Annotated in this window: 52 protein-coding genes and 1 other annotated feature (1 of these 53 running past the window's edge); of the genes, 29 read left to right on the top strand and 23 right to left on the bottom strand. The window is 58.5% G+C overall.

What is annotated here, in order from left to right:
- From urtB to ACA373_RS14890, 6 genes are all read right to left on the bottom strand, one after another.
- On the bottom strand, window positions 1-694 hold the 5' end (the start) of the coding sequence (gene urtB / locus ACA373_RS14915) for an urea ABC transporter permease subunit UrtB (protein ID WP_370734740.1). 869 nt of this gene lie to the left of the window's left edge; the window shows 694 of its 1,563 coding nt (coding positions 1-694); its start codon is at window positions 692-694; its stop codon lies off the left edge, out of view.
- Window positions 695-755: 61 nt separating this feature from the next.
- On the bottom strand, window positions 756-2,024 hold the full coding sequence (urtA, locus tag ACA373_RS14910; RefSeq protein WP_370734739.1) for an urea ABC transporter substrate-binding protein: 1,269 nt from the start codon (window positions 2,022-2,024) through the stop codon (window positions 756-758).
- Between the two features lie 10 nt (window positions 2,025-2,034).
- Entirely contained in the window at window positions 2,035-2,733 is a 699-nt protein-coding gene (locus ACA373_RS14905; RefSeq protein ID WP_370734738.1) for a GntR family transcriptional regulator, read from the bottom strand.
- Between the two features lie 11 nt (window positions 2,734-2,744).
- Entirely contained in the window at window positions 2,745-6,359 is a 3,615-nt protein-coding gene (gene uca / locus ACA373_RS14900) for an urea carboxylase (protein ID WP_370734737.1), read from the bottom strand.
- Window positions 6,352-8,148: an allophanate hydrolase gene (gene atzF, locus ACA373_RS14895; RefSeq protein ID WP_370734736.1), complete on the bottom strand. Its 1,797-nt coding sequence runs from the start codon at window positions 8,146-8,148 to the stop codon at window positions 6,352-6,354. The genes uca and atzF overlap by 8 nt, the downstream gene beginning before the upstream one ends.
- A gap of 216 nt (window positions 8,149-8,364) precedes the next feature.
- The gene (locus ACA373_RS14890) at window positions 8,365-11,061 is read right to left on the bottom strand and encodes a cation transporting ATPase C-terminal domain-containing protein (protein ID WP_370734735.1); all 2,697 of its coding nucleotides are present in this window, start codon (window positions 11,059-11,061) and stop codon (window positions 8,365-8,367) included.
- A gap of 340 nt (window positions 11,062-11,401) precedes the next feature.
- Here ACA373_RS14890 and sltY point away from each other — a divergent pair, with 340 nt between their 5' ends.
- Window positions 11,402-13,324 (top strand): murein transglycosylase, encoded by a 1,923-nt coding sequence (gene sltY / locus ACA373_RS14885; protein WP_301252454.1) that lies wholly within the window; start codon window positions 11,402-11,404, stop codon window positions 13,322-13,324.
- 53 nt (window positions 13,325-13,377) lie between these two features.
- Window positions 13,378-13,707, top strand: coding sequence for a trp operon repressor (trpR, locus tag ACA373_RS14880; protein ID WP_125290501.1), 330 nt, complete (start codon window positions 13,378-13,380; stop codon window positions 13,705-13,707).
- On the opposite strand, the gene yjjX is transcribed toward trpR, so the two are convergent.
- A complete protein-coding gene (yjjX, locus tag ACA373_RS14875; RefSeq protein WP_253455401.1) occupies window positions 13,693-14,235 on the bottom strand; it encodes an inosine/xanthosine triphosphatase in 543 nt (180 codons plus the stop codon). The genes trpR and yjjX overlap by 15 nt on opposite strands.
- Before the next feature lie 51 nt (window positions 14,236-14,286).
- Here yjjX and gpmB point away from each other — a divergent pair, with 51 nt between their 5' ends.
- Window positions 14,287-14,934: a 2,3-diphosphoglycerate-dependent phosphoglycerate mutase GpmB gene (gene gpmB / locus ACA373_RS14870; protein ID WP_253455399.1), complete on the top strand. Its 648-nt coding sequence runs from the start codon at window positions 14,287-14,289 to the stop codon at window positions 14,932-14,934.
- A 28-nt stretch (window positions 14,935-14,962) separates the two neighbouring features.
- Here the strand turns inward: gpmB and robA are convergent, their stop codons facing one another.
- Window positions 14,963-15,844: an MDR efflux pump AcrAB transcriptional activator RobA gene (gene robA / locus ACA373_RS14865; protein ID WP_370734734.1), complete on the bottom strand. Its 882-nt coding sequence runs from the start codon at window positions 15,842-15,844 to the stop codon at window positions 14,963-14,965.
- A gap of 174 nt (window positions 15,845-16,018) precedes the next feature.
- Here robA and creA point away from each other — a divergent pair, with 174 nt between their 5' ends.
- Entirely contained in the window at window positions 16,019-16,492 is a 474-nt protein-coding gene (gene creA / locus ACA373_RS14860; RefSeq protein ID WP_253455395.1) for a protein CreA, read from the top strand.
- A gap of 49 nt (window positions 16,493-16,541) precedes the next feature.
- On the opposite strand, the gene arcA is transcribed toward creA, so the two are convergent.
- Window positions 16,542-17,258, bottom strand: a complete 717-nt coding sequence (arcA, locus tag ACA373_RS14855) for a two-component system response regulator ArcA (RefSeq protein WP_125290506.1) — start codon at window positions 17,256-17,258, stop codon at window positions 16,542-16,544.
- A gap of 605 nt (window positions 17,259-17,863) precedes the next feature.
- Between arcA and ACA373_RS14850 the strand changes: the two genes are divergently transcribed.
- The 5 genes from ACA373_RS14850 (at window position 17,864) to thrC (ending at window position 23,586) form a co-directional block, all read left to right on the top strand.
- Window positions 17,864-18,562: a tRNA/rRNA methyltransferase gene (locus ACA373_RS14850; protein ID WP_301730180.1), complete on the top strand. Its 699-nt coding sequence runs from the start codon at window positions 17,864-17,866 to the stop codon at window positions 18,560-18,562.
- A gap of 188 nt (window positions 18,563-18,750) precedes the next feature.
- Window positions 18,751-18,825 carry a thr operon leader peptide gene (gene thrL / locus ACA373_RS14845; RefSeq protein ID WP_301252455.1) on the top strand — a complete coding sequence of 25 codons (75 nt, stop codon included), beginning with the start codon at window positions 18,751-18,753 and terminating at the stop codon, window positions 18,823-18,825.
- Window positions 18,758-18,882: a sequence feature (Thr leader region), on the top strand. It overlaps the preceding gene by 68 nt.
- Window positions 18,883-18,904: 22 nt before the next feature.
- Window positions 18,905-21,364 carry a bifunctional aspartate kinase/homoserine dehydrogenase I gene (thrA, locus tag ACA373_RS14840; RefSeq protein ID WP_370734733.1) on the top strand — a complete coding sequence of 820 codons (2,460 nt, stop codon included), beginning with the start codon at window positions 18,905-18,907 and terminating at the stop codon, window positions 21,362-21,364.
- Between the two features lie 2 nt (window positions 21,365-21,366).
- The gene (thrB, locus tag ACA373_RS14835) at window positions 21,367-22,296 is read left to right on the top strand and encodes a homoserine kinase (RefSeq protein WP_253455389.1); all 930 of its coding nucleotides are present in this window, start codon (window positions 21,367-21,369) and stop codon (window positions 22,294-22,296) included.
- Between the two features lie 3 nt (window positions 22,297-22,299).
- A complete protein-coding gene (gene thrC / locus ACA373_RS14830; protein WP_301252432.1) occupies window positions 22,300-23,586 on the top strand; it encodes a threonine synthase in 1,287 nt (428 codons plus the stop codon).
- A 295-nt stretch (window positions 23,587-23,881) separates the two neighbouring features.
- Here thrC and ACA373_RS14825 read toward each other — a convergent pair whose 3' ends face one another.
- The 3 genes from ACA373_RS14825 to yaaA all read right to left on the bottom strand — a co-directional run bounded on the left by ACA373_RS14825 (window position 23,882) and on the right by yaaA (window position 27,444).
- Window positions 23,882-25,555 (bottom strand): hypothetical protein, encoded by a 1,674-nt coding sequence (locus ACA373_RS14825; RefSeq protein ID WP_369895273.1) that lies wholly within the window; start codon window positions 25,553-25,555, stop codon window positions 23,882-23,884.
- Complete coding sequence (locus ACA373_RS14820; protein ID WP_370734732.1) at window positions 25,552-26,550, bottom strand: type III secretion system chaperone; 999 nt, start codon at window positions 26,548-26,550, stop codon at window positions 25,552-25,554. The genes ACA373_RS14825 and ACA373_RS14820 overlap by 4 nt, the downstream gene beginning before the upstream one ends.
- A 117-nt stretch (window positions 26,551-26,667) precedes the next feature.
- Window positions 26,668-27,444 carry a peroxide stress protein YaaA gene (gene yaaA, locus ACA373_RS14815; RefSeq protein ID WP_301730176.1) on the bottom strand — a complete coding sequence of 259 codons (777 nt, stop codon included), beginning with the start codon at window positions 27,442-27,444 and terminating at the stop codon, window positions 26,668-26,670.
- A 239-nt stretch (window positions 27,445-27,683) separates the two neighbouring features.
- On the opposite strand from yaaA, the gene tal reads away from it, so the two are divergent.
- The 3 genes from tal to ACA373_RS14800 all read left to right on the top strand — a co-directional run bounded on the left by tal (window position 27,684) and on the right by ACA373_RS14800 (window position 30,762).
- Entirely contained in the window at window positions 27,684-28,637 is a 954-nt protein-coding gene (gene tal / locus ACA373_RS14810) for a transaldolase (protein ID WP_253455383.1), read from the top strand.
- Window positions 28,638-28,758: 121 nt separating this feature from the next.
- Complete coding sequence (mog, locus tag ACA373_RS14805; protein ID WP_125290515.1) at window positions 28,759-29,346, top strand: molybdopterin adenylyltransferase; 588 nt, start codon at window positions 28,759-28,761, stop codon at window positions 29,344-29,346.
- 114 nt (window positions 29,347-29,460) lie between these two features.
- The gene (locus ACA373_RS14800) at window positions 29,461-30,762 is read left to right on the top strand and encodes an MFS transporter (RefSeq protein ID WP_370734731.1); all 1,302 of its coding nucleotides are present in this window, start codon (window positions 29,461-29,463) and stop codon (window positions 30,760-30,762) included.
- Between the two features lie 36 nt (window positions 30,763-30,798).
- On the opposite strand, the gene satP is transcribed toward ACA373_RS14800, so the two are convergent.
- A complete protein-coding gene (gene satP, locus ACA373_RS14795) occupies window positions 30,799-31,371 on the bottom strand; it encodes an acetate uptake transporter (protein WP_370734730.1) in 573 nt (190 codons plus the stop codon).
- A gap of 301 nt (window positions 31,372-31,672) precedes the next feature.
- On the opposite strand from satP, the gene dnaK reads away from it, so the two are divergent.
- Window positions 31,673-33,586, top strand: coding sequence for a molecular chaperone DnaK (gene dnaK, locus ACA373_RS14790; protein ID WP_253455380.1), 1,914 nt, complete (start codon window positions 31,673-31,675; stop codon window positions 33,584-33,586).
- 105 nt (window positions 33,587-33,691) lie between these two features.
- The gene (gene dnaJ / locus ACA373_RS14785) at window positions 33,692-34,834 is read left to right on the top strand and encodes a molecular chaperone DnaJ (protein WP_301252438.1); all 1,143 of its coding nucleotides are present in this window, start codon (window positions 33,692-33,694) and stop codon (window positions 34,832-34,834) included.
- 79 nt (window positions 34,835-34,913) lie between these two features.
- Here the strand turns inward: dnaJ and ACA373_RS14780 are convergent, their stop codons facing one another.
- A complete protein-coding gene (locus tag ACA373_RS14780) occupies window positions 34,914-35,843 on the bottom strand; it encodes an Rpn family recombination-promoting nuclease/putative transposase (RefSeq protein WP_301252440.1) in 930 nt (309 codons plus the stop codon).
- Window positions 35,844-36,047: 204 nt separating this feature from the next.
- Here ACA373_RS14780 and nhaA point away from each other — a divergent pair, with 204 nt between their 5' ends.
- Window positions 36,048-37,208 (top strand): Na+/H+ antiporter NhaA, encoded by a 1,161-nt coding sequence (nhaA, locus tag ACA373_RS14775; RefSeq protein ID WP_253455378.1) that lies wholly within the window; start codon window positions 36,048-36,050, stop codon window positions 37,206-37,208.
- A 182-nt stretch (window positions 37,209-37,390) separates the two neighbouring features.
- Here the strand turns inward: nhaA and rpsT are convergent, their stop codons facing one another.
- The gene (gene rpsT, locus ACA373_RS14770; RefSeq protein WP_125290520.1) at window positions 37,391-37,654 is read right to left on the bottom strand and encodes a 30S ribosomal protein S20; all 264 of its coding nucleotides are present in this window, start codon (window positions 37,652-37,654) and stop codon (window positions 37,391-37,393) included.
- A 306-nt stretch (window positions 37,655-37,960) separates the two neighbouring features.
- On the opposite strand from rpsT, the gene ribF reads away from it, so the two are divergent.
- The 10 genes from ribF (at window position 37,961) to ACA373_RS14720 (ending at window position 48,379) form a co-directional block, all read left to right on the top strand.
- Window positions 37,961-38,899: a bifunctional riboflavin kinase/FAD synthetase gene (gene ribF, locus ACA373_RS14765; protein WP_253455377.1), complete on the top strand. Its 939-nt coding sequence runs from the start codon at window positions 37,961-37,963 to the stop codon at window positions 38,897-38,899.
- A 30-nt stretch (window positions 38,900-38,929) separates the two neighbouring features.
- Window positions 38,930-41,737 carry an isoleucine--tRNA ligase gene (gene ileS / locus ACA373_RS14760; RefSeq protein ID WP_301252443.1) on the top strand — a complete coding sequence of 936 codons (2,808 nt, stop codon included), beginning with the start codon at window positions 38,930-38,932 and terminating at the stop codon, window positions 41,735-41,737.
- On the top strand, window positions 41,737-42,246 hold the full coding sequence (lspA, locus tag ACA373_RS14755) for a signal peptidase II (RefSeq protein ID WP_253455375.1): 510 nt from the start codon (window positions 41,737-41,739) through the stop codon (window positions 42,244-42,246). Before ileS ends, lspA begins: the two co-directional genes overlap by 1 nt.
- A complete protein-coding gene (fkpB, locus tag ACA373_RS14750) occupies window positions 42,239-42,709 on the top strand; it encodes an FKBP-type peptidyl-prolyl cis-trans isomerase (protein WP_253455374.1) in 471 nt (156 codons plus the stop codon). The genes lspA and fkpB overlap by 8 nt, the downstream gene beginning before the upstream one ends.
- Window positions 42,690-43,643: a 4-hydroxy-3-methylbut-2-enyl diphosphate reductase gene (gene ispH, locus ACA373_RS14745; RefSeq protein WP_370734729.1), complete on the top strand. Its 954-nt coding sequence runs from the start codon at window positions 42,690-42,692 to the stop codon at window positions 43,641-43,643. Before fkpB ends, ispH begins: the two co-directional genes overlap by 20 nt.
- Before the next feature lie 214 nt (window positions 43,644-43,857).
- Window positions 43,858-44,043: a YegP family protein gene (locus ACA373_RS14740; RefSeq protein ID WP_125290526.1), complete on the top strand. Its 186-nt coding sequence runs from the start codon at window positions 43,858-43,860 to the stop codon at window positions 44,041-44,043.
- Between the two features lie 80 nt (window positions 44,044-44,123).
- A complete protein-coding gene (locus tag ACA373_RS14735; RefSeq protein WP_370734728.1) occupies window positions 44,124-46,262 on the top strand; it encodes a lysine decarboxylase LdcC in 2,139 nt (712 codons plus the stop codon).
- Between the two features lie 74 nt (window positions 46,263-46,336).
- Window positions 46,337-46,723, top strand: coding sequence for a VOC family protein (locus ACA373_RS14730; RefSeq protein WP_125290528.1), 387 nt, complete (start codon window positions 46,337-46,339; stop codon window positions 46,721-46,723).
- Window positions 46,724-46,772: 49 nt separating this feature from the next.
- Window positions 46,773-48,074: a tRNA lysidine(34) synthetase TilS gene (tilS, locus tag ACA373_RS14725; protein ID WP_301730171.1), complete on the top strand. Its 1,302-nt coding sequence runs from the start codon at window positions 46,773-46,775 to the stop codon at window positions 48,072-48,074.
- Entirely contained in the window at window positions 48,071-48,379 is a 309-nt protein-coding gene (locus tag ACA373_RS14720; RefSeq protein WP_253455370.1) for a cytochrome c, read from the top strand. The genes tilS and ACA373_RS14720 overlap by 4 nt, the downstream gene beginning before the upstream one ends.
- Window positions 48,380-48,415: 36 nt before the next feature.
- Here ACA373_RS14720 and rof read toward each other — a convergent pair whose 3' ends face one another.
- Both rof and ACA373_RS14710 read right to left on the bottom strand, forming a co-directional pair.
- Entirely contained in the window at window positions 48,416-48,676 is a 261-nt protein-coding gene (gene rof, locus ACA373_RS14715; RefSeq protein WP_301289610.1) for a Rho-binding antiterminator, read from the bottom strand.
- Window positions 48,663-48,863: a YaeP family protein gene (locus ACA373_RS14710; protein WP_125290532.1), complete on the bottom strand. Its 201-nt coding sequence runs from the start codon at window positions 48,861-48,863 to the stop codon at window positions 48,663-48,665. Before ACA373_RS14710 ends, rof begins: the two co-directional genes overlap by 14 nt.
- Window positions 48,864-48,992: 129 nt before the next feature.
- Between ACA373_RS14710 and ACA373_RS14705 the strand changes: the two genes are divergently transcribed.
- From ACA373_RS14705 to ACA373_RS14695, 3 genes are read left to right on the top strand one after another with little or no spacing between them, the layout of a single operon-like run.
- Window positions 48,993-49,544 carry a YaeQ family protein gene (locus ACA373_RS14705; RefSeq protein ID WP_253455369.1) on the top strand — a complete coding sequence of 184 codons (552 nt, stop codon included), beginning with the start codon at window positions 48,993-48,995 and terminating at the stop codon, window positions 49,542-49,544.
- Entirely contained in the window at window positions 49,541-49,963 is a 423-nt protein-coding gene (gene arfB / locus ACA373_RS14700) for an alternative ribosome rescue aminoacyl-tRNA hydrolase ArfB (protein ID WP_253455368.1), read from the top strand. The genes ACA373_RS14705 and arfB overlap by 4 nt, the downstream gene beginning before the upstream one ends.
- A 21-nt stretch (window positions 49,964-49,984) precedes the next feature.
- Window positions 49,985-50,389, top strand: a complete 405-nt coding sequence (locus tag ACA373_RS14695) for a copper resistance protein NlpE N-terminal domain-containing protein (protein WP_253455367.1) — start codon at window positions 49,985-49,987, stop codon at window positions 50,387-50,389.
- Window positions 50,390-50,420: 31 nt separating this feature from the next.
- Here the strand turns inward: ACA373_RS14695 and proS are convergent, their stop codons facing one another.
- The 6 genes from proS to metN all read right to left on the bottom strand — a co-directional run bounded on the left by proS (window position 50,421) and on the right by metN (window position 56,023).
- Window positions 50,421-52,139: a proline--tRNA ligase gene (proS, locus tag ACA373_RS14690; RefSeq protein WP_253455366.1), complete on the bottom strand. Its 1,719-nt coding sequence runs from the start codon at window positions 52,137-52,139 to the stop codon at window positions 50,421-50,423.
- Window positions 52,140-52,245: 106 nt separating this feature from the next.
- A complete protein-coding gene (gene tsaA / locus ACA373_RS14685) occupies window positions 52,246-52,950 on the bottom strand; it encodes a tRNA (N6-threonylcarbamoyladenosine(37)-N6)-methyltransferase TrmO (protein WP_301252449.1) in 705 nt (234 codons plus the stop codon).
- Complete coding sequence (rcsF, locus tag ACA373_RS14680; RefSeq protein ID WP_253455364.1) at window positions 52,947-53,351, bottom strand: Rcs stress response system protein RcsF; 405 nt, start codon at window positions 53,349-53,351, stop codon at window positions 52,947-52,949. The genes tsaA and rcsF overlap by 4 nt, the downstream gene beginning before the upstream one ends.
- 151 nt (window positions 53,352-53,502) lie before the next feature.
- Window positions 53,503-54,315, bottom strand: coding sequence for a MetQ/NlpA family lipoprotein (locus ACA373_RS14675; protein ID WP_253455363.1), 813 nt, complete (start codon window positions 54,313-54,315; stop codon window positions 53,503-53,505).
- 30 nt (window positions 54,316-54,345) lie between these two features.
- On the bottom strand, window positions 54,346-54,999 hold the full coding sequence (locus ACA373_RS14670; protein ID WP_125290540.1) for a methionine ABC transporter permease MetI: 654 nt from the start codon (window positions 54,997-54,999) through the stop codon (window positions 54,346-54,348).
- Entirely contained in the window at window positions 54,992-56,023 is a 1,032-nt protein-coding gene (metN, locus tag ACA373_RS14665) for a methionine ABC transporter ATP-binding protein MetN (protein ID WP_253455361.1), read from the bottom strand. Before metN ends, ACA373_RS14670 begins: the two co-directional genes overlap by 8 nt.
- A 180-nt stretch (window positions 56,024-56,203) precedes the next feature.
- On the opposite strand from metN, the gene gmhB reads away from it, so the two are divergent.
- Window positions 56,204-56,764: a D-glycero-beta-D-manno-heptose 1,7-bisphosphate 7-phosphatase gene (gene gmhB / locus ACA373_RS14660; protein ID WP_253455360.1), complete on the top strand. Its 561-nt coding sequence runs from the start codon at window positions 56,204-56,206 to the stop codon at window positions 56,762-56,764.
- Window positions 56,765-57,128: the final 364 nt, after the last annotated feature.

Raw genomic sequence — 57,128 nt, 5'->3', positions numbered from 1 at the left:
GGCCGGAGAATGCCTGGCCGAGCAGCTCGCCCAGCCGCAGACGTTGTTGGATCTGCTTCAGGCTGTCGGCAGCGGCGGCGCGCACCTGCGCATCCGGCTCGTTTTGCGCCAGGCGCGTCAGCGCGGCCTGGGTTTGCGGGTCGCTGGTTTCGCCCAGCAGCTTTACGGCCTTCAGGCGTATCTGAGGATCGGCGTCGGCAAGCTGTAATCCGGCCACGGCCTGAGCCAGCACGGCGCGTACGTCGTCGTCCTGTTCTGCGGCCAGGCGCCCGGTCAGCAGCGGCAGCTGATCGGCCTGCGCTTCGTTTTGCAGCTCGCGCGCGGCGGCCAGGCGCGTGGCGGCGCTGTCGCTGACCAGCTGATGGGCGGCCAGCGTGGTGGCGACCAGCACGCGCAGCCGGTTGTTCATAAAGAGTTTTTTGGTGCTGCCCTCGGGCGGCGCATCGCCATCAAGCGGCGTCAGCCTGCCGTCAACGAGGCTGAACGGCCGTTTGCTGGCGTCCAGCACCACGTTTTCCTGATGCAGCGCGGTCAGCAGCGCAAGACGCGAGGCGTCCGGCTGGGCTGCCCACTGCTGAAGCAGCGCGACCTGGCCCGGACGGCTGGCGGCGGCGAAATCCGAGGCCGGCCCGGCAAAGGCGGCGGGCAGCAGGCACAGCGTAATAAAGAGCGTTAGCAGTTGACGTAGAATCATCGCGATGCCCATTCAGTGAAAAAAAGATGACCGGGCGGCGACTGCCATCCCGGCCACGAGGTTACTGCGCTGTTTTTACCGGCCGATCGGACTTTTTATCGTTGCCGGGAAGATAAGGGCTCCACGGCTGCGCGCGCACCGGCTTGTCGGTCTGCCACACCACGTTGAACTGGCCGTTCTCTTCAATCTCGCCAATCATCACCGGCTTGTGCAGATGGTGGTTGGTGGCATCCATGGTCAGCGTAAAGCCGTCCGGCGCGTTAAAGGTTTGATTCGCCATCGCTTCCCGCACCTTGTCCACATCGGTGGTTCCCGCTTTCTCGACCGCCTGCGCCCACATATGAATACCTACGTAGGTGGCCTCCATCGGATCGTTGGTGACGGCGGTCGCGGCGTTCGGCAGATTGTGCGCTTTGGCGTAAGCGCGATAGTCCGCGACAAACTTTTTATTGACCGGATTGTCCACCGACTGGAAGTAGTTCCAGGCGGCCAGGTTGCCGACCAGCGGTTTGGTATCAATGCCGCGCAGCTCCTCTTCGCCAACCGAGAACGCCACTACCGGCACGTCGGTGGCTTTAATGCCCTGATTCGCCAGCTCTTTATAGAAAGGCACGTTAGAGTCGCCGTTGATGGTGGAGATCACCGCCGTTTTTCCGCCCGCAGAGAACTTTTTAATGTTGGCGACGATGGTCTGGTAATCGCTGTAGCCAAACGGCGTATAGACCTCCTCTATATCGCTGTCCTTCACGCCCTTGACGTGCAGGAAAGCGCGCAGGATTTTATTGGTGGTGCGGGGATAGACATAGTCGGTGCCGAGCAGGAAAAAGCGTTTCGCGCCGCCGCCGTCTTCGCTCATCAGATACTCCACCGCCGGGATCGCCTGCTGGTTCGGCGCCGCGCCGGTGTAGAAGACGTTCGGCGACATCTCTTCGCCCTCGTACTGCACCGGATAAAACAGCAGGCCGTTCAGCTCTTCAAATACCGGCAGCACCGACTTGCGGGAAACGGAGGTCCAGCAGCCGAAGACCACGGCGGCTTTGTCCTGCGACAGCAGCTGGCGTGCTTTTTCGGCAAACAGCGGCCAGTTGGACGCCGGATCGACCACCACCGGCTGGAGCTTTTTACCCAGCACGCCGCCTTTGGCATTGATTTCGTCGATGGTCATCAGCGCCACGTCCTTCAGCGGCGTTTCGGAAATCGCCATTGTGCCGGACAGCGACGAGAGGATGCCGACTTTGATCGTCTCCGCCGCCTGCGCGCTCCATGCCGCGCCCATCGCGATGACCGAAGCCGAAAGCACAAAAGCTTTTAATAACGAACGTCTTTTCATCCGGTGAACCTCAAGAGTTAAGTGGATCGGGTAAAGTTCTGGCCTGCTGCAACCGATGCAGCGTTATTTTTCTGACCTCGGCCTTGCTGACGGCAATATGCGCCGTCAGGATGCGCCGGGCCGCTTCGCTTTGCTGCTGAAGTACCGCCAGCAAAATCTGTGCGTGTTCCTGATAAGTCGCGGCAATCCTGTCCTCACGGGTAAAATCGAGGCGGCGGATAATGCGGATTTTCTCGGTCAGCTCGGCATGGATAGCGGCCATTTCGCCGTTGCCCGCCGCCGCCACTATCGCCATATGAAACGCTTCGTCATGCAGCGACACCGCTTTACCGTCGGCCAGCTGCGGCGCCTCCAGCCAGAAGCGCCGCAGCGCGGCCAGCCGCTCGCCGGTCTGCGCCAGCGGCATCGCGCACAGGCGCTTAACGGCTTCGCACTCCAGCACGATGCGCAGATCGTACAGCTCCTCAAAACGGATAAAGTCGAACTCGCATACCTGCCAGCCGCTGCGGAATTCGACCTCGACATAGCCTTCGCGCGCCAGCCGAAACAGCGCCTGGCGCACCGGCGTGCGGCTCACCGCCATCCGTCCGGCGATCTCGTTTTCGCTGAAGCGATCGCCGGGCATCAGGCGGAAATCGAAAATATCGTTTTTCAGCGTCTGATAGATTTTGTCCGCCAGCGGCAGGGGACGAGGCTTTGGTGTCTGCATCGCGCCGCGCCTTATTCCAGCCACAGCAGCGCGTCACCCGGCCTGACCGGCCGACCCGGCTGGCAGCCGATACGCCTGACGCGGCCCGCCTGCGGCGCGTTGACGGTCAGCTCCATCTTCATCGCCTCCACCACGATCAGCGGCTGGCCGACCACCACTTCGTCGCCCGGCTGCACCAGCACTTTCCAGATATTGCCGTTGAGATCGGCACTGACCAGCAGGCCATCCTCCTCTTCCTGCGGCAGCAGCGTCTCCTCGCTGGTCAGCGGCGCGCCTTCCTCTTCCTGCGCCCACAGCGCGACCTCGGTTTCGAAGGCGCTGGCCTGGCGCTGGCGGAAATCGGCGATATCGGCGGCGTTTTCCTGTAAAAAGCGCGTATGTTCGGCAAAATCAAAGAAGGTTTCTTCGATGGCGATGCGGCCCCGGCCTTCGCGGAAGTCTTCCCGCAGCCTGTCCAGCTCCGTCTCGCTGACCGGATAGAAACGCACCTGGTCGAAGAAGCGCAGCAGCCAGGGTTCATTCGCCGCAAACTGGTCGTTTTTCAGGAATTTGTTCCAGATCGGCAGCGTACGGCCCACCAGCTGATAGCCGCCGGGGGAATCCATGCCGTAGATGCACATATACATGCCGCCGATGCCGACGGTGCCTTCGGCGGTAAAAGTGCGGGCCGGGTTATATTTGGAGCTGAGCAGGCGATGACGCGGATCCACCGGCACGGCGCAGGGCGCGCCCAGATAGACATCGCCCAGCCCCAGGATCAGGTAGCTGGCGTCGAACAGCGTCTGGCGCACCGCCTCGCGCGTCGGTAGCCCGTTGATGCGTTGAATAAAATCAACGTTGTTCGGCAGCCACGGCGCGCTGGCGCGCACCGTTTCTTTGTAGCGTTCGACGGCGCCCAGCGTGGCGCTGTCCTCAAAGGCCAGCGGCAGATGCACGATGCGGGAAGGCACCCGCAGCTGGCTGACGTCGCCCAGCTCTTTCTCCACGCGCAGCAGCAGCGCCAGCAGCTGTTTCTGGCTGAGGATGCGGCTGTCGTAGCGGATTTGCAGCGAGCGCACGCCCGGCGACAGCTCCTCCATGCCCGGCTGGCCGGTTTCGCGCAGGGCAATCATCAGCAGATGAACTCGCAGCCGCAGCGCCAGATCCAGCACGTTGTCGCCATATTCCAGCAGAATATAGTTATCGCCCGCCTGCCGATAAACGGCGGCTGGCGTGCTGGTTGTGGCTTCAAGCGCGGCCAGGATAGTGCCCGAACCGTGCGCGGTTTCCGCCAGCGACGGCACGGCAAAGGCGGGCGTGGTTATGTTATGTAGCGTGTTAATCCGCGCCTCCTGCGCTTTCTCCAGCGCCAGCGCCTCGTCAAAACTAATCGGATGGAAACGGATGCGGTCGCCCGGCTTGACCTGACCGACTTTCCACAGCTCCGCTTTCGCAATGGTCACCGGGCAGACGAAGCCGCCGAGGCTTGGCCCATCGCGCGTCAGGATCACCGGAAAGTCGCCGGTAAAATTCACCGCGCCGATAGCGTATTCACAGTCGTGCACGTTAGAAGGATGCAGGCCCGCTTCGCCGCCGTTGGGGCGCGCCCAGTCCGGTTTTGGCCCAGCCAGCCGCACGCCAAGCCGGTTGGAGTTGTAGTGAACCTGCCACGACTGCGCGAAGAACTCATCAATGGATCGCTGGGTAAAAAAGTCCGGCGCGCCGTGCGGGCCATAGAGCACGCCGATGCGCCATTCGTCGCCGTAGGTGGGGATCAGCGCGGCGTCAACGGCCTGCGGCTCGCCGACCGGCGCTGGCGTGGTACAGGCGGCAAGCTGCGGCTGCGAAACGGGCAGCATATCAGCCACGCGCAGCGTGCGTCCGGCATGGCCGCCAAACTGGCCAAGGGCAAAGGTCGAACGGCTGCCGAGATAGTCCGGCACGTCAAAACCGTTGCGTACCGCCAGGTAGGTGCGGCAGCCCGTCTGCGCGCGGCCCAGCGTCAGCGTCTGTCCGGCTTTGACCGTCACCGGCTGCCAGTAGCCAACCGGCGCGTCGTCCAGCGTCGCCGGGCAATCCGCGCCGGTTAAGGCGATCACGGCGTCGGTGTGGAAGCGCAGCGTCGGGCCTTGCAGGGTAAACTCCAGGCCCGCCGCTTCTTCTGCGTTGCCAACGATGCGGTTCGCCAGCCGAAAAGCGAAGTCGTCCATCGGGCCGGACGGCGGCACGCCGATGTCCCAGTAGCCGGGACGGCCAGGGTAATCCTGAATGCTGCTCCAGGTGCCGGGTTGGATCACTTCAATGACGTGGGCCACAGGCGTAAAGCTGTCCAGCTGGCGCGTCCACACCTGGCCGCTGCGGAACTCGTCGGTGGCGATAACCTGACGCAGATAGTCGAGATTGGTGGCGATGCCGTGCAGCCGCGTTTCATTCAGCGCCTCGCGCATTTTTGCCAGCGCCGCCTCGCGGTTTTCCGCGTGAACGATCAGCTTGGCAATCATCGGATCGTAAAAGGCGGAAACTTCTGAACCCGTCGTCACGCCGCTGTCCACGCGCACCCCTTCCGGAAAGCAGACGTCCGTCAGCACGCCCGGACTGGGCTGAAAGTTTTTCACCGGATCTTCGGCATAGAGCCGCACTTCAATCGCCGCGCCCTGCGGCGCCTGCGCCATACGCGCCCAGTCCGGCTCCACGCCCGCCGCCACCTGCAACATGCACTCGACCAGATCCAGCCCGGTTACGCATTCAGTGACCGGATGTTCGACCTGTAAACGGGTATTCACTTCCAGAAAGAAGAATTCGTCGCGCTGCGCGTCGTAGATATATTCCACCGTGCCCGCGCTGCGATAGTTGACGCGCTCGCCCAGCCGGACAGCAGATTCCAACAGGGCGCGACGCGTTGCTTCCGGCAGATTGGGCGCGGGCGTCTCTTCCACCACTTTCTGATTACGGCGCTGTAGCGAGCAGTCGCGTTCGCCCAGGGCGACGACTTTGCCTTTGCCGTCGCCAAAAATCTGTACTTCCACGTGGCGCGCACGATCGATGCAGCGTTCCAGAAAGACGCCCGCATCGCTGAAGAACTGCTCGCCCAGGCGGCGGACGCTTTCCCAGGCGTCGCGTAGCGCCTGTGCGTCGCCGCAGCGGGTTAAGCCGATGCCGCCGCCGCCCGCAGTACTTTTCAGCATCACCGGATAGCCGATGGCGTCCGCGGCGGTTAAGGCTTCCGCCAGCGAGTTCAGCAGCGGCGTGCCCGGCGTCATCGGCACGCCAGCCTCGGCGGCCAGCTCGCGGGCGCGGTGCTTGAGGCCGAATTCGCCGATTTGCTGCGCCGTGGGGCCGACGAAAACGATGTTCGCAGCTTCACAGGCCGCCGCAAACGGCAGGCTTTCGGAAAGAAAACCGTAGCCGGGCCAGATCGCCTGGGCGCCGCTCTGCTGCGCCGCTGCCAGGATCCTGTCGATACGCAGATAGCTGTCGGCGGCTTTTTCGCCGCCCAGCGCGATGGCGATATCCGCCTCTTTGACATGCTGCGCGTTTTTATCCGCGTCGGAATAGACCGCCACGCCGGTAATGCCCAGCTTTTTCAGCGTGCGCAGGGCGCGGCAGGCGATTTCGCCCCGGTTGGCGACAAGAACGGTATTAAACATGGGAAGCCTCCTTGCGCGCCAGCCAGTTGCGCCAGCCGCCAAACTCGGTGATGTCCCGGGCGTCGGCCAGCGCCGCCGGTTCGCAAATAAAGCCTTTTACCTGACGACCATCCTCCAGCGTCAGCGTGCCGATGCCGAGCGGCGCAGGGATTTCCGCTACGAATTCGCCAAAGCGCGCCAACGGAATGTCCCACAGCTCGACGGTAATGGCTTTGCCGCCGGTCGCTTTCGCCAGCCCCGGCTTGGGCGGCTGGGTGTTGGCCAACGCATAAAGGCGATAGGCGTCGGCGGTGCGGGTTTCTTCCACCAGCACCGCATTGCGGCGGGTTAACTGATGATTCAACGGCATTCCGGTCAGGTGCGCGCCAACGACCGCGACACGAACGTGGTGTGGCGAAGCGGGCAAAGCGGACGGCGCGGCGCAGGCTTTTCCGGTCGCGCCCAGGTCGAGCGCCAGGCTCTGCTGCCAGCGCTGTCCAAAGGTCGCCAGCGCGCGATCGTGCCACGCGGGCGCAATCAGCGTGATCCCGGCGGGCAGCCCGTCCTCACGGAATGGCCCTGGCAGGGCGAGCGCCGAGAGATCGGCCAGGTTAGTAAAGTTGGTATAGGTGCCAAACTGCGAGTTATAGCGCACCGGCTCCTGCCGCATCTCTTCCAGCGTGTGGATGGTCGGCGACGTTGGCACCACCAGCGCGTCAAACTGGGCAAGCGTCTGCTGGATCTGACGGCTCAGCTCCGCGCGCAGGTATTCCGCCTGATAAGCGTCAACCGCGCTGTAGTGCTGGCCGCTGGCGATAATGCCGTACACGGTCGCATCCATCTGTTCCGGATGGTGCAGTATCTCGCCGACGGCCGCGGTACGTTCGGCTACCCAGGGCCCCGAGTAAAGCTGTTCGGCCAGCTGGTGAAACGGCGCAAAATCGACAGGATGCAGCGTGGCGCCGCACGCCTGCAGCGCGGCCAGCGCTTTTTCCCAGGCGGCTTCGGCCTGTGCATCGTCAAAAAAGGTGGGATGAGAAGGAACAGCCAGGCGCGGCGCGGCAGGCAGGGCGGCGGGCGCCAGCGCCGGATTGTCGCGTGAATAGGCGTCGCTGGCGTCATAGCCGCCCGCACAGGTCGCGACCTGGAAAGCATCTTCCACCGTCAGCGCAAACACGGAAAGCGTATCGTTCAGGCGGCAGGCTGGCAGCACGCCGGTGGCCGACAGCCAGCCTTTGGTCGGCTTCAGGCCGACGATATTGTTAAAGCCGGCCGGGACGCGCCCTGAGCCAGCGGTATCGGTGCCCAGCGCGAAGCAGACCAGGCCACGAGCCGTCACGGAAGCCGAACCGGAGCTGGAGCCGCCGCTGACGTAATCCGCATTAAAGCTGTTTTTCACCGCGCCATAGGGCGACCGCGTGCCGACCAGGCCGGTAGCGAACTGATCGAGATTGGTTTTGCCGATGACCACGGCGCCCGCCGCCTTCAGCCTGGCGACCGCAACGGCATCGGTTGCGGCTTCGTGAGCGAAAGCAGGGCAGGCGGCGGTGGTCGGCCAGCCCGCCACGTCGATATTGTCTTTCACCGCAAAGGGCACGCCGAACAGCGGCAGCGACTGCGGATCCTTCTGCCAGGCCGCCAGCAGCGGTTCCGTCTGCGCCCGCAGCTGAGAAGGAGTGGCAAGATAAAGCCAGGCGTTATCTTCCAGGCTCAGCTCCGCCAGCACAGAGGAAAGGGTAGCGAACAGGTCCTGCGGCTGCTGCTGATGGTAACGCCGCCAGTCATTCAGGGTAAAACCGGTGAAAGCCATAGGTTGAATTCCATCTGGTATACAAGATGGAATAAACAGAGCAAAAGCCGTGCCATACGGATAACTTGCTGATTATTAACTATTTAAATAAATAATCAGGCGAGGGTGCACGTTATTTGGGCAGCGAATGAACAAAAAAGGGGCGATAAGGAAGCCGGCCGTGCGGGAACGTACAGCACCAGGGGCCGCAGCGAGCGGCGCCCAGGCCGTGCGCTATTATTCTGCCGGATGCCACTGTTTGATGGCGGACTGCTGTCGGCGCCGCGTCAGCATTTTTTCCAGCTCGAATACGGCAAACAGCAGCGCGCCGACGGCCAGCGTAAGCAGCCGGATTTCCTGCGGCAGCGGCACGGTGGCAAACAGGCTTTGCATCACCGGCAGGCCGAACAGAGCCAGCTGCAACAGCGCGAGCAGAGCGCTCGCCAGCCAGAAACCATAATCTTTCAGCAGGCCGGTATTGAGCGAAGATCGCGCCGGTTCGCGGCAGTTCAGCAGCCAGACCCACTGCGCCACGATCAGCGTTTGCAGCAGCACGGCGTGAATAAATTTTGGTTCGTAGCCGCGTGATTGCAGCCACAGCTCGGTTACGAAAGCGCTCAGCATAATGGTTACGCCTGTAAAGCCGAGGTGCCAGAACCGGCAGCCTTGTGCCGACCGGCTCGCTTCGCGCGGCCGGAAACAGACAGGCGTGGACGCTGTTTTTCCGCTGATAAGGCTAACGGCAAGCGTGACCGACGCCGCGACATTTATCCATAAAACCTGAAGAGGCGCGATCGGAATAAATTTTCCTGCCAGCAGGGCAGCGATAAACAGCAGCGTCTGCGCCAGGCAGATTGGCAGCATAAAGCGTCCCGCTTTTTTCAGGCCGTCACGAAGGCGCTGGCCTTCCTGTACGGCGCTGATAAGCGCGGCGAAATGATTATCGGGCAGCACGAGATCGGCGATCGCTTTTGTCGCGCTGCCGTTTGCAGCCTGTGTCGCTATTCCGACATCGGCCTGTTTGAGCGCGGGGATATCCTGAGCGCCGTTGCCGGTGATGCCGACCACTTCGCCCTGGCTTTGCAGCGCGGCGACCAGCCGTTGCCTGTGCGCGGGCGTCATGCCCACAAAGATGTCATAGCGATCCACCACCCGGGCCAGCTCAATATCGCTCATTCGCTCCAGCTGGCGGCCGGTCAACTCGCTATGGCTGCCGCCAATGCCTGTCATTCGACCAATGGCCAGCGCCGTTGCCACAGGGTCGTCGGCCAGCATTTTTACCCGGATCCCGGCACGCTGGCAGTCGGCAATCGCTCTGGCTGCTTCAGGACGCGGTGGATCTATCATGGCCGCTATGCCGCAGAAAACCAGGCCGTTTTGCAAATCGTCGTGGCAAAGCGCGGCCTGGGTTTTATCGGCCGGACGACAGGCGCTGGCAATAAGGTGCAGGCCTTCTGCAGCGTGGTGCGCTATTTGCTGCTGCCACCAGGCAACATCCAGCGCTTCCAGACCCTGTCCGGTCTGCTGGAAGTCGCATATCCGCAGCAGCGCTTCCGGCTCGCCGAGCGCCAGAATATAGCTTTCGCCGTCAACCAGATGGCGCGTTGCCTGATACTTTCTGAGCTCATCAAACGGCAGCTTATCCAGCAGCAGCGCCGCCCGTTCAGGCAGGTGCGCTTTGGCAGCCGCCATCTTAAGCGCGGCCTGCGTCGGCTCGCCGGTGATGCGCCAGTTTTTTCCCTCATCTTTTAGCAGCGTGCTGTCGCTGCACAGATCCATATTTCTTAGCAGGTCGCGGAGCCGGGCGTGTACGGCTGGCGCTATGACGCTACAGTCTTTGTCCTGTAAAAAGCGGCCTGTCGGCTGGTAGCCGTTGCCCTCTACGCGGATCGTTTCTTCGTGCAGGATCAGCGCCCTGACCGTCATTTCGTTCATCGTCAGCGAGTGGGTTTTATCGCAGCAGACGACGCTCAGCGCGCCCAGCGTTTCCGCCGTGGAGAGATGGCGGACGGCAATATTCATTTTCCTCAGGCGCCATATGCTCAACGCCAGCGCCAGCACGATAATCATCGGCAGCCCTGCCGGCACGGCGGCAACCGCCAGACCGGCCAGCGTCTGCATCAGTCCCTGCATCGGCAGGCTGTGCCGCAGCAGCGCATAGAAGAACAGAAAAGCGATCAGCGTGACCATCAGCAGCCAGAAGCCGTTGCCGAGCCTGTCGAACGATCTTAGCTGCGGCGTCCGGCGCGGTCTGACAGAGCACAGGGCTGCCTCGATGCGGCCCAGCTGCGTTTTTGCTCCGGTGGCTACCGCAATACCGGTGGCGCAGCCTGAAACCAGCGTGGAGCCGCAAAAAAGCATATTGCTGCGGGCTTCCGCAGGCCGTTCGCCTTCGGTCGCGGCCGTTTGTTTGGCAACGGCGGTCGCTTCTCCCGTTAACATGCTTTCATCCACCCGCAGATTCTGCGCCTCGATCAGGCGAAGATCGGCAGGGACTTTATCGCCCGCGCCCAGCATAATGATGTCGCCCGGCACCAGGCTGCGGGTATCCACCTGCAGAATATTACCGTCGCGCCTGACGCTTGCGCGATCGGGAAAGCCGTCTGCAAGATTTGGCGAGCTTTGCGCGGCGTTTTGCTGTAGCCAGTTAGCCAGCAGGTTAAGCAGGATAACGACAAGGATGGCGCCGGTATCCAGCCAATGTTCGGTAACGGCGGTTAACACCGAAGCCAACAGCAGAACGCAGATTGGCGCGGTCAGCAGGCGCATCAGCGGGCACCGACGCCTGCGCGGCGGCAGCGTATTGGGGCCGAGGCCGACCAGACGTTTCTGCGCCTCTTCTGCGGAAAGCCCCGATTCATGACTCTGCATTCTTTTTATTACGCCAGCCGCATCATAACGATACCAGGCAGGCGGCGATTTTAATTTTTGCATCACAGGTAATCCTTGCGGGAAATGGATAACAGAACCCGCTACCAACGTCATAACATCAGTGAGTCAGATGGCTGTTCTCCGCCAGACAGGCTAAAGGCGGGTAGCGTTGAGGCGAGCAAGGAAGGCTATGCTGAAGGAAAGCAGGGTAAGGATTGTTGATCGCAATTAACCTTTAGCCAGCCAAAATAGCCTGACGAGGCCCTGTTGACCCGACGTTTAAAGAAGTCAGGTTAAGTAAATTTGCCGATGCGGCATAGCGGGAGTCGCCAGGCCTGGTTAGCATGTTAAGAGCTTTAATGGTAAGCACAGGACAAAGAGAGGCGTTAACGTGGGAAAAGTCATGGCGGACAAGTGGCGGTTTTGGGCGGCAGGCGTTTGCCTGGCGATAGTAACAGGCACGGCGCACGCGGATTCGCTGGATGCGCAGCGCACGCGCTACCTGCAAATCAAGCAGGCCTGGGACAATAAACAGATGGATCAGGTTGCGCAGCTGATGCCCACGCTGCGCGATTACCCGCTTTATCCCTATCTTGAATATCGCGAGCTGGCGCAAAGCCTCGATCAGCAGAGCAGCTTCGTTATCAACGATTTTATTAAAAAAAACCCGACGCTGCCGCCGGTTCGCGCGCTTTCCTCAAGCTTTATCAACGAGCTGGCGCGACGCGAAGACTGGCGCGGCCTGCTGGTGTTCAGCCCGACCGAACCTAAACCTGTTGCCGCACGCTGCAACTGGTACTACGCCAAATGGGCCACTGGCGAGGAGCAGGTGGCCTGGAAAGGCGCTAAAACGATCTGGCTACGCGGCACCTCGCTGCCGCCGGGCTGCGACAGGCTGTTCAGCGCCTGGCAGGCGGCAGGTGAACAGACGCCGATTACCACGCTGGAGCGTATTCGTCTGGCTATGGTGGCCGGCAACAGCAACCTGGTGAATTTCCTGGCGGATCAGCTTCCTGAGGATTATCAGACCATCGCCAGCGCGGTGAAAGATTTGCAAAACAATCCGCAAAACGTGGAGGCCTTTGCCCGTATCGCCGGCCCGACCGATTTTACCCGCCAGGCCACCGCCATCGCTTTCGCGCGCGTGGCGCGTGAAGATGCCGAAAACGCCCGCGCGATGATCCCGACGCTGGTGCGGCTGCAAAAGATGAGCGAGCAGGAAGAGCAGAGCCTGAAAGAGGCGGTCGCGTGGCGATTAATGGGCAGCGACGTGACGACGGAACAGGCGCGCTGGCGCGATGACGTGGTGATGCGCAGCGATTCCGATGCGCTAATCGAGCGCCGCGTCAGGATGTCGCTGGGCAACAACGATCGTCGCGGGCTGAACACCTGGATCGCCCGACTGCCGGTAGAAACCAAGCAGAAAGATGAATGGCAGTACTGGCAGGCCGATCTGCTGCTGGAGCAGGGCCGCAAAGAGGAAGCCGATAAAATTCTGCGCGGCCTGATGCAGGAGCGCGGCTTCTATCCGATGGTCGCCGCCCAGCGTCTTGGCGTTGCCTATCCCCTACAGATTGACGAGGCGCCGTCGGTAGAGCGCAGCCTGACTCAGGGGCCGGAAATCGCCCGCGTGCGTGAACTGATGTACTGGAATATGGATAACCTGGCGCGAACCGAATGGAGCTACCTGGTCGGCAGCAAAAGCCGCAGCCAGCAGCAGCAGCTGGCGCGCTACGCCTACGAGCAGAACTGGTGGGTGCTCAGCGTGCAGGCGACCATTTCCGGCAAACTGTGGAACAGCCTGAAGGAGCGCTTCCCGCTGGCCTATCAGGAACAGTTTAAGCGCTATACGGAAGGCAAAGCGATCCCTGTCAGCTACGCGATGGCGATTGCCCGCCAGGAGAGCGCCTGGAATCCGAAAGCCCGCTCGCCGGTTGGCGCATCCGGGCTGATGCAGGTCATGCCCGCGACCGCGCAGCATACGGTGAAGGTCTATAGCCTGCCGGGCTACAGCAACAGCAGCCAGCTGCTGGATGCGGAAACCAATATCCAGATCGGCACCCAGTATCTGGAATCGGTCTATCAACAGTTCGGCCAGAACCGCATTTTTTCTTCGGCGGCCTATAACGCCGGGCCGTCACGGGTCAGAACGTGGCTGGGGAACAGCGCTGGCCGCCTGGACGCGGTCGCTTTTATCGAAACCATTCCTTTTTCGGAAACGCGTAACTATGTAAAAAACGTGCTGGCTTACGATGCCTACTATCGTCACTTTATGCGGCAGTCGGACAATATTCTCTCTGACGGCGAGTGGCAGCGACGCTATTGATCCCGCCCGGCCTGTGCTAGACTGCTGTACTAGTTAAAGAGTATGGGCCACCTATGACTGAACCTTCCATTCCCGTAACGATGGAACCGCACAACGAAGAGTGGCAGCGCTTTGTTGTGCTGCTCCAGCACGCTTTTGACAACGGACTGCACCTGCCGCTACTTCAGCTGATGATGACGCCGGACGAACGCGAGGCGCTGGGCACGCGCCTGCGTATTATCGAAGAGCTGATGCGCGGCGAGATGAGCCAGCGCGAGCTGAAAAACGATCTGGGCGTCGGCATCGCTACTATCACCCGTGGCTCGAACAGCCTGAAAAGCGCGCCGCCTGCCCTGAAAACCTGGCTGGAGGCGCAGCTGCTGAACGGTTCAGATAAGATCTGATCCGTCGGCGCTTTGCTGGTATACCGCGTTATGGAAAGGGCAGAGCGCCAGGATCAGCGCCTGATGATAGACGCTGGTGCGGCTGAGCTGCCCGGCGGTAAAGGCGCCGATCGCGCCGCCCTTATGCTTGATGTTTTCAATGCCGGTCAGGCTCGCCATCACTTCGCCCAGTTCGCGTCCGGCCGCAATGCCTTTCAGCACCACCGGCGGCAGCGTAAAGCTGGCGGAGCGTGACTCGCCGCGCTGCTGACGGTTTTCAATCACCATCCAGGCAAACGCGCTTTCGCCTTCAATACCGGCTTCAATCGCCACCCAAAAATCCGCCTGCGGACGCAGCTGACGGGCATTTTGCACGCGCTGGCGTGCGCCAGTTCTCGTTTCTGCATCGGTAAGGGGCTGCAGGGCCACGCCGCTGTCGACCTCGACGCCCTCCATATGGCAGGATCCCTCACCGAAAATATCGCTGAAAGCCTGAGAAATTGCCTTAATTTTTGCCGGATTAATGGTTGCAGCGACAACATGGTACATAATTGTTTGAACCCCTTACGCAAATTTGCCGCAGTATAACGGAAAACAGCAATGTTACAGGTCTATCTTGTTCGCCACGGAGAAACGCTTTGGAATGCAGCGAGACGCATTCAGGGACAGTCGGACAGCGCGCTGACGGCTAAAGGAGAGCAGCAGGCGCAGCAGGTGGGTGAACGGATGAAACATCTGGGCATTACTCACGTCATCGCCAGCGACCTGGGCCGCACCAAACGCACGGCTGAAATCATCGCGGACGCCTGCGGCTGTGAAGTGACGCTGGAGCCGCGTCTGCGCGAGCTGAATATGGGCGTGCTGGAAAAGCGCCCGCTGGATTCGCTGACGCCGGAAGAAGAGAGCTGGCGCGCCACGCTGATCAACGGCACCGAAAACGGTCGTATCCCGAACGGCGAGTCGATGACGGAGCTGGCCGCGCGAATGCACGAGGCGCTGAACGCCTGTCTGAACCTGCCCGCCGGCAGCCGTCCGCTGCTGGTCAGCCACGGTATGGCGCTGGGCGTGCTGGTGAGTACGCTGCTGGGGCTGCCTGCGTGGGCCGAGCGTCGGCTACGGCTGCGCAACTGCTCCATTTCCCGCGTCGATTACCAAAAGAGCGCCTGGCTGGCGTCCGGTTGGGTAGTGGAAACGGCGGGAGACGTGTCGCATCTGGATGCGCCCGCGCTGGACGAGCTGCAACGCTAACGAAGACGCGAAGCCGGGCTGAACCGGCTTACTCCTCAGCCTGGCGGCGGATCGGGATCAGATATTCGCAGCGGATATCTTGTGGCGGTTCCGGCTGCCTTTTGCCGCCGTGCGTGTGGAAACGCTCAATATCCTGCCCGTGGCGGCGCGTCAGCTGTAGCGTCGGCATACAGGTACCGTAAAGCAGCAGGATAAACTCCTGCAGGCTGGTTCTCGGCCCTTCGTAGGTAAACTGCACGTACTCGCCGCCTTCCAGCAGCACCGTTTGCGTTGCCGGGACGGGATGGAAAAGCTTATCGGACGGCACGGCGGTGGTGTAGAGAATTTCCTGCTCGTCATCTTTTTCCACGCTGGGCCGCGACTGGTGCAGGCCGTACAGCACGGGCGGAATGGTGTCCGTTTCCGTCAGGAACTGCCGCCAGAAATGCAGGCGCATCTCATCGCGATAGCTGGAAATCTGCTCCAGCGTGCAGGTATAGCTTTGCGTTTGTCCCACCAGCATCGTTTCCGGCAGGGTGACGTAAGTGGCTTCGGGCAGCTGAAAGTCATCCAGCCGGATCGGCGGACGCAGGCCGAAGGAGTGCCAGTCGGAGGCGCGACGATACCAGGCCGGCGTCTGGTTAAACTGTTTTTTAAACGCGCGCGTAAAGGTCTGCTGCGAGTCGAAGCGATACTGCAGGGCAATATCCAGAATAGGGCGGCTGGTCAGGCGCAGCGCGACCGCGGCTTTTGACAGCCGACGTGCACGAATATAGGCGCCGATAGCATGACCGGTAACTTCTTTAAACATCCTTTGCAAATGCCATTTTGAATAGCCTGCTCTGGCTGCGACGTGATCCAGAGACAGCGGCTGGTCAAGGTGGCCTTCAAGCCAGACTAGCAAGTCGCGAATGATACCGGCTTGATCCATAAAACGTCCTCATCCTGGTTAATATTGGTGCAGCAGCAGTTCTGGGATTGCTGAGAGTGAACTTTCGTTTTGTTAGTCCGGTATGCTATACCGGGGCACGCCAGGTCCGCCAGCGTAAAAGCGCTAAGCGAGGTAACTTACAATGTCATCTATTTTCTATGCAATGGTAACGTTATGACAATGAAAAAAATGTTAATGGTCACGGCAATAATGCTCACCCCTCTTGCGGTGCGCGCCGAAGTGGTCGGCTCGGTCGATACCACCTTTAAAGTGTTTGGGCCCGATCATAAGATTATGGTCGAAGCCTTTGACGATCCCGATGTACAAAACGTGACCTGCTACCTCAGCCGGGCAAAAACCGGCGGGATCAAAGGCGGGTTAGGTCTGGCGGAAGATACGTCGGATGCCGCTATTTCCTGCCAGCAGGTTGGGCCGATAACGCTCAGCGACAAGATTGCCCAAGGGAAAGCAGAAGGTGAAGTGGTGTTTCGTAAGCGCACCTCGCTGGTGTTCAAAAAGCTACAGGTAGTCCGCTTTTACGACCGCAAACGTAACGCGCTTATTTACCTTAGCTATTCCGACAAGGTGGTGGAAGGCTCGCCTAAAAATGCGTTAAGCGCCGTTCCCATCATGCCCTGGAGCCGCTAAGGCAAGCGAGAGGGGGCCGCGAAAAACGACCCCTCAACGCAGCACCGGCTTACTCCTGCAGGTCGCCGCAGAAACGGTAACCTTCACCATGAATAGTGGCGATAATTTCCGGCGTGTCCGGCGTGGACTCAAAATGTTTACGAATGCGGCGGATGGTGACGTCCACGGTGCGATCGTGCGGCTTCAGCTCGCGGCCGGTCATTTTTTTCAGCAGATCGGCGCGGGTCTGGATTTTGCCCGGATTCTCGCAGAAGTGCAGCATCGCGCGGAATTCGCTACGCGGCAGCTTGTACTGTTCGCCCTGCGGGCCAATCAGCGAGCGGCTGTTGATATCCAGCTCCCAGCCGTTAAAGCGATAGCTTTCAACCAGCTTGCGCTCCTCGCTGTGCGGCGCCAGATTCATGGTGCGCGACAGCAGATTACGGGCGCGGATAGTTAGCTCACGCGGGTTGAAAGGCTTGGTGATATAGTCATCCGCCCCGATCTCAAGGCCGAGGATCTTATCGACTTCGTTGTCCCTGCCGGTCAGGAACATCAGCGCCACGTTGGCCTGTTCACGCAGTTCGCGCGCCAGCAGCAGGCCGTTTTTGCCGGGAAGGTTTATATCCATGATGACCAGGTTGACGTCGTTCTCTGTCAAAACCTGATGCATTTCTGCACCGTCCGTAGCTTCATAAACCATGTAGCCTTCGGCCTCAAAAATACTTTTGAGAGTATTGCGAGTAACTAATTCGTCTTCAACGATAAGTATGTGCGGGGTCTGCATGTGTTCGCTACCTAAAATTGCCAAAAAACGATATGGGCATACAGCATTTACCGTATGGGTAATACGCGGGCGCCGATTGACGCGTAACGCGGGCTGTACGGAATATGTTCACAAGCCATTCATGGACCGGAAAATACCAGATAAAAAAGTATATTCCCTGTCTCGGCAAGGTCAAAAATGGCGTATATCCTAACCTCATTAACAGCAACATAACAGCACAAGCCACGACCAACAGCCAATAAATAAAGCTTAATTGACTTATATCAATCCAATTGTAGCACGTTGAGGTGCCGTTGAAAAACGCCCCGCCAAAGGGCGATTTAGCTGGATAAGCGCCGCGCAAAGATGAAAAAATAAACGGCTTTCTTTGCAAAGAGTATAGATAAAATTTAACAATTCTTAATTGCCTGAACTACATGAGATTATCGTCAGATAAATGTTTTTATCGCTAAAATCAGCGGAAAAAAGCCGTAGTTTATAATTATAGCTGGTCAGACAGGTCGTTAGTATGTTGTTGATTTGTTAAAATGATAGCAGAGGTTTCCCGTCCATCTTATGCCACGGGACCCTCAGGATATGTCCACACTGAACTTAAGAAGGCCCTTATGCGTTTTCCCCTGATACTTGTTTCACCTGCCCGACCTGAAAATGTGGGGGCGGCGGCCCGCGCCATGAAAACCATGGGATTTGATGAATTACGGATCGTAAACAGTCAGGCGCATCTGGAAGCGGGCGCACGACGGGTCGCGCATGGCGCAGGCGAGATCCTGGAACAGGCTACGCACTGGCCTTCGCTGGCTGCCGCGCTGGTGGATATCGACTTCAGCATCGCTACCACCGCGCGAAGCCGGGCAAAATTCCGCTATTACGCCACGCCGCAGCAGGTAGAAAGCCAGCTGGCGGAAAAGCAGCAGTGGATCGGCAGCGCGGCGCTGGTGTTTGGGCGTGAGGATACCGGCCTGACGAATGAGGAGTTAGACCAGGTGGATTTGCTGACCGGCATTCCGATGGCGGCGGACTATCCTTCGCTGAATCTTGGGCAGGCGGTGATGGTGTACTGCTATCAGCTGTCGGCGCTGCGTCAGGTCGCCGCCGTGCCGGCCGTCACGGCTGACGGTCAGCAGCTGAAGGCGCTGCGCCAGCGGCTCAGCCAGCTGGTTGAGCGGCTTGAGGTCAGCGACGATCGCAAACTGGTCGACTGGCTGGATCAGCGTCTGGGCACGCTGCAACAGCGCGACACCGCTATGCTGCACCGGCTGCTGCACGACATAGAAAAAAATCTTATAGATAAAAAAACTGGTTAACGCTTTATACATAGCAAGACATGCTAAGGGTAAGCGGCTTTCGCCTTGGTTAAGATCTGTTTTCAGGCCAAATCCCTGGCGGGCGTTTTGTCAGCCGATTTGCGCCTGCGGATAAAAAAATTGACTTAGCCAGGGCTTTGCTTTACTTCTGAAAGCGGACAAATTCAAGACAGACAGTAAAATCTAAAATGCGTACTTACAGCCTGATGACAACAATCATTATTACCACCACCACCATTACCACAGGTAACGGTGCGGGCTGACGCATACAGGAAAAAATAAAAAAAGCCCGCACCTTAAACAGTGCGGGCTTTTTTTTCGGCAAAAATTCAGGAGATGATTATGCGAGTGCTGAAATTCGGTGGAACCTCAGTCGCCAACGCGGAAAGATTTTTGCGCGTGGCGGATATTCTGGAGAGCAATGCTAAGCAGGGACAGGTCGCTACCGTATTGTCCGCGCCGGCCAAAATCACCAACCATCTGGTGGCGATGATTGAAAAAACCATCAGCGGGCAGGATGCGCAGGTAAACCTGCTCGATGCCGAAAAGATTTTTGACGTTTTGCTGCAAGGGCTGGCGGAAGCGGAGCTGAAATTTCCCTACGCCCGTCTGAAAGCCGTGGTGGATGCGGAGTTCGCTCAGCTGAAGCAGGTGCTGCACGGTATCGGCCTGCTCGGCCAGTGCCCGGACAGCGTCAATGCCGCCATTATCTGTCGCGGCGAGAAGCTGTCGATCGCCATTATGGAAGGGCTGCTCCAGGCGCGCGGCTACGGCGTCAGCGTGATCGATCCTGTTGAAAAGCTGCTGGCGGTTGGCCACTATCTTGAGTCCACCGTGGATATTCCTGAATCCACTCGCCGTATCGCCGCCGCGCAGATCCCTGCCGAAAATATGATCCTGATGGCGGGCTTTACTGCCGGAAACGAAAAGGGCGAGCTGGTGGTGCTGGGCCGTAACGGCTCCGACTACTCCGCCGCCGTGCTGGCTGCCTGTCTGCGCGCCGACTGCTGTGAAATCTGGACCGATGTCGATGGCGTTTACACCTGCGATCCGCGTCAGGTGCCGGACGCCCGCCTGCTGAAAACCATGTCCTATCAGGAGGCGATGGAGCTTTCCTACTTCGGCGCTAAAGTGCTGCATCCGCGCACCATCACGCCGATCGCCCAGTTTCAAATTCCCTGCCTGATTAAAAATACCGCCAACCCGCAGGCGCCCGGCACGCTGATCGGCGGCGACAGCGCCAGCGACGATAACCCGGTAAAAGGCATCACCAACCTAAATAACATGGCGATGTTTAACGTCTCCGGGCCCGGCATGAAAGGGATGATCGGCATGGCCGCGCGCGTGTTCGCCGCCATGTCCCGCAGCGGCATTTCCGTGGTGCTGATCACCCAGTCTTCTTCCGAATACAGCATCAGCTTCTGCGTGCCGCAAAGCGATCAGCTGCGCGCCCGTCGCGTGCTGGAAGACGAGTTCTTCCTGGAGCTGAAAGACGGACTGCTGGAGCCGCTGGACGTAATGGAAAATCTGGCCGTGATTTCGGTGGTGGGCGACGGAATGCGTACGCTGCGTGGCATCTCCGCGAAGTTCTTCTCGGCGCTGGCGCGGGCCAATATCAATATCGTGGCCATTGCGCAGGGCTCTTCAGAGCGCTCTATTTCCGTGGTGGTGCATAATGACGACGCCACGACCGGCGTGCGCGTGGTGCATCAGATGCTGTTCGCCACCGACCAGGTGATCGAAGTGTTTGTGATCGGCATCGGCGGCGTGGGCGCCGCGCTGATCGAACAGCTTTCCCGCCAGCAGGCGTGGCTGAAGAACAAGCATATCGATCTGCGCGTCTGCGGCATCGCCAACTCCAAAGCGCTGCTGACCAACGTGCACGGCATTCCGCTGGACAACTGGCAGGCCGCGCTCCAGGAAGCCAAAGAGCCTTTTAACCTGGCGCGCCTGAACCGTCTGGTGAAAGAGTATCATTTGCTTAACCCGGTGATTGTCGACTGTACCTCCAGCCAGGCCGTAGCCGATCAGTATGCGGATTTTCTGGCCGATGGTTTTCACGTGGTCACGCCTAACAAAAAGGCCAATACCTCGTCATGGCAGTACTATCAGCAGATGCGCGCGGCGGCGGCTAAATCGCGCCGCAAGTTCCTGTACGATACCAACGTGGGCGCGGGCCTGCCGGTGATTGAAAATCTGCAAAACCTGCTTAACGCCGGTGATGAGCTGCTGCGTTTCTCCGGCATTCTGTCCGGATCGCTCTCTTATATCTTCGGCAAGCTGGACGAGGGCGTGTCGCTGTCGGAAGCGACCCGTACAGCGCGCGAAATGGGCTTTACCGAGCCGGATCCGCGCGACGATCTCTCCGGGATGGACGTGGCGCGCAAGTTACTGATTCTGGCGCGTGAAGCGGGCTATCAGCTGGAGCTGAGCGATATCGAAATCGAAGCCGTGCTGCCGGAGGCGTTTAACGCGCTGGACGTGGAAACCTTTATGCAGCGGCTGCCGGAGCTGGACGACGCTTTTACCGCCCGCGTACGCCGCGCGGCCGATGAGGACAAAGTGTTGCGCTTTGTCGGCGTGATTGAAGAGGGCGGCCGCTGCCACGTGAAGATCGACGCCGTTGACGGCAACGATCCGCTGTATAAAGTCAAAAACGGCGAAAATGCTTTAGCTTTTTACAGCCGCTATTATCAGCCTATACCGCTGGTGCTGCGCGGTTACGGTGCCGGTAACGACGTGACCGCCGCGGGCGTGTTTGCCGATCTGTTACGCACCTTGTCATGGAAGTTGGGAGTTTAAACATGGTTAAGATCTATGCGCCAGCCTCAATCGGCAACGTCAGCGTCGGCTTCGACGTGCTGGGCGCGGCGGTTTCGCCCGTCGACGGAACGCTGCTGGGTGACTGCGTAACAGTGGAGGCGGCCAGCGAGTTCAGCCTGCGCAACGAGGGACGCTTCGTCAGCAAGCTGCCTGCCGATCCGCAGGAAAATATCGTCTGGCAGTGCTGGGATCGCTTTTGCGAGGCGACAGGCAAACGCGTGCCGGTAGCGATGACGCTGGAAAAAAATATGCCGATCGGCTCCGGTCTGGGATCTAGCGCCTGTTCGGTGGTGGCCGGACTGATGGCGATGAACGAACATTGCGGCAGGCCGCTTGACGACAACCAGCTGCTGACGCTGATGGGCGAGCTGGAAGGCCGGGTTTCCGGCAGCGTCCACTTTGATAACGTGGCACCCTGTTTCCTGGGCGGCCTGCAGCTGATGCTGGAAGAGAACGGCGCGATCAGCCAGCCGGTGCCATGCTTTGATGACTGGCTGTGGGTGATGGCCTATCCCGGCATCAAGGTTTCCACCGCCGAGGCGCGTGCGATCCTGCCTGCGCAATATCGCAAAGAAGATATCATCAAACACGGCCGCTATCTGGGCGGCTTTATTCACGCCTGCCACACTCAGCAGCCGGAACTGGCGGCGAAGCTGATGCGCGACGTGATCGCCGAACCCTACCGCACTAAACTGTTACCGGGCTTCGCCAATGCCCGCCAGGCCGCCCAGGATATCGGCGCGCTGGCCTGCGGCATTTCCGGCTCCGGGCCGACGCTGTTCGCCGTCTGTAATCAGGCCGACACGGCGCAGCGCATGGCAGACTGGCTTCGCCAGCACTACCTGCAAAACGAGGAAGGCTTCGTCCATATTTGCCGCTTAGACACGGCTGGCGCACGTAAACTGGGATAACGCATGAAACTTTATAATCTGAAAGATCACAACGAGCAGGTCAGCTTTTCACAGGCGGTTAAACAGGGCCTGGGCAGCCAGCAGGGGCTGTTTTTCCCGCTGGAGCTGCCGGAGTTTGAGCTGACCGATATCGACGCCATGCTGGAAATGGATTTCGTCAGCCGCAGCAGCAAAATTCTCTCTGCTTTTATCGGCGACGAAATCGACGCGCATCATCTGCACGAGCGCGTGAAAAACGCGTTTGCGTTCCCCGCGCCGGTAGCGAGAGTCACCGACGATATTTCTGCGCTGGAGCTGTTTCACGGCCCGACGCTGGCTTTTAAAGACTTCGGCGGCCGCTTTATGGCGCAGATGCTCTCTTACGTCAGCGGCGCGGACGAGAAGATTACCATCCTGACCGCCACTTCTGGCGATACCGGCGCGGCCGTAGCCCATGCGTTTTACGGCATGGACAACGTGCGCGTGGTGATCCTCTATCCGCAGGGCAAAATTAGCCCGTTGCAGGAGAAGCTGTTCTGTACGCTGGGCGGCAATATCCAGACGATCGCTATCGACGGCGATTTCGACACCTGCCAGTCGCTGGTCAAGCAGGCGTTCGACGACGAGCTGCTGAAGAAGGCCATCGGGCTGAACTCGGCGAACTCGATCAATATCAGCCGCCTGCTGGCGCAGATTTGCTACTACTTTGAAGCGGTGGCGCAGCTGCCGCAGGAAAAACGCAATCAGCTGGTGGTGTCGGTGCCGAGCGGTAACTTCGGCGATCTGACGGCGGGCCTGCTGGCGAAATCACTGGGCCTGCCGGTGAAGCGTTTTATTGCCGCCACCAATGCCAACGACACCGTGCCGCGCTTCCTGAAAGGCGGCGAGTGGCTGCCTGCCGCTACCGTTTCCACGTTGTCGAACGCCATGGACGTCAGCCAGCCGAACAACTGGCCGCGCGTTGAGGAGTTGTTCCGCCGCAAAACCTGGCGCCTGACCGACCTGGGCTTTGGCGCGGTAGATGATGAAACCACCCGCGCTACTATGCGCGAGCTGGCGGATCTGGGCTATATCTCCGAGCCGCACGCCGCTATCGCTTACCGACTGCTGCGCGATCAGCTACAGGAAGGCGAGTTCGGGCTGTTCCTGGGGACGGCGCATCCGGCCAAGTTCAAGGAGAGCGTGGAAGAAATCCTGGGCCAGACGCTGCCGCTGCCGCAGGAGCTGGCGGATCGCGCCGATCTGCCGCTGCTGTCGCACAAGATGGCCGCCGATTTCGCCGAGCTGCGCGACTTCCTGCTTTACAAATAACGCCTGCGGCCCTTATTCATAAGGGCCTGAGATTGTTGACACACTCATCCTCTGTCATCAAGTCGCATTGGGGCCGGTGGAAAGCAGCGGAGGCAGATCGGAACACGGACACGCCGTGAATACGTCCATGTAGGCTCGTTTCGCGCGTCCATGCGCGAAAACGGTCCGCTTATCCGCTCAGCCTCTGCCGCTGTGAAGCGGTTGTGTCGCTATCAAAAACGACAGTGTAGAGTCGCAGGCTTTTAAGTCTGTCATCAAACATTGGCCCTTACCCGTAAGGGTCTTTTCCTGCCTGTTATGCCGTCCCGCTGGTGGAGGGCTCTCCTGAGTTTCCGGTTGATTGTGGTGACCCTGAAGGCTGAATAGCGGCCGTTTGCTGCCCGGAAGGCGGCGCGGCTATCGCCTGCTGGCTACGGCTATCCGCTGCCGGATTCGGCTGTCCGGCGGCGGTGATATTCACCGGCCCGCTGGTGGCAGCTGCTACGGCGGCGCGCACTTTACTGTGCGCCTGATAGATCTGGTTCACCATCTTGTAGGTCAGGCCAAACGCGGCTGCGGTGCCGCCGTTGTTCAGCAGGCTGGAGAGCTGCGGCGACAGCGAGCCTTTGGTCGCCGCATTCAGCACCTGCTGCGCGGCCAGGGTGCTGGCATTGGCGAAGTTATTCCAGCTCAGGCGGGCAATGGAGTGATCCAGCAGGCGGCCATAATCTTTCATCGGCAGGGAAGGGGAGAACTTCTGCGAGTCGCCCGCGCGTTTGGCGTCATAATGCTTGCCCAGAAAGGCGTCGCCCGTCTCAATCACGGTGTTGCAGGCTGCCCGGATGCCGGAAACCAGCGCCGCCATCGCGTGCAGCTCTTTCCCGCTGAGCCGCTGCCCGGCCGCATCGCGAATTTCAGGGCCGGAAACGGTATAGCCCTGCGGCAGCGCTTTCTGGATCAGACCGTCCTGCAACATGCCCATCGCCAGCGTATTCAGCGTGTACCAGGCACCGTTGGTGCGCATATCGCCATCGCTGACGCCGTGGCTTGGTTTGCCGTCGCGCGAGGCCACCATGCTGCCGGTCGCCTGCAAAGATTCGCGCGAGGCCGCGTAAAGCACGTTGCGCAGCTGGGTGCTGAGCACGCGGGTGGTTAAGCCAGGGTTGCCGGTCAGCACGCCAGCCGCCGACATGCCTATATTCATCAGTTCGGCGGCGACCTGCTGCCCGGTTACGCGCTGTGAGTCCTGCTGGTGTTTGTCCGTCATATTTTGCCATTCCTGCGGCTTATCGCGCTGGATCACGTCTGCCTGGCCCGGACTCAGGCCAAACTGACCGCGCACGGCAACAGCATTGTTTTGCGGATCGCGTGCCAGACGCGGCTCCCTGATATGGTGATGCGCGGCGATGTTTGCCAGCGACACCGCGACCTGAAGCCCCACGGCGGCGGCCGGATGCTTCTCGGCCAGATGCGGCAGCATCATGTTATAGGCCTCGATAAATGCCTCTTCGCGCATCAGCGTCGGCAGCCCGCAGGTCACCATCTGCTGTAGCGCATGGCCGCCCAGCGCGCCCCAGGCTTTGTTTTGCAGCGGCGCAGAGGCGAATTTCCCCAGCGTGACGGCGGAGTGTTTGGTTTCGTTCCAGCTCGCTTTTCCGGCAATTTTTGCGCCTTTCCAGCTTTGATTACCGACATACTTCGTGCCCTGCCAGCCCGCTTTGCCCGCTACCGTCATTTTGTCGGCGGCATAGCTGCCGCCGGTTTTTAAGCCGCCCCATGCCGCGTTGCCAACGGTTTGCAGGCCGCCCGAGGTCGTCTGTAACCCTTTTCTGGCGCCCTCCGCCAGGCCGGAAAAAAACTGGCCTGCCGCGTGGCTCGCCCTGGCCGCGCGCGCTGGCCCCGTGGGCAGCGGGCCGCTTTCAATATCGCCCCGGCTGTTCTGCACGGTCATCTGCTGTAGGGCGGGCGCGCGCTGGATTGAATCAGTCATAAGTCGCCTCTCTGTGTATCGCTACTGAAAGCCATGGTCAGGGTCATCAGATTTGCCAGCCATTCGGCTAAATCAAGGCCGTCCAGCCCCAGGGAATCCCAGCGGCAGAGCAGGCTGACCTCTTCCTGATAAAGCCCCAGCGAGCAGTGCGTCAGCGGCTGTAAATCCCCGTTGGCGACCAGCAGCCGACGGGCGTCATCCTTCTTCAGCTCAAGCGGCGTGGAAAGGAAAAGGTGGCGGCCGTCACCGTCGGCGGTAATGGCTATCTCACGCTCGGGAAAGCGTAGCGAACAGAGGCAGCCGTTGAGCTGGTATTGCGTTGCGGGCAGTTCTAACGCGGCGACAGCCTGCTGCACCAGCGGGTAGTGCCACCGGGCGGCCAGCGCCTGTTCCGCCAGCGCATCGATTTTTAAAGCCGTCTGCTGCTGCCAGCCCATGACCCAGCCGGGCAGTGCTGGCGTTTTGTCTGCTTGCTGCGTTGCCTCGGGCTGGCCGAGAGACAGCAGTAAATCGATCAGGCTGGCGGCAAGGGCGTCGATATCGTTAAGGATGGCCGCCAGCGCCAGCGCATCATCAACGGCGTCAAAAGCCAGGCGTCTGGTCAGCAGCGTCGTACCCTGTTCATCCAGCGAGAGGCTGATGCCGTTCATCGCCATCGCCACGCCGTTAGCGCGCAGCAACAGCTGCTGCCAGGTTTCAGAATGGATTGCCTGGGGCGTGCGCAAATAGCCAACGACGAGCCACAGCGGGACGGGATCTTCGCTTTGGCAAATCATAACTACATGCAGCGCGTCCAGGCGGAGCAGGCCGGTTGTGGCAAATTGCTGCTGCGCCTTTTCGTCTACGCCAAACTGCGCCGCTGCCGCTTGCAGCCAGGCATGCGAGCCAACGGGCAGCGGATTTTGCAGCGTGGGCGCGGCGGCGTTTACGGTGGGAGGATGCGTGGCGTGCCAGGCCCTGTCAGTGACGGTTTTAAGAAGCGCTTGCCGATCCATAATTACCTCAAGGCTGATACAGATAAACCTTGAGTAGAGCGATCGGCGGCGCGGTTCGGCACCATAACAAAACGCTATGGCTGGATCTGAAAAGGCGGCTCGCCCGCGAAAGCGGTATCAGGCGATTTCGTGACGTTTAAACACCAGCTCGCGCTCGCTGCTTTCGTCAGCCACAAAAAAGTAGCCGTCAACGTCGAACGCTTTCAGCTGTTCCGGCTGCGTCAGGCGGCGCTCGATAATATAACGGCTCATCAGGCCACGGGCCTTTTTGGCGTAGAAGCTGATGACCTTAAACTTGCCGTTCTTCTCGTCCAGGAACACCGGCTTGACGATGCGGCCTTGCAGCTTCGCTGGCTTCACCGTTTTAAAATACTCATCGGAAGCCAGGTTAATCAGCACGTCGTCGCCCTGTTCCGCCAGCGCCGCGTTCAGCGCTTCGGTCAGCCTGTCGCCCCAAAAGGCATAAAGATCTTTGCCGGCAGGGTTGGTCAGCTTAGTGCCCATCTCCAGACGGTAAGGCTGCATCAGATCCAGCGGCCGCAGCAGGCCGTAAAGCCCGGAAAGCATGCGCAGATGCTGTTGGGCAAAGGTGAAGTCGTCTTCGCTGAAGGTCTCCGCCTGAAGTCCGGCGTAAACGTCGCCCTTAAAAGCCAGAATGGCCTGGCGCGCGTTATCCGGCGTAAAAGGCGTTTGCCATGCCTGAAAACGACCGGCGTTTAAATCGGCCAGCTTGTCGCTGATGCTCATCAGTGAGCCGATCTGCGCGGGCGTCAAGTCGCGCGCCACGTCAATCAGCTTTTTGGCATCATTCAGCAGCGCGGGCTGCGTAAAGCGGGCGGTCGCCAGCGGGCTTGCGAAATCCAGCGTCTTGGCCGGGGAGATCACCATCAACATGACAGAATCCTTATGTAATACGCCATCGGAGGGCAAAAAAAAGCGCAGGCAGTGTAGCAAAAAAGCGCCGTGGCACGACAAATCACTGCTATCGGCCCGGACAAATTAGCTAAATAAAGGGCGCGATTTAGCACTCAGTGGCCTGGCCGCAAGCTTACCTTGCATGGTCGGTCTCGCGTGATATTATCCGTGGCAGACAGTTTCAAGAACCCGATAACTCTTCTGAGAGAATGACAACCATGACGGACAAACTGACTTCCCTGCGCCAGCTCACCACCGTTGTTGCCGATACCGGCGACATCGCAGCGATGAAGCTGTATCAACCGCAAGACGCTACCACTAACCCTTCACTGATCCTGAATGCCTCACAGATCCCGGAATACCGTAAGCTGATCGATGAAGCCGTAACGTGGGCGCGCGAGCAGACCAGCAACAAAGAAGAGCAGATCCAGTACGCGGCAGATATGCTGAACGTCAAAATTGGTCTGGAGATCCTGAAGCTGGTGCCGGGTCGTATCTCTACGGAAGTCGATGCGCGTCTCTCTTACGACACCGAAGGCAGCATCAATAAAGCGCGCGCGCTGATCAAGCTCTATAACGATGCCGGTATCAGCAACGACCGCATCCTGATCAAGCTGGCCTCCACCTGGCAGGGCATTCGCGCCGCCGAGCAGCTGGAAAAAGAAGGCATCAACTGTAACCTGACGCTGCTGTTCTCCTTCGCTCAGGCCCGCGCCTGCGCCGAAGCGGGCGTCTACCTGATCTCTCCTTTCGTTGGCCGTATTCTGGACTGGTACAAAGCCAATACCGACAAGAAAGAGTACGCGCCGCATGAAGATCCGGGCGTGGTTTCCGTGTCTGAAATCTACCAGTACTACAAGCAGCACGGTTACGAAACCGTGGTCATGGGCGCAAGCTTCCGCAACGTAGGCGAGATCGTTGAGCTGGCCGGCTGCGACCGTCTGACCATCTCCCCGGCGCTGCTGAAAGAGCTGGCGGAAAGCGAAGGCACGCTGGAGCGTAAGCTCTCCTACACCGGCGAAGTCAAAGCGCGTCCCGCTAAAATGACCGAAGCGGAATTCCTGTGGGAGCACAACCAGGATCCAATGGCGGTTGATAAGCTGGCGCAGGGCATTCGCAACTTCGCGCTTGACCAGGCCAAGCTGGATAAGATGCTCGCCGAACTGCTGTAATTCCCTCACGCGGTCGGCTCGCCGGCCGCGTCCTGTACATCAAGCGTGGCAATGTTTATCCTTCCCCTGTTCCCCTTATAAAACCGCGCCCTCCCGCGGCCGGCCTCACAGTGACGACACAATGAATACTTTACGCATAGGATTGATCTCCGTTTCCGATCGCGCGGCTAACGGCATCTATCAGGACGAAGGCTTACCGGCGCTGGAAGCCTGGCTTTCTACGGCGCTGGCGACGCCTTTTACCGTTGAGAAACGGCTGGTGCCCGACGAGCAGCCGATGATTGAGCACGCCATTTGCGAGCTGGTGGACGAGCTGTTTTGCCATCTGGTGTTGACTACCGGCGGAACCGGGCCGGCCAGACGCGACGTGACGCCAGACGCTACGCTGGCTATCGCGGATCGCGAAATGCCGGGCTTTGGCGAACAGATGCGTCAGATCAGCCTGAATTTTGTGCCGACCGCTATCCTTTCGCGCCAGGTTGGCGTGATCCGCAAGCAGTCACTGGTGATTAATCTGCCGGGGCAGCCAAAATCGATCAAAGAGACGCTGGAAGGCTTAAAGGACGCGGACGGCAAAGCGAAAGTGCACGGCATTTTCGCCAGCGTGCCCTACTGCATCCAGCTGCTGGATGGCCCTTATGTGGAAACGCATGAGGCGGTAGTAGCAGCATTTCGTCCTAAAAGCGCCAGACGCGAAACAAACAGCTAAAAATTTCCGGATTCAGGCATAAAGTTCAGCGCTGCTGGTGTAGCGGAAAATGAACGGTATAGTCATGCTGGCTTTACACGCTCTTATTCCCTCACTTCTGGCTGCGCGACGATTATGCACAATAACAGCACTCGCCGATTGAACCGGCAGGATTACAAAACCCTCTCTCTGGCCGCCCTGGGCGGCGCGCTGGAGTTCTATGATTTTATCATCTTTGTTTTTTTCGCGGCGGTCATAGGCGAACGCTTCTTTCCGGCTGATATCCCCGACTGGCTACGACAGATGCAGACCTTCGGCATCTTTGCCGCAGGCTATCTGGCGCGGCCGCTTGGCGGCATTATCATGGCGCATTTTGGTGACAGCAGGGGAAGGAAGAAAATGTTCAGCCTGAGCATCCTGCTGATGGCCCTGCCGACGCTGGCGATGGGGCTGCTGCCTGACTATGCGTCGCTGGGCGTGGCGGCACCCGTACTGCTGCTGCTGCTGCGCCTGTTACAGGGCGCGGCCATCGGCGGCGAAGTGCCCGGTGCCTGGGTTTTTGTGGCGGAGCACGTGCCGGAAAAACGGATCGGTTTCGCCTGCGGCACGCTGACCGCCGGACTGACGGCGGGTATTTTATTGGGATCGCTGGTTGCCACGCTGATCGCCACCACGCTGTCGGCCCAAAGCATCGCGACATTCGGCTGGCGCATTCCTTTTTTTCTGGGCGGGATTTTTGGCCTGATCGCGCTTTATCTGCGCCGCTGGCTGCATGAAACGCCGGTCTTTACGGAAATGCAGGCACGCAAGGCGCTGGCGCAGGAGCTGCCGCTGAAAACCATCGTCAGGGCGCATCGTCGGAGCGTGATCGTTTCCATGCTGCTGACCTGGCTGCTTTCCGCCTGCATTGTGGTGGTCATTTTGATGGCACCCGCGCTGCTGCAAAAAACCTATGGGCTACCGGCGGCGCAAACTTTACAGGCCAATAGCCTGGCGACCGTTATGCTACTTATCGGCTGCGTGGTGGCGGGCGCGGCGGCAGATCGTTTCGGCGCGGGTAAGACGTTGATGGTCGGCAGCCTGCTGCTGGCGGGCGGCAGCGCCTGCTTTTTTTACGTGGCCGCGGCTGCGCCACAGTATCTTTATGCCGCCTATGCGCTGGCTGGCCTGTGCGTAGGGGTAGTGGGCATCACCCCTTTTATCATGGTTAAAGCGTTTCCGGCGGACGTACGCTTCACCGGCATTTCGTTCTCCTATAACGTCGCCTACGCCATTTTTGGTGGGCTGACGCCCATTTGCGTCACTTTTATCATGAAGCTGACACCCATGGCGCCGCTCTGGTACGTGCTGAGCCTGGCGGCGATGGGCTTTGTGCTGGGCGGCTGGCTGCTGCGTAGCGACAGGCAACCGTTATTAAATCAGGTCAGCATTCGCTAAAAGACAGGCCCCGTGATTATCCACACGGGGCTTTTTTTATGCTCGCGTTACCTCGCCAATTGGCAGCGCCTTGCGCGCCAGCTGTTCGTTGATCACTTCCGCCACCGCCAGATAGATCGCGCTCGCGCCGCAAATAATGCCTTCGAAACCGGCCAGCGTCAGAATGCGCTCGCTGCCGCTGATATTGCCAGTCGCCAGCAGCGCGAACAGCAGCGTCAGGCTGGCAAAGACAAACTGCAAGGCGCGGTTGGCCTGCAACGTGCCGAAGAACATAAACAGGGTGAAAATGCCCCACAGCGCCAGCCAGACGCCAAGAAAAACCGCATCCGTCGGCGCAGCCAGCCCCAGCGACGGCAGCAGCAGCATGCCGACCAGACTAAGCCAGAAGCAGCCATAGGAGGTAAACGCCGTCAGGCCGAAAGTGTTGCCTTTTTTATATTCCAGCAGGCCAGCCAGGATCTGCGCGAGGCCGCCAAAAAAAATGCCCATGCTGAGCACCACGGACGTTAACGGGAAAAATCCTGCGTTGTGCAGGTTCAGCAGTATGGTGGTCATCCCAAACCCCATCAGGCCCAGCGGCCCAGGATTGGCCAGTTTGTTGTTATGCATAAGTCCTCAGCTATAACAGAAATTAAGAAGAGTCGCGGGCAGGGCGGCTGACCGCCGCTTTCCTGCAAAGCGCGCGGCATCATAAAGAGCCGCCGGGCGGGCGACATTGATCTGCCATAAGGATAAAAACGAAATTTTTTTTAACTCGCCCCTTGATGCCGGGCGCGCAGGCCCCATCTTATTTGGCATCCAGGGTTATGTAGCGAAAAAAAGCGTGAAGCCGGGAGTTGAAACGGCCAAAACCGCCCGCATTAAGTGTGCATAACCTGATTTGAAATGAATTTAAGTGGGAGACGTTTAGATGGGCAAGATTATTGGTATTGACTTAGGTACAACAAACTCTTGTGTCGCGATCATGGATGGCGGCAAAGCGCGTGTACTGGAGAATGCGGAAGGCGATCGCACTACGCCATCCATCATCGCTTACACCCAGGATGGTGAAACGCTGGTTGGTCAGCCTGCTAAACGCCAGGCCGTGACTAACCCACAGAACACCCTGTTTGCGATCAAGCGCCTGATTGGCCGTCGCTTCCAGGACGAAGAAGTGCAGCGTGATATTAAAATCATGCCTTACCAGATCGTTGGCGCCGACAACGGCGACGCATGGCTGGACGTAAAAGGCCAGAAAATGGCACCGCCGCAGGTTTCTGCTGAAGTGCTGAAAAAAATGAAGAAAACGGCGGAAGATTACCTGGGCGAGCCGGTAACCGAAGCGGTTATCACCGTACCAGCCTACTTTAACGATGCGCAGCGTCAGGCGACCAAAGATGCCGGCCGTATCGCAGGTCTGGACGTAAAACGTATCATCAACGAACCAACCGCAGCCGCGCTGGCTTACGGTATGGACAAAGGCCAGGGCAACCGTACTATCGCGGTATATGACCTGGGCGGCGGTACGTTCGATATCTCTATTATCGAAATCGATGAAGTTGACGGCGAAAAAACTTTCGAAGTGCTGGCGACCAACGGTGACACCCACCTGGGCGGCGAAGACTTCGACAGCCGTATGATCAACTATCTGGTAGCAGAATTTAAGAAAGATCAGGGCATCGATCTGCACAACGATCCGCTGGCGATGCAGCGTCTGAAAGAAGCGGCAGAAAAAGCGAAAATCGAGCTTTCTTCCGCACAGCAGACCGACGTTAACCTGCCGTACATCACTGCTGATGCAACAGGTCCTAAACACCTGAACATCAAAGTGACCCGTGCGAAGCTGGAATCGCTGGTAGAAGATCTGGTGAGCCGTTCTATCGAGCCGCTGAAAGTGGCTCTGCAGGATGCTGGCCTGTCCGTTTCCGACATCAACGACGTTATCCTGGTCGGCGGTCAGACTCGTATGCCAATGGTGCAGGCGAAAGTGGCCGAGTTCTTCGGCAAAGAGCCGCGTAAAGACGTGAACCCGGACGAAGCGGTAGCGGTAGGCGCAGCGGTCCAGGGCGGCGTGCTGGCAGGCGACGTGAAAGACGTGCTGCTGCTGGACGTTACTCCTCTGTCCCTGGGTATCGAAACCATGGGCGGCGTGATGACCGCGCTGATTGCCAAGAACACCACTATCCCGACCAAGCACAGCCAGGTGTTCTCAACGGCGGAAGACAACCAGTCTGCGGTAACCATTCACGTGGTGCAGGGTGAGCGTAAGCGCGCGGCGGACAACAAATCGCTGGGCCAGTTTAACCTGGACGGCATTCAGGCAGCGCCACGCGGTATGCCGCAGATCGAAGTGACCTTCGATATCGACGCCGACGGTATTCTGCATGTCTCTGCGAAAGACAAAAACAGCGGTAAAGAGCAGAAGATCACCATCAAGGCTTCTTCTGGTCTGAACGACGATGAAATCGAAAAAATGGTGCGCGACGCCGAGGCTAACGCCGAAGCAGACCGTAAGTTTGAAGAGCTGGTACAGGTTCGCAACCAGGCCGATCATCTGTCGCACAGCACCCGTAAGCAGCTGGACGAAGCGGGCGACAAACTGCCTGCGGACGACAAAGCGCCAATCGAAGCCGCGCTGACCGATCTGAACACCGCGCTGAAAGGCGAAGACAAAGCGGAAATCGAAGCGAAAATGCAGGCGCTGATGGAAGTCTCCAGCAAGCTGATGGAGTTCGCTCAGCAGCAGCAGGCCGCTGGCGGCGCAGCTGATGCAGCCGACGCTTCCGCGAAGAAAGACGACGACGTGGTCGACGCCGAGTTCGAAGAAGTTAAAGACAAAAAATAATCGCCCTTGAGCGGGCACGGCGGGCCGCAAGGCCCCCAGTGAAACCTACGGGCGTCGGAGTGTTCTCCACGCCCGTTCACGCATATTTAGGGCAGGATCACCACAATGGCGAAGCAAGACTACTACGAGATTTTGGGCGTTTCGCGATCGGCGGACGAGCGCGAAATCAAAAAGGCCTATAAACGCCTGGCGATGAAGCATCACCCCGATCGCAATCCGGGCGACAAAGAATCAGAAGCAAAATTTAAAGAAGTCAAAGAAGCCTACGAAATTCTGACTGATGCGCAGAAGCGTGCGGCTTATGACCAGTACGGTCATGCAGCCTTTGAACAGGGCGGCATGGGTGGCGGCGGCGGCGGCGGTTTTGGCGGCGGCGGCGCAGACTTCAGCGATATCTTTGGCGACGTGTTCGGCGATATCTTCGGCGGAGGACGCCGTCAGCAGCGTGCTGCGCGCGGCGCCGATTTGCGCTACAACATGGAGCTGACGCTTGAAGAAGCCGTCCGCGGCGTGTCCAAAGAGATCCGCATCCCTACGCTGGAAGAGTGCGACGTCTGCCACGGCAGCGGCGCCAAAGCGGGCACGCAGCCGCAAACCTGTCCGACCTGTCACGGTCAGGGTCAGGTCCAGATGCGTCAGGGCTTTTTCACCGTGCAGCAGGCGTGTCCGACCTGTCACGGTCGCGGTTCCGTTATCAAAGATCCCTGCAACGCCTGTCATGGACATGGCCGCGTAGAGCGTTCTAAAACGCTGTCGGTAAAAATCCCGGCAGGCGTGGATACCGGTGACCGCATCCGTCTTTCAGGCGAAGGCGAAGCGGGCGAGCACGGCGCACCAGCGGGCGATCTTTACGTTCAGGTGCAGGTGCGCAAGCATCCTATCTTTGAACGTGAAGAGAATAACCTGTACTGCGAAGTGCCGATCAACTTTGCAATGGCGGCGCTGGGCGGCGAAATCGAAGTGCCGACGCTGGACGGGCGCGTTAAGCTGAAAGTGCCTGCGGAAACGCAGACCGGTAAACTGTTCCGTATGCGCGGCAAAGGCGTTAAATCCGTACGCGGCGGCGCGCAGGGCGACCTGCTGTGTCGTGTGGTCGTGGAAACGCCGGTCAGCCTGAGCGAGAAGCAGAAAAGCCTGCTGCGCGAGCTGGAAGAGAGCTTTGGCGGCGTGGGCGGCGAGAAGAACAGTCCGCGTTCGAAAAGCTTTTTCGACGGCGTGAAGAAATTCTTTGACGATCTGACCCGCTAGCCTTTATAGCGTGCAGAACCAGACGGGCGGCTTAAACTGCCCGTTTTTTATGGCAAGCGCAAAGGGGTCAGCGCCGGGGCTACGCCGTTGGGTTAGCCTGGCTGAGGCTGGTGAGTTCCTGCTCCGACAGGCCGGTTGTTTTCGATACCGTGTCGGGGGCAATGCCATTCTGTAGCAAGGCGCGGGCAATTTTTAGCGTGGCCTCGCGCTCGCCTTCGGTTCGCCCTTTTTGAAGCCCTTTAGTTAATCCTTTTTGTTCAAGGTATTCTGCAATAGTCATCAACACGTCCTCCTGTGACGATAAATGGCTGGTCAGCTCCTGCAGCAGCTTTTCCGGATTACCCGCCGTGCCGGTTTGCATCATCCAGTTCATTGAGGTTACTAACTGCTCGTTCGTAGTATAACCTGCAAGCAACAGGGTCACCAACTGTTCCGTCAGCTCCGCCAGGTCGCGCGTTCTGGCGTGCTTCAGCAGCAGCTCCAGCATCGCCATCCGGCGGTGTTTCATGATATCCGCATCATCCATCGCGCCGACGTCAATCAGCGGAAAGCTTCGCGTATAGAGCCGTCGGGCCAGCTCCGGCTCAGCGAACAGCGCCGTCCAGTCTGTGGTATAGGGCCAGGGCGTGGCGCGACCATGACAAAACAGCAGCGGGACGACCAAAGGCAGCGCCGTGTGTCCCGCCTCTATATGTCGCTGCATAGCCGCTATCGCGTAGCGCATCAGGCGGAAGGCCATATGCTTATCCGAACTGCTCTGGTGCTCTATTAGCGTATAGATATAGCCCGTGCCGTTACTGGTCCGCAATGAATAGAGCACGTCGGCGAAATAAGTCCGCAAATTCTCTTCAATAAAGCTGCCCGACTCCAGCTGCAAGGTGGTGATATCGCAGATTTCAAGCAGCTCCGGCGGCAGATAGAACGACAGAAAATCCCGCGCAGTGTCGGTATTAGTCAGAAAAGTTTTAAATAGTCCATCATGCGGTACAGGCGAAAGGGTTTTCATCATCGATCCTGAATCAGAAAAATAATGCCGACATCATGTCATGCCCGTTTTATCCGGTTAAGGGCGTTAACAGCGCGATGCGGCGCGCCTCGTAAATAATTTCTCCGGCAGCCTTTTTGCCCGATAAACCACCGCAAACCGTTTTTCCTGCCGTCAGAAACGCGTATGCTGTCAGGCCGCACGATTTGTTTATCAGGAAAGATTGCAATGAAATCCGCGATTAAGCGATTACTCAATAATGAAGCAACCGGCGGCGTGGTATTGATTATCGCTGCCGCTATCGCTATGTATCTGGCCAATTCGGCCGGCACCCAACAAGCCTACCAGTCTCTTCTTGCCATGCCGGTGGAATTCCGTTTTGGCTCGCTGGATATCAGCAAAAATCTGCTGCTGTGGATCAACGATGCGTTGATGGCGCTGTTCTTTTTGATGATTGGGCTGGAAGTCAAACACGAGCTGGTTTCCGGCTCGCTGGCCACGCGTGAACGGGCCATGTTCCCGCTGATTGCGGCTATTGGCGGCATGATCGCGCCCGGCGCGATTTTTGCCCTGCTCAATCATAACGATCCGCTGGCCGTTCACGGCTGGGCTATTCCTACCGCCACGGATATCGCTTTTGCTTTGGGTATTCTGGCGCTGCTGGGCAGCCGCGTGCCGCCAGCGTTGAAAATGTTTCTTATGGCGCTGGCGGTGATTGATGACCTGGGCGCTATCCTGATCATCGCCTTCTTTTATACGCAGGATCTGTCGCTGGCTTCGCTTGGCGTGGCCGCCGGGGCTATCGTGGTGCTGGCGTTACTGAACCGGCTGGGCGTGCGTAATATCGCTATTTATATGCTGGTTGGCATGGTGCTGTGGGTAGCGGTGCTGAAGTCGGGCGTGCACGCCACGCTGGCCGGCGTGATTGTCGGCTTCTTTGTGCCGCTGGAGAAACAGAACGGCCATTCTCCGGCTATCCACCTGGCTCACGGGCTTGCGCCCTGGGTCAGCTGGCTGATCCTGCCGCTGTTTGCCTTCGCCAATGCCGGCGTTTCGCTGAGCGGCGTCTCGCTGGACGGTTTGTTCTCCGCCGTGCCGCTGGGCATTATTTTAGGGTTGTTTATCGGCAAACCGTTAGGTATCACGCTAATCTGCTGGCTGGCCGTCAGGCTGCGCATCGCGGCGCTGCCGGAAAACACGCGTATGCAGGATATTTGCGCCATCGGCGTGCTGTGCGGGATTGGCTTTACCATGTCGATATTTATCGCCTCGCTGGCTTTCGATGCGCAGCATGAGGAGATGGTGACGCTGGCGAAGCTGGGTATTCTTACCGGCTCGATTGTTTCTGCGCTGGTAGGCTATACGCTGCTGCGTATCAAGCTGCGCTGATTGAGGACGACGGCAGGCTCACCGCTTGCCGTTGTCTCTTGCGGCTAAGGCCGGCGTTCAGGAGGCGGCAAACTCAGGCCGGGGCCGAATGGCGGACATAAAAAAGCCCGGAGCCAAACGCCGGGCATAAAAAAACCTGCCTGAGCAGGTTTCTTTATCAAAGCTGATTAACAGACGGGCGATTAAGCCAGTTTGTTGATCTGAGCAGTCAGGTTTGCTTTATGACGTGCCGCTTTGTTTTTGTGGATCAGGCCTTTAGCTGCCTGACGGTCCACAATAGGCTGCATTTCATTAAATGCAGTCTGCGCAGCTGCTTTATCGCCAGTAGCGATAGCCGCGTATACCTTCTTGATAAAAGTACGCAACATTGAACGACGGCTAGCGTTGTGCTTACGACGCTTCTCAGACGTTACGGCGCGTTTCTTAGCTGATTTGATATTAGCCAAGGTCCAACTCCCAAATAGTTCTATGAGGACAATTCAAAGGCCGAGGAATATGCCTCTTTAGCCCGTGGTTGTCAATGGATTTGTGCAAATAAGCGCCGCTGAAACAACGACACCTGGTTACGTTTCGATGGCGCAAGATTCTACCAGCTTCATGGCGATGAATACAGCTTATTCACAAGAAAAATGGTATCGCCCGTCAGCCGCGACAGAAAAAGCCCGCATTAACGCGGTAAAGGCGCATTCGCGGGTTAACCTTCCTGGTGGTAGTTGGTATAATCCGCCGATTTCCACGAACCTGAGCCAGCCATGAAGTTTATCCGCGGCATACATAACCTCCGGGAGCAGCATCGCGGCTGCGTTCTCACCATTGGCAATTTCGATGGCGTACATCGCGGCCATCAGGCGCTACTGTCCCGGCTGCGCGAGGAAGGGCGTAAACGTAATTTACCGGTGGTGGTGATGCTGTTCGAGCCGCAGCCGCTGGAACTGTTTGCGGCCGATAAAGCGCCTGCGCGGCTGACGCGACTGCGCGAAAAACTTCGCTACCTGGACGAGGCGGGCGTGGACGCGGTGCTTTGCCTGCGTTTCGACCGACGCTTTGCCGCGCTGTCGGCACACAGTTTTGTCGCCGATCTGCTGGTCGATAAGCTGGGCGTACGGTTGCTGGCGGTCGGCGACGATTTCCGGTTTGGCGCTGGTCGCGAAGGGGATTTCCTGTTATTACAGAAAGCGGGCGCCGACTACGGTTTTGACGTTATCAGCACTCAGACTTTTTGCGACGACGGCAAGCGCATCAGCAGCACGGCGGTGCGCCAGGCGCTGGCGGAAGACAATCTGCCGCTGGCGGCCACGCTTCTGGGGCACCCTTTCAGCATCTCCGGCCGCGTAGTGCACGGCGACGCGCTGGGCCGCACCATCGGCTTTCCCACCGCTAACCTGCCGTTAAGACGCTATGTTTCGCCGGTAAAAGGCGTGTATGCCGTCGAGGTCCGCGGCCTGGGCGACAAGCCGCTGCCCGGCGTCGCCAATATCGGCACGCGCCCCACGGTAGCGGGCATACGTCAGCAGCTGGAAGTGCATCTGCTGGACGTTGCAATTGACCTGTACGGGCGCCATATAGAAGTGGTGCTGTGCGAAAAAATACGAAACGAGCAGCGTTTTTCCTCGCTTGACGCGCTCAAAGAGCAAATTGCTAAAGACGTGGTGGCGGCCCGAACTTTTTTTGGGCTGAGCGCACCGGTTTAAACAGAAGCGGAATACGGAATCGAGAATCTGATGAGTGACTATAAATCTACCCTGAATTTGCCGGAAACGGGGTTCCCGATGCGTGGCGATCTGGCCAAACGCGAACCGGGAATGCTGCAACGTTGGTATGCTGACAATCTGTACGGCATCATCCGCGAAGCCAAAAAAGGGAAAAAAACCTTTATCCTGCATGACGGCCCTCCCTACGCGAACGGCAGCATTCATATTGGTCACTCCGTCAACAAGATTCTGAAAGACATTATCGTTAAGTCCAAAGGCCTGGCGGGCTTCGATTCGCCTTATGTGCCGGGCTGGGACTGCCACGGTCTGCCTATCGAACACAAGGTCGAGCAGATGATCGGCAAGCCGGGCGAGAAGGTCACGGCGGCTGAATTCCGCGAGGCGTGCCGTAACTATGCGGCAGAGCAGGTTGAAGGCCAGAAAAAAGACTTTATCCGTCTTGGTGTGCTGGGCGACTGGGATCGTCCTTACCTGACGATGAATTTCCAGACCGAAGCCAATATCATTCGCGCGCTGGGCAAAATCATCGGCAACGGCCACCTGCATAAAGGCGCCAAGCCGGTGCACTGGTGCCTGGACTGCCGCTCCGCGCTGGCGGAAGCAGAAGTGGAGTACTACGACAAAACCTCGCCTTCTATCGACGTGATGTTCAACGCGGTAGATGCCGACGCCGTGCGTGCTAAATTCGGCGCTGACAGCGTAGAAGGCCCGATCTCGCTGGTTATCTGGACCACCACGCCGTGGACCATGCCGGCTAACCGCGCTATCTCTCTGCACCCTGAATTTGACTACCAGCTGGTGCAGATCGAAGGGCGCGCGCTGATCCTGGCGAAAGATCTGGTGGCAAGCGTGATGAAACGTGCCGGCGTCAGCGACTGGCAGGTGCTGGGCGAAGCCAAAGGCGCGGCGCTGGAGCTGCAGCCTTTCCGTCATCCTTTCCTCGACATCACTTCTCCGGTGGTGCTGGGCGAGCACGTAACGCTGGAAGCGGGTACCGGTGCGGTGCATACGGCACCAGGCCACGGCCCGGACGACTACGTTATCGGACAGAAATACGGTATCGAAGCGGCCAACCCGGTCGGCCCGGATGGACGCTACCTGCCGGGCACTTACCCGACGCTGGATGGCGTAAACGTCTTTAAAGCCAACGATATGATCGTTGAGCTGCTGCGTGAAAAAGGCGCGCTGCTGCACGTGGAAAAACTGCTGCACAGCTATCCGCACTGCTGGCGTCACAAAACGCCCATCATTTTCCGCGCCACGCCGCAGTGGTTTATCAGCATGGATCAGAAAGGCCTGCGCGAGCAGTCGCTGAAAGAGATCAAAGGCGTGCAGTGGATCCCGGACTGGGGCCAGGCGCGGATCGAATCTATGGTTGCCAACCGTCCCGACTGGTGTATTTCACGCCAGCGCACCTGGGGCGTGCCGATGGCGCTGTTCGTGCATAAAGAGACCGAGCAGCTGCATCCGGATACGCTGGCGCTGATGGAAAAAGTGGCGCAGCGCGTCGAGCAGGACGGCATCCAGGCCTGGTGGGATCTGGACGCGAAGGAGCTGATGGGCGACGACGCGGAAAACTACGTCAAGGTGCCGGATACGCTGGACGTATGGTTCGATTCCGGCTCCACCAGCTATTCGGTGGTGGATGCGCGTCCGGAATTTGAAGGCCACACGCCGGATATGTATCTGGAAGGCTCGGATCAGCATCGCGGCTGGTTTATGTCCTCGCTGATGATTTCCACGGCGATGAAAGGCAAGGCGCCTTATCGCCAGGTGCTGACGCACGGTTTTACCGTGGACGGTCAGGGCCGCAAGATGTCCAAGTCGATCGGCAACACCGTGTCGCCGCAGGACGTAATGAACAAGCTGGGCGGCGATATTCTGCGCCTGTGGGTGGCTTCCACCGACTACTCCGGCGAAATGGCAGTATCGGACGAAATCCTGAAGCGCTCTGCGGATGCCTATCGTCGTATCCGTAACACCGCGCGCTTCCTGCTGGCTAACCTGAACGGCTTCAACCCGGAAACGGATATGGTCAGCCCGGAAGAGATGGTGGTGCTGGATCGCTGGGCCGTAGGCCGCGCGAAAGCCGCGCAGGATGCGATTGTCGCCTCTTACGACAGCTACGACTTCCACGAAGTGGTGCAGCGTCTGATGCAGTTCTGCTCGGTTGAGATGGGCTCCTTCTACCTGGATATCATCAAAGACCGTCAGTACACCGCCAAAGCCGACGGCCTGGCGCGTCGCAGCTGCCAGACCGCGCTCTACTACATCGCGGAAGCGCTGGTGCGCTGGATGGCGCCGATCATGTCGTTTACCGCGGATGAAATCTGGAACGAGCTGCCGGGCAAACGTGAGAAGTATGTCTTTACCGAAGAGTGGTTCGACGGGCTGTTTGGTCTGGCGGAAAGCGAGTCGATGAACGATGGTTTCTGGGCGGAGCTGCTGAAAGTGCGCGGCGAAGTCAACAAGGTCATTGAGCAGGCGCGCGCCGACAAGCGCGTGGGCGGCTCGCTGGAAGCGACCGTCACGCTGTATGCCGACGCCGACCTGGCGCAGAAGCTGACCAGCCTGGGCGACGAGCTGCGTTTCGTGCTGCTGACTTCCGGCACCCAGGTCGCGGATTATGCGCTGGCCACGTCCGAAGCTCAGCAAAGCGAGCTGGTAAAAGGCCTGAAGATCGCGCTGCATAAAGCGGAAGGCGAGAAGTGCCCGCGCTGCTGGCACTACGCGACCGATATCGATCGGGAAGCGCAAATCTGTGGCCGCTGCGTCACCAACGTCAGCGGCGCTGGCGAACAGCGTAAGTTCGCCTGATGAACAGGCCGATTTTTTCGACCGGACTGCGCTGGCTGTGGCTGGTGCTGGTGGTGATCGCCGTCGACTTCGGCAGCAAGCAGTGGATTATGAATACGCTGATGCTGCACGAGTCGATGTCGGTGATGCCGTTCTTTAACTTTTTCTACGCGCACAACTACGGTGCGGCGTTCAGCTTCCTGGCGGATAAAGGCGGCTGGCAGCGTTGGTTCTTCGCCGCGATTGCGGTGGCGATTGCCGTCGCGCTGCTGGTGATGATGTACCGCACCGAAGCCAGCAAGAAGCTGAACAATATCGCTTACGCGCTGATTATTGGCGGCGCGTTGGGCAATCTGTTCGATCGCGCTTACCACGGCTTTGTGGTCGATTTTATCGACTTCTACGTGGGCGACTGGCATTTTGCCACGTTTAATATCGCAGACTGCGGCATCTGTATCGGTGCCGCGCTGATCGTGCTGGAGGGCTTTTTAACGCCCGCCGGCAAAGCCAAAAGGGCAGGGCATGACTGATTCTGTACAGCGTAACAGCGCGGTGCTGGTGCATTTCACCTTAAAACTCGCCGACGGCTCCACGGCGGAATCAACGCGGGATAACGGCAAGCCCGCGCTGTTCAGCCTGGGCGACGGCAGCCTGTCCGGCGAGCTGGAAGAGCAGCTGCTGGGCCTGAAGCCCGGCGACAAAAAAGCGTTTTCGCTCGGCCCGGATGCCGCTTTCGGCCAGGCCAGCCCGGATCTGATCCAGTATTTTTCGCGCCGTGACTTTACGGAAGCGGGCGAACCGGAAGTCGGCGCCATCATGCTGTTCAGCGGCATGGACGGCAACGAAATGCCGGGCGTAATCCGCGAAATCTCCGGGGATTCGATTACCGTGGACTTTAACCATCCGCTGGCCGGACAAACGATTCACTTTGATGTAGAAGTGCTGGAAATTGATCCGGTACTGGAGGCGAACCATGCAAATCCTGCTGGCTAATCCACGTGGCTTTTGTGCCGGCGTCGATCGCGCCATCAGCATCGTAGAGCGCGCGCTGGAGATGTATGGCGCGCCTATCTACGTGCGGCATGAAGTGGTGCACAACCGTTACGTGGTTAACAGCCTGCGCCAGCGCGGCGCTATCTTCATTGAAGAAATCAGCGAAGTGCCGGACGACTCGATCCTGATCTTCTCCGCGCACGGCGTTTCTCAGGCGGTGCGGGCGGAAGCCAAAGCGCGCAACCTGACCATGCTGTTTGACGCCACCTGTCCGCTGGTGACCAAGGTGCATATGGAAGTGGCGCGCGCCAGCCGTAAGGGCACGGAAGCGATCCTGATTGGTCATGCCGGGCACCCGGAAGTGGAAGGCACCATGGGTCAGTACAGCAATCCGGCTGGCGGCATGTATCTGGTGGAGTCGCCTGCGGACGTATACAAGCTCCAGGTCAAAAACGAAGATAACCTTTGCTTTATGACCCAGACCACGCTTTCCGTGGATGACACTTCCGAAGTAATCGACGCGCTGCGCGATCGCTTCCCGAAGATCGTCGGGCCGCGTAAAGATGATATCTGCTACGCCACCACTAACCGTCAGGAAGCGGTACGCACGCTGGCGAAGGATGCGGACGTGGTGCTGGTGGTCGGTTCACGCAACTCTTCCAACTCCAACCGTCTGGCCGAGCTGGCCCAGCGCGCGGGCAAACTGGCGCGGCTGATCGATTCGGCGGACGATATCCAGGAAGCCTGGATCAAGGACGTCGGCTGCGTGGGCGTCACGGCGGGCGCTTCCGCACCGGATATTCTGGTGCAGCAGGTTATCCAGCGTCTGCGCGAGCTGGGCGGCGAAGCGGCCATCGAGCTGATCGGCCGTGAAGAGAATATCGTGTTTGAAGTGCCGAAAGAACTGCGCGTGGACGTTAAGCAGGTCGACTAACGCCTGACCGTTCGCTACAGCCCGAAGGGAAACATTAATACCGTTTTCGCTTCGGGCTTTTTTTATTCTGCCTCATCACGCCTCTTATTCAGTCTCTCCGACTTTCTCTGCGTAATAAAAAGTTAAACAGATCAACTTTTCTAATGTTTTGGCTTGATTCCGTGAGCGAAGCTGTTTGTTATAGCGTCAGGAACAGTAAAAACAGGAGGGAAATATGGGTCACTACGAAGTAAGAAAATCAGACAAGCAGACGGATCAGCCCTGGTATTTTGTGCTGGTCGCCAACAATCATGAAATTATCGCCACCAGCGAGATGTACGCCAGCAAGCAGGGCGCGCTGAACGGCATTAAGTCCGTACGGGCCAATGCGCCTTCCGAAGAGGTGCGCGACAGGAGCTAACCCCGGCGGAGGCGATTTTTCTGCCTCCGCTGTTCAACTTCGCTATGCTTACCCCTTGCCGTTATTGTAAGGAGTCCGCATTGAATATTATCGCGATTATGGGACCGCACCACGCGTTCTATAAGGATGAACCCATCCGCGAACTGGATGGCGCGCTGGCCGCCCAGGGTTTTCAAACTATTTATCCTAAAGACGCTGGCGATCTGCTCAAGCTGATTGAACACAATCCGCGTATCTGCGGCGTAATTTTCGACTGGGACGAGCACGGCTTCGATCTGTGCAGCGAAATAAATCAGCTGAATGAATATCTGCCGCTGTACGCGTTTATTAATACGCACTCGACGATGGACGTCAGCGTTAATCAGATGCGCATGGCCATCTGGTTTTTTGAATATGGTCTGGGCGCGGCGGAAGATATCGGGCAGCGTATCCGCCAGTACACCAATGAATATATCGATACCATTACACCACCGCTGACGAAGGCCCTGTTCACCTATGTGAAAGAAGGGAAATATACCTTCTGCACGCCGGGCCATATGGCGGGCACCGCGTTTCAGAAAAGCCCGGTCGGCAGTTTGTTTTACGATTTCTTCGGCGGCAACGCGTTAAAAGCGGACGTGTCGATTTCGGTCACGGAGCTGGGCTCGCTGCTTGACCACACCGGCCCGCATCTGGAGGCGGAAGAGTATGTCGCCCGCACCTTCGGCGCCGAGCAAAGCTATATGGTGACCAACGGCACCTCGACCTCCAACAAAATCGTCGGCATGTACGCCGCACCGTCGGGCAGCACGGTGTTGATCGATCGCAACTGCCATAAATCCTTAACGCACCTGCTGATGATGAGCGATATCGTACCCATCTGGCTGAAGCCAACGCGCAACGCGCTGGGCATTCTTGGCGGCATCCCTAAGCGGGAGTTTACCCGCGAGAGCATAGCGCAAAAGGTGGAGCAGACCGAACGCGCCAGCTGGCCGGTGCACGCGGTTATCACTAATTCCACCTATGACGGGCTGCTCTACAGCACCCGCTACATCAAAGAGACGCTGGACGTGCCGTCGATCCACTTTGATTCCGCCTGGGTGCCGTACACCAATTTCCATCCTATCTATAACGGGCTGAGCGGCATGAGCGGCGACCGCACGCCGGGTAAGATCATCTACGAAACCCAGTCCACCCATAAGCTGCTGGCCGCTTTTTCGCAGGCCTCGCTGATCCATATTAAAGGGGAGTACGACGAACAAACCTTTAATGAAGCCTATATGATGCACACCACCACCTCGCCGAACTATCCCATCGTGGCGTCGATAGAAACGGCGGCGGCGATGCTGCGCGGCAATCCGGGCAAGCGGCTGATTAATCGTTCCGTAGAGCGCGCGCTGCATTTCCGGCGCGAAGTTCAGCGGCTGCGGGAAGAGTCGGAAGGCTGGTTCTTCGATATCTGGCAGCCGGAAGGCGTCGACAAGCCGCAGTGCTGGCCGATCCAGCCGGGCGAGGAAGACTGGCACGGCTTTAACGATGCCGACGCCGATCATATGTACCTCGATCCTATTAAGGTAACGATCCTGACGCCGGGCATGAGCGAGCAGGGCGTGATGGCGGATGAAGGGATCCCGGCGGCGCTGGTGGCGAAATACCTCGACGAGCGCGGCGTGGTGGTGGAAAAAACCGGGCCTTACAATCTGCTGTTCCTGTTCAGCATCGGCATTGATAAAACCAAGGCGATGAGCGTGCTGCGCGGCCTGACCGAGTTCAAGCGCGCTTACGACCTTAATCTGCGGGTCAGAAACATGCTGCCGGATCTTTATGCGCAGGCGCCGGAGTTTTATCGCAATATGCGCATTCAGACGCTGGCCCAGGGCATTCATAATCTGATCCGCGATCACGATTTGCCAAGGCTGATGCTTCAGGCCTTCGATAAGCTGCCGGAAATGAAGCTGACGCCGCACCAGATGTTCCAGCAGCAGGTGAAAGGCAATGTGGAAACGGTAGACCTCAGCAAATTAGTCGGGCGAGTATCGGCCAATATGATCCTGCCTTATCCGCCGGGCGTGCCGGTGGTGATGCCGGGCGAGATGATCACCGAAGAGAGCCGCGCGGTGCTCGACTTCCTGCTGATGCTCTGCACCATCGGTCGTCACTATCCCGGTTTCGAAACCGATATTCATGGCGCCACCCTGACCGACGAAGGGCAGTATCTGGTTCGCGTGCTGAAAGCGTAGTTCCGGAATTGTGCCATTGTCCTGTGCTTCCGGCCTGCGTAAGGTAGCCGGAAGCTTTTATTCAGGAGAAAGACATGTTTATCAGGAAAGTGCACCATATCGCCATTATCGCCAGCCATTATGAAACCAGTAAGGCTTTCTATTGCGACGTGCTGGGTTTTACGCTGATGGGTGAAGTGTATCGGGAAGCGCGGGATTCCTGGAAAGGCGATCTGGCGCTGAACGGCGAGTACGCTATTGAACTGTTTTCGTTTCCTTTTCCGCCTGCGCGGCCGGACGGCCCGGAAGCCTGCGGCCTGCGCCATCTGGCGTTCAGCGTGGAGGATATCGAGGCGGCAAAGCAGCATCTTGAAGAGAAGGGCGTCAGCTGCGAGGCGATCCGCGTCGATCCGCTGACCGACAAGCGCTATACCTTCTTTAAAGATCCGGACGGTTTGCCGCTGGAGCTGTATCAGGCGTAAAATAGCGCCTGGCCGCTGTCGGCCGGGCCTTTTTGCTTCAGGGATTTGCATGTCACTGTCCGATCTTCAACACCATCTTGCCGGACAACGGCAGCTGCTGGTGGCCTTCAGCGGCGGCCTGGATTCCAGCGTGCTGCTGCACCAGCTGGTCTGCCTGCGTCAGCAGCACGCCCTCACTTTACGCGCCATTCATATTCATCACGGCCTTAATCCGCTGGCGGAAAGCTGGGCGACGCACTGTCGGCAGCAGTGCGCGCGCTGGCAGGTGGCGCTGGAAGTGGTGTATGTGCAGGTCGACGGGCGGGAAAAAGGCATAGAAGCGGCTGCCCGCGAGGCGCGCTATCAGGCGTTTCGTCAGCACCTTCAGCCCGGCGAATGCCTGTTGACCGCGCAGCATCTGGACGATCAGTGCGAAACGCTGCTGCTGGCGCTGAAAAGAGGCAGCGGGCCGGCCGGGCTGGCCGCTATGCCCGTCAGCGGCAGACTTGATTCGCATCTGCACCTACGGCCGCTGTTGACGCAGACGCGAGCGCAGCTGGAGCAGTGGGCGGCAGAACATCAGCTGAGCTGGGTTGAGGACGACAGCAATCAGGATACGCGCTACGACCGTAATTTCCTGCGCCAGGTTATTCTGCCCGAACTGAGCGCGCGCTGGCCTCATTTTGCCCGCGCGGCGGCGCGCAGCGCGGCCCTGTGCGGCGAGCAGGAACAGCTGCTGGATGAGCTGCTGGCTGAATCGCTCCGTTCGCTAATGGATGAAAAGGGCGCGCTGGCGATAGCGCCGCTGGCCGCGATGAGCGACAGCCGACGCGCCGCGCTGCTGCGACGCTGGATAGCGCAGCATCAGGGGCTGATGCCTTCGCGGGATGCGCTGGCGCGTATCTGGCAGGAAGTGGCCTGTAGCCGTGAAGATGCGGAGCCGCGCCTGCTGTTGGGCAATGTTGAAATCCGGCGCTTTCGCGGCCGCCTGTACTGGCTGCCGGTCGCCGTATCTGTCCGTGATGAGGTGCTTGCCTGGCCTTTGACGTCTTTATCGCTGGCGCTGCCGGCTAAAATGGGCAGGCTGGTACGCGGTGACACAGGCACAAAGGTGCGGGTGCCGCAGGCTGACGAGGCGGTCAGCGTGCGCTTCCAGGCGCAGGGGAAAATACATATTGTCGGACGCGCGGGCAGTCGGCCGATAAAAAAAATCTGGCAGGAGCTTGGTGTGGCCCCGTGGCTGCGCGAGCGCACGCCGCTGCTGTTTTATGGCAATCAGCTGATTGCCGCCGTGGGCGTCTTTGTTACCCGTGAAGGCGATCCGAAAGAGCAACCCGGCTGGCAAATCAGCTGGCAACAGGATGAGCAATGAAAAAAGTAATCGCGTCGGCGCTGCTGCTGGCGATCAGTTTCCCCGCGCTGGCGGGCAACGCGCAGAGCGGCCAGCAAAAAGCCGCCAGCTGTCAGGGCTGTCACGGCGCCGCAGGCAAAGCCGCCGTGTCGCTGTATCCCAATCTGGCGGGCCAGAATGCAGACTATCTCGATCACTCGCTCCACGCCTATCAAAAAGGCGAGCGCAGCGGCGGCCAGGCAGAGGTGATGAAAGCTTTCGTAGCGGGACTGAGCGATGAGGATATGGCGGATCTGGCGGCTTACTATGCGGGCCTGAAGCCCTGACGACGGAGGGCGGAATAGCTTCCGCCCGATTGGGGGTTAGTCAGACTCGCTGACCACGACGGTACCCAGTTCAGGGTGGCTGAAACTGGCGATATGATCCAGACGCAGCTCGCGGATCTCGCCTGAGAGATCGACGACCAGGTATTCCACCTTCTTGCGCAACAGCATATCTATGGCCTTTGCCTTCAACTGCTCGCCGTCCTTCAGCGCCAGCGCCAGCGTCAGCTGTTTCTGGCAGGCAAGTTCCAGATTGTCGTAATCATCGCAGTTGATCGGTTGGTATTCATTCGTCAACATAATCGCTCACCAATAAGTTAGCAGCAGCAAAAGCTGCCTGTTCCCTGATTGAAGAGTGTAGCTCAGGATTTGCGGCTACCTCATTCAGTGCTTTTAAAACGCAAGCTATCGCGTCCGGCACGTATCCCAGATCGCCGCTGCCGATTTCAGCATATTTACGACGAACTAATTCACAATACTTTTGCACATGCACCTCAAGAATTTTCTTTGGCGACCTGACGACTATAACACAGGATTTCACGGGAAATCAGCCAGGCGGAGCGTGATTTGCTGCCCGCACGGGTTACAATGCCCGACAACGACTATAAGGAATACCATGGCACTTAAAGCGACAATTTATAAAGCCACCGTCAACGTGGCCGATATGGACAAAAACGTGTTTCTGGACAGCGTGCTGACGCTGGCCCGACATCCTTCCGAAACGGAAGAAAGGCTGATGCTGCGTCTGCTGGCATGGCTGGTTAACGCGCATGAAAGGCTGACCTTTACGCGCGGCCTGAGCGCGGAAGACGAGCCGGAAATCTGGCTGATGAACGATCACAACGGCATTGAGGTCTGGATAGAGCTGGGGCTGCCGGACGAGCGGCGGTTAAAAAAAGCGTGCAATCGCGCAGCCCGCGTATACTTGTATACTTATAACGCCCGCGCCGCGCAGATTTGGTGGCTGCAAAACCAGAATAAGCTTCAGCAGGCGAACCTGACCGTGCGTTTCCTGGATGATGAGCAGCTGAAGGCGCTGACGCAGCTTGCCTCACGCTCCATGACGCTCCAGGCGACCATTCAGGACGGCACCATCTGGCTTTCCGACGAGCAGCAGCATCTGGAACTGCGCTTTACCGACTGGCTGCTCGACGGTAAACCGGCATGATCGTCCTGTCACGCCACGCGACCATTCCCGATAGCGAGCTGGAATTAACCGCTATCCGAGCGCAGGGGAACGGCGGTCAGAACGTGAATAAAAGCTCTACGGCGATCCATTTACGGTTTGATATTCGCGCCTCCAGCCTGCCGGAGTTTTATAAAGAGCGGCTGCTGTCGGCCAGTCACCATCTGATTACGCCGGAAGGGATAGTGATTATCAAGGCGCAGGAGTATCGCAGCCAGGAGATGAATCGTGAAGCGGCGCTGAAAAGGCTGGAAAACCTGATCCAGGAGCTGACGGTAGTCGAAAAAACAAGGCGGGCCACGCGGCCCACGCTGGCGTCTAAAAAGCGGCGGCTGGAGGGCAAGGCGCGCAAAGCCACCACCAAATCGCTGCGCGGCAAAATGCGACGCGTGCCTGACTGATCGTATGACAGAGGAGGGAAAGTGAAAAAGGTTCTGATTGTTCTGGTGATATCGCTGTTCTTTGGCCCGCTGATGGGCTGTCAGAACTACGATGCGGCGGCAACGGTGCAGCCGCGCGAGGCACAGGTGCAGAACTATCGCGGCGTTATTCCCTGCGCCGACTGTGAAGGCATCCAGGTCACGCTCTCTTTAGAGCAGGGCGGGCGCTACCGTTTGCAGGAGCGCTATCTGACCGACGAACACGTTGAAAATCAGCAGCAGGGCCACTGGTCGCGCACGGCGGAAAAACTGGTGCTGGTATCGGATCAGGGAGAGAAGCGCTATTTTCGGCCGCGCGACAGCGGGCTGGAGATGACGGACGCGAGCGGCGAAGCGCTATCGACCACGCTGAACTATCGGCTGGCGCCGGTAGAAACGGGCAGCTGAAGCGGCGGACAGAACGCCCGCCGCCTGACGACTACTTGTTGATTTCGGCCAGCAGGAAATCCAGGATTTCGCCTGTTTTAATCATCTGCTTCTCGCCCGCGCGGCGGGATTTGTACTCCACTTCCTCGCTGTCGAGATTACGGTCGCCGATGACGACGGTGTGCGGCACGCCAATCAGTTCCATATCGGCAAACATCACGCCAGGACGCTCTTTGCGATCGTCAAGGATCACGTCGATGCCTTTAGCGCGCAGCTGAGCGTACAGCTCTTCCGCCAGCTCCTTCACGCGGAAGGATTTGTGCATATTCATCGGCAGAATAGCCACCTGGAACGGCGCCAGCGCCGCAGGCCAGATAATGCCGCGCTCGTCATGGTTTTGCTCGATAGCGGCAGCCACGATACGCGTGATGCCGATGCCGTAACAGCCCATGGTCAGCACCTGATTGCGGCCGTCTTCGCCCTGCACGGACGCTTTCATCGCTTCGGAATACTTGGTGCCGAGCTGGAAGATATGACCGACTTCGATGCCGCGCTTGATCAGCAGCGTGCCTTTTCCATCCGGGCTGGCGTCGCCTTCCACCACGTTGCGCAGATCGGCCACGCGCGGCAGCGGCAGATCGCGCTGCCAGTTGATGCCGGTCAGGTGCTTGCCGTCCTGGTTCGCGCCGGCGCAGAAATCGCTCATCATCGCGACGGTGCGGTCAACCACGATTGGCAGCGTCAGGCCGACCGGGCCAAGGGAGCCAGGGCCTGCGCCCGTTGCCGCGCGAATATCCTCTTCGCTTGCAAAGGTCAGCGGCGCGGCGACGATATCAATTTTTTCGGCTTTGATTTCGTTAAGCTCATGGTCGCCGCGCACAATCAGCGCAACCAGCGAATGGCCGCTCTCTTTGGTTGCCTGTACCAGCAGCGTCTTCACGGTCTTCTCAATCGGCAGCTTATGCTGTTCAACCAGCGCCGCGATGGTTTTCGCGTTCGGCGTGTCGATTTCCACCATTGGCTGGGTGGCGTCTGCACGGCTGCCGGCTGGCGCAACGGCCTCGGCCAGTTCGATATTCGCCGCGTAGTCGGAGCCGGTAGAGAACACGATATCGTCTTCGCCGCTCTCGGCCAGCACCTGGAACTCATGCGAGGCGCTGCCGCCGATGGAGCCGGTATCGGCCTGCACGGCGCGGAAATCCAGGCCCATGCGCGCAAAGCTCTGGCTGTAAGCGCGATACATATCATCGTAGGTCGCCTGCAGCGATTCCTGCGAAGTATGGAACGAATAGGCATCTTTCATGATGAACTCGCGCGAGCGCATTACGCCAAAGCGAGGGCGTACCTCATCGCGGAACTTGGTCTGGATCTGGAAAAGATTCAGCGGTAGCTGCTTATAAGAACTCAGCTCGTTGCGGATCAGATCGGTGATCACTTCCTCGTGCGTCGGGCCAAGTACAAAAGGGCGGTCGCCGCGATCGACCAGGCGCAGCAGCTCCGGTCCGTACTGCTCCCAGCGTCCGCTTTCCTGCCACAGATCGGCGGGCTGCACGACCGGCATAGAGATTTCGATAGCACCGGCGTTGTTCATCTCTTCACGCACGATGTTTTCGACTTTTTTCAGAACGCGCAGGCCGGTTGGCAGCCAGGTATACAGCCCGGAAGCCAGTTTGCGGATCATTCCGGCGCGCAGCATCAGCTGGTGGCTGATCACTTCAGCGTCGGCAGGCGTCTCCTTCTGGGTGGAGAGCAGATATTGAGTAGTACGCATGAGTTACGATTCCAGTTAAGCAGAAAGCTACATTAAGCCAGGCTAAATAATTGCTGGCGGCTAGTGTACCAGCGTGGTCAGAGACTCAAAAGAGACAGAAGATAAATTAACGACGCTCTACGGCGGTCACCAGCGTGCCGGAGGCGTCGACGCGCCAGCGCACGTTGAAATCCAGCAGCCAGGCGGCGTATTCCCGTTCCGGCTCTTCGCCTTTGCGGTAGGCCGGACGCGGATCCTGGGCCAGCACTTCGGCGATAAAACGTTGCAGATGCGGATAGCGCGCGCCGTGCTGCGCAATCTGCTGGACGGCCTGCGGCGAAAACGCTACCGGCATAGAGGCTTCCGGCGCCTCCTGCGCGAAACCCGCGCGCGCGGCAGGGATCGACTCGGCGAAAGGCAGGTAGGGCTTGATATCCACTATCGGCGTGCCGTCAACCAGATCCAGACTGCCCAGTTCCAGCACAACTTCGCCTTTTCCCGTCCGGATGCCCTTCAGCTCTACCAGCGACATGCCGATCGGGTTGGGACGAAAGGTGGATCGGGTGGCGAAGACGCCCATGCGCGCATTGCCGCCCAGCCGGGGAGGGCGAACGGTGGGTCGCCAGCCGCCTGCCATCGTCTGGTGAAACACAAACAGCAGCCACAGATGGCTGAACGCTTCCAGCCCGCGCACCGCTTCCGGCTGATTATAGGGCGACAGCAGCCGCAGCTCGCCGCCGCCGTCCTGGATCAGGCCTGGCTGACGCGGAACCGCGAACTTCTCTTTCCACGGCGAATGGATAGTGCCAATTGGCTGGAAGGTAAAACTCATTGGCCGCTGACTTTCAGGGCCGAACCCTGGCACACCGCCTGGCGGTAGCAGCCCTGGGAATTGGTGACGATTTCACACTTGTGCAGCAGCACCGCATTGGCTTTCATCGCGGAGGCGCGGATCTGCATTCTTTTACGGGCGGTGGCGATAGCCGGCGGCGAGCTTTGTCTGCTGCTCTGGCAATCTTCGCCATAGACTTCGCCCAGATCGCGGAAAGGCTTGCTGACCAGATCGCTGGCGTCGCTGTAAAGTTTTACCGGTGCGGGACGCGGCGCGGGTTTGCTCCTGACTGGCTCAGTTTGTGCAGGCTGCTTAAAAGGCTCTACGGGCTTATAAGGCTTATGCAGCAATGAACACCCTGTCAGCGAAAGGGCTAACAAACAGAGCGGTACAACACGCATGGGAACATCCTCATTGTCGGTAAAAGAGGCGTTATTGAAGCAAGCCCGGCGGCAAATAACAAGCGCGCATAAATGAACAAAGCGGGCTATTGCCCGCTTTGCTGAGGTGACGGCCAGGTGACCGCCAGAATAGTGTGGTACTGAAAGGAAATTACCAGCCTTTCACCGCGCCGCCGTTGAAAATCTTATTAGCCGCTTCGCTGACTTCGTCGGACTGATAGGCTTCAACGAATTTCTTCACGTTTTCAGCATCTTTGTTATCTTCACGCGCCACGATCAGGTTCACGTAAGGAGAATCTTTATCCTCAACGAAGATGCCGTCTTTGGCCGGCGTCAGGTTGATCTGGCTGGCATAGGTAGTGTTGATCACCGCCAGCGCAATTTGCTGATCGTCCAGTGAACGTGGCAGCTGCGGCGCTTCCAGCTCAACCAGCTTAATGTTTTTCGGGTTTTCTACCACGTCCAGCACGGTCGGCAGCAGGCCGATGCCGTCTTTCAGCTTAATCAGACCTACTTTCTGCAGCAGCAGCAGTGAGCGGCCAAGATTAGTGGGATCGTTCGGAATGGCAACCTGCGCGCCATTCTGCAGCTCGTCCAGCGACTTGATCTTTTTCGAGTAGCCCGCAATTGGATAAACGAAGGTGCTGCCAACAGGCACCAGCTTATAGTTGCGATCTTTGATCTGCTGATCCAGATAAGGCTTGTGCTGGAAAGCATTAACGTCGATATCGCCCTTGCTCAACGCTTCGTTCGGCAGGACATAATCATTAAAGGTGACCAGCTCTACATCCAGACCATATTTATCTTTGGCGACCTTTTTGGCGACTTCGGCAACCTGCTGCTCGGAACCTACAATCACGCCGACCTTAATATGGTTAGGATCCTTCTCTTTCTGATCGCACCCGACCAGCGCCAGCGAACCAATCAGCGCACCCACAGCGGCAATCGTTTTAAAATTAAACATATCCTTTCCTTAATCTGTAAGAAGCGTTATTTACTTGTGGGTGACAGCACGAACAATGCGGTCGCCACAGAACTGAATCAAATAAACCAGAACCACTAACAGCACCAATACGGTATTCATCACGGTGGCGTTGTAGCCGATATAACCATACTGAATACCGATTTGTCCCAGACCGCCCGCGCCGACGGCGCCGCCCATGGCCGAATAGCCGACCAGGGTAATAAGCGTAATGGTCGCCGCATTAATCAGGCCGGGAAGGGCTTCCGGCAGCAGCACTTTTTTCACGATCTGCAACGGCGTCGCGCCCATCGCCCGCGAGGCCTCAATCAGGCCATGCGGCAGCTCCAGCAGCGTGTTCTCTACCATGCGCGCGATAAAAGGCGCGGCGCCGATGGTTAACGGTACGATAGCCGCCTGTAAGCCAATCGAGGTGCCGACGATCATGCGGGTAAACGGGATCATCCAGACCAGCAGGATAATAAAAGGAATGGCGCGGAAAATATTCACCAGCGCGGATAAAAAGCGATACAGCCCGCGGTTTTCGATAATCTGGCCCGGACGCGTTACGTACAGCAGCACGCCAAGCGGCAGGCCGAGCACGAAGCCAAAGAAACCGGAAACAAAAGTCATGACCAGCGTTTCCCATACGCCACGGCAGAGCAGCAGAATCATTGCCTCAGACATAACCTAATACCTCTACCTTTACATGGTGTTCCTGCAGAAAAGCGATTGCTGTCTGCGTATCAGCCGCTGCGCCGTGCATTTCCGTCAGCATAATGCCGAACTTAACGCCGCCCGCGTAATCCATCTGCGCGCTGATAATATTGTTGTTAACGTTAAAACGGCGGGCTGCTTCCGACAGCAGCGGAGCATCTACGGACTTGCCGGTAAATTCCAGACGTAATAAAGGGACGCTTTCCGGTTTCGCCGTTGCCGACAGCCGCGCGGCATAATCCTCCGGAATATCCAGATGCAGCGTGGACTGAATAAACTGCTGTGCCAGCGGCGTCTTGGGATGAGAAAAGACTTCGCTGACCGTGTCCTGTTCAATCAGCTTGCCGTTGCTGATCACGGCGACGCGATCGCAGATGCGTTTCACCACGTCCATTTCATGGGTGATTAGCAGGATAGTGATCCCCAGGCGACGGTTGATATCTTTCAGCAGCTCCAGAATCGCTCTGGTCGTCGCCGGATCGAGGGCGCTGGTGGCTTCGTCGCACAGCAGCACTTTAGGATTGGTGGCCAGCGCGCGGGCGATAGCGACGCGCTGCTTTTGTCCGCCGGAAAGATTGGCAGGCCAGGCGTCCTTTTTATCCGCCAGACCAACCAGTTCCAGCAGCTCGTTAACCCGCGAGTCGATCTCGCTGCGGGAAAGCTTGCCCAGCTCCAGCGGCAGCGCGACATTGCCCGCAACGGTACGGGAGTTCAGCAGGTTAAAGTGCTGGAAGATCATACCGATTTGGCGGCGCGCCTGGGTCAGCTGGCTTTCTGAAAAGGCGGTTAAATCCTGGCTATCCACTAACACGGTGCCTGAGGTAGGACGCTCAAGCAGATTCACGCAGCGGATAAGCGTGCTTTTCCCGGCGCCGGACGAGCCGATTACGCCATAAATTTGTCCGGCGGGCACTTCCAGGCTGACATCCGTCAGCGCGGTAATAGTGCGGGTGCCCTGTCGGAACACTTTGCTGATATTTTGAAGTTTTATCATTTTATTATCGTAATAGAGTGGGCCGTGGCAAATATTCGTCTGCACTTTCCTGCAGAGAGCTGCGAGTGGATGGTAAGGCATCCAGACGTCTGAATCAATCAATGCGCGCTTAAGGGGCATTCTCTCTGCGGATACAAACGTGCGATACTCTGTCTTAACATTAGTAGCAGGAGTTTCCACGTGACGAACAAAGTCCCCGCAATATTTCTCGACCGTGACGGTACCATGAATATCGATCGCGGCTATGTCCATGAGATCGACAACTTTCAGTTTATCGACGGTGTTATCGAAGCGATGCAGGAACTGAAAAAAATGGGTTTCGCGCTGGTGGTGGTCACCAACCAATCTGGTATCGCTCGCGGCCTCTTTACGGAAGATACCTTTATGCAGTTAACGGAGTGGATGGACTGGTCGCTGGCCGATCGCGAAGTCGACCTGGACGGCATCTATTATTGTCCTCACCATCCGGAAGGCGTAGTGGAAGAGTATCGTCAGGAATGCGACTGCCGTAAGCCGCAGCCGGGCATGCTGCTCTCTGCCCAAAAAGAGCTGAATATCGATATGGCGGCTTCTTATATAGTAGGCGACAAAATTGATGACCTGCTGGCAGGTAAAGCGGCAGGTGTAGGCACAAAGGTATTAGTGCGCAGCGGCAAGCCGGTAACGGAAGAGGGCGAAAATGCAGCAGATTGGGTGATAGATAGCCTTGCTGACCTGCCTTCGCGCATCAAAAAGCGCTAAAAAGCAGCGTTGCGAGCAAAAATAGAGCGAACGATAAAAAAGTTCATTTTTACGCTTGCCTTTCCGCGGCGCCTCCCTATAATGCGCAACCACTGAGACGGCACAACGGCTTACAGGCCAGCGGCTCAGGAGGTTCAGGAAGCTGAATCGCCGGAGAAAACTTCTGAAAAAGAGGTTGACTCTGAAGGAGGAAAGCGTAATATACGCCACCTCGCGGCAGGAAGCGAAAGCACTGGCCGCAACGCTCTTTAACAATTTATCAGACAATCTGTGTGGGCACTCGCAGGATTGATATCAAGCGTCTCCGGACGCAAAAAAATATCAAGTCTTAAGAGTGAACACATAATGAAATTCATTATGACGT

It is taken from the genome of Erwinia sp. STN24 (genome assembly GCF_041320675.1).
GTDB lineage: Bacteria > Pseudomonadota > Gammaproteobacteria > Enterobacterales > Enterobacteriaceae > Erwinia > Erwinia aeris.
The sequence above is the reverse complement of the archived record's forward strand: the minus strand, read 5'-3'. Positions and strand labels throughout refer to the sequence as shown.

Excerpts from the sequence above, each read along its gene's own strand:
- urtA (WP_370734739.1), bottom strand. The coding sequence starts at position 2,024 with ATGAAAAGACGTTCGTTATTAAAAGCTTTTGTGCTTTCGGCTTCGGTC.
- ACA373_RS14905 (WP_370734738.1), bottom strand. The coding sequence starts at position 2,733 with ATGCAGACACCAAAGCCTCGTCCCCTGCCGCTGGCGGACAAAATCTAT.
- uca (WP_370734737.1), bottom strand. The coding sequence starts at position 6,359 with ATGTTTAATACCGTTCTTGTCGCCAACCGGGGCGAAATCGCCTGCCGC.
- atzF (WP_370734736.1), bottom strand. The coding sequence starts at position 8,148 with ATGGCTTTCACCGGTTTTACCCTGAATGACTGGCGGCGTTACCATCAG.
- ACA373_RS14890 (WP_370734735.1), bottom strand. The coding sequence starts at position 11,061 with ATGCAAAAATTAAAATCGCCGCCTGCCTGGTATCGTTATGATGCGGCT.
- sltY (WP_301252454.1), top strand. The coding sequence starts at position 11,402 with ATGGCGGACAAGTGGCGGTTTTGGGCGGCAGGCGTTTGCCTGGCGATA.
- trpR (WP_125290501.1), top strand. The coding sequence starts at position 13,378 with ATGACTGAACCTTCCATTCCCGTAACGATGGAACCGCACAACGAAGAG.
- yjjX (WP_253455401.1), bottom strand. The coding sequence starts at position 14,235 with ATGTACCATGTTGTCGCTGCAACCATTAATCCGGCAAAAATTAAGGCA.
- gpmB (WP_253455399.1), top strand. The coding sequence starts at position 14,287 with ATGTTACAGGTCTATCTTGTTCGCCACGGAGAAACGCTTTGGAATGCA.
- robA (WP_370734734.1), bottom strand. The coding sequence starts at position 15,844 with ATGGATCAAGCCGGTATCATTCGCGACTTGCTAGTCTGGCTTGAAGGC.
- creA (WP_253455395.1), top strand. The coding sequence starts at position 16,019 with ATGACAATGAAAAAAATGTTAATGGTCACGGCAATAATGCTCACCCCT.
- arcA (WP_125290506.1), bottom strand. The coding sequence starts at position 17,258 with ATGCAGACCCCGCACATACTTATCGTTGAAGACGAATTAGTTACTCGC.
- ACA373_RS14850 (WP_301730180.1), top strand. The coding sequence starts at position 17,864 with ATGCGTTTTCCCCTGATACTTGTTTCACCTGCCCGACCTGAAAATGTG.
- thrA (WP_370734733.1), top strand. The coding sequence starts at position 18,905 with ATGCGAGTGCTGAAATTCGGTGGAACCTCAGTCGCCAACGCGGAAAGA.
- thrB (WP_253455389.1), top strand. The coding sequence starts at position 21,367 with ATGGTTAAGATCTATGCGCCAGCCTCAATCGGCAACGTCAGCGTCGGC.
- thrC (WP_301252432.1), top strand. The coding sequence starts at position 22,300 with ATGAAACTTTATAATCTGAAAGATCACAACGAGCAGGTCAGCTTTTCA.
- ACA373_RS14825 (WP_369895273.1), bottom strand. The coding sequence starts at position 25,555 with ATGACTGATTCAATCCAGCGCGCGCCCGCCCTACAGCAGATGACCGTG.
- ACA373_RS14820 (WP_370734732.1), bottom strand. The coding sequence starts at position 26,550 with ATGGATCGGCAAGCGCTTCTTAAAACCGTCACTGACAGGGCCTGGCAC.
- yaaA (WP_301730176.1), bottom strand. The coding sequence starts at position 27,444 with ATGTTGATGGTGATCTCCCCGGCCAAGACGCTGGATTTCGCAAGCCCG.
- tal (WP_253455383.1), top strand. The coding sequence starts at position 27,684 with ATGACGGACAAACTGACTTCCCTGCGCCAGCTCACCACCGTTGTTGCC.
- mog (WP_125290515.1), top strand. The coding sequence starts at position 28,759 with ATGAATACTTTACGCATAGGATTGATCTCCGTTTCCGATCGCGCGGCT.
- ACA373_RS14800 (WP_370734731.1), top strand. The coding sequence starts at position 29,461 with ATGCACAATAACAGCACTCGCCGATTGAACCGGCAGGATTACAAAACC.
- satP (WP_370734730.1), bottom strand. The coding sequence starts at position 31,371 with ATGCATAACAACAAACTGGCCAATCCTGGGCCGCTGGGCCTGATGGGG.
- dnaK (WP_253455380.1), top strand. The coding sequence starts at position 31,673 with ATGGGCAAGATTATTGGTATTGACTTAGGTACAACAAACTCTTGTGTC.
- dnaJ (WP_301252438.1), top strand. The coding sequence starts at position 33,692 with ATGGCGAAGCAAGACTACTACGAGATTTTGGGCGTTTCGCGATCGGCG.
- ACA373_RS14780 (WP_301252440.1), bottom strand. The coding sequence starts at position 35,843 with ATGATGAAAACCCTTTCGCCTGTACCGCATGATGGACTATTTAAAACT.
- nhaA (WP_253455378.1), top strand. The coding sequence starts at position 36,048 with ATGAAATCCGCGATTAAGCGATTACTCAATAATGAAGCAACCGGCGGC.
- ribF (WP_253455377.1), top strand. The coding sequence starts at position 37,961 with ATGAAGTTTATCCGCGGCATACATAACCTCCGGGAGCAGCATCGCGGC.
- ileS (WP_301252443.1), top strand. The coding sequence starts at position 38,930 with ATGAGTGACTATAAATCTACCCTGAATTTGCCGGAAACGGGGTTCCCG.
- lspA (WP_253455375.1), top strand. The coding sequence starts at position 41,737 with ATGAACAGGCCGATTTTTTCGACCGGACTGCGCTGGCTGTGGCTGGTG.
- fkpB (WP_253455374.1), top strand. The coding sequence starts at position 42,239 with ATGACTGATTCTGTACAGCGTAACAGCGCGGTGCTGGTGCATTTCACC.
- ispH (WP_370734729.1), top strand. The coding sequence starts at position 42,690 with ATGCAAATCCTGCTGGCTAATCCACGTGGCTTTTGTGCCGGCGTCGAT.
- ACA373_RS14740 (WP_125290526.1), top strand. The coding sequence starts at position 43,858 with ATGGGTCACTACGAAGTAAGAAAATCAGACAAGCAGACGGATCAGCCC.
- ACA373_RS14730 (WP_125290528.1), top strand. The coding sequence starts at position 46,337 with ATGTTTATCAGGAAAGTGCACCATATCGCCATTATCGCCAGCCATTAT.
- tilS (WP_301730171.1), top strand. The coding sequence starts at position 46,773 with ATGTCACTGTCCGATCTTCAACACCATCTTGCCGGACAACGGCAGCTG.
- ACA373_RS14720 (WP_253455370.1), top strand. The coding sequence starts at position 48,071 with ATGAAAAAAGTAATCGCGTCGGCGCTGCTGCTGGCGATCAGTTTCCCC.
- rof (WP_301289610.1), bottom strand. The coding sequence starts at position 48,676 with ATGTTGACGAATGAATACCAACCGATCAACTGCGATGATTACGACAAT.
- ACA373_RS14705 (WP_253455369.1), top strand. The coding sequence starts at position 48,993 with ATGGCACTTAAAGCGACAATTTATAAAGCCACCGTCAACGTGGCCGAT.
- arfB (WP_253455368.1), top strand. The coding sequence starts at position 49,541 with ATGATCGTCCTGTCACGCCACGCGACCATTCCCGATAGCGAGCTGGAA.
- proS (WP_253455366.1), bottom strand. The coding sequence starts at position 52,139 with ATGCGTACTACTCAATATCTGCTCTCCACCCAGAAGGAGACGCCTGCC.
- tsaA (WP_301252449.1), bottom strand. The coding sequence starts at position 52,950 with ATGAGTTTTACCTTCCAGCCAATTGGCACTATCCATTCGCCGTGGAAA.
- rcsF (WP_253455364.1), bottom strand. The coding sequence starts at position 53,351 with ATGCGTGTTGTACCGCTCTGTTTGTTAGCCCTTTCGCTGACAGGGTGT.
- ACA373_RS14675 (WP_253455363.1), bottom strand. The coding sequence starts at position 54,315 with ATGTTTAATTTTAAAACGATTGCCGCTGTGGGTGCGCTGATTGGTTCG.
- ACA373_RS14670 (WP_125290540.1), bottom strand. The coding sequence starts at position 54,999 with ATGTCTGAGGCAATGATTCTGCTGCTCTGCCGTGGCGTATGGGAAACG.
- metN (WP_253455361.1), bottom strand. The coding sequence starts at position 56,023 with ATGATAAAACTTCAAAATATCAGCAAAGTGTTCCGACAGGGCACCCGC.